Origin of the sequence: Vreelandella halophila (assembly GCF_009856365.1) — a bacterium.
Taxonomy (GTDB): domain Bacteria; phylum Pseudomonadota; class Gammaproteobacteria; order Pseudomonadales; family Oleiphilaceae; genus Halospina; species Halospina utahensis_B.
Map to the genome: position 1 here is coordinate 55,557 of NZ_WMEX01000005.1, position 55,755 is coordinate 111,311.

Here is a 55,755-nt window from a genome sequence, read left to right on the forward strand (position 1 = left end):
TGGACCCATGAATACGTGGACATGTTCCGTGACATGAGGATCCGGGGGCCGGTGGCGCAGAAACTCAAGCACCTGTGGAAGCCGCCCGAATGGCAGCGGGAAAGCGACTGAGCGGGCCGGGGGTCTGTGCCGTGACACAGTCCCCGGATCGAGGGCGTTTGTCCCGTGGCACAATGCGGCCTGGATGCAGGCCGGGATGAGGGACCTATGGACAGAGAATCAGGAGCGGATGCCATGCCCCTCCTATCGGAGTGGCGCAACTGGTCCGGCCACCAGAGCGCATTACCGTGCAGGTTGGAACAGCCGGGGGATCCGGAGAGTCTGCACGAGGCGGTGGCGGAAGCGCGTCGGCTGCGTGTGGTTGGCGCAGGCCACTCCTTTACGCCACTGGTGCCGACCGATGGGACCCTGATCAATCTGGATTGCATGGCCGGGGTTCACGAGGTGGATGTGCGGGCTCGAACGGCCTGGGTCGGTGGCGGCAGCCGTCTGCGGGATCTGTCTCCGGCCTTCCATGAGCAGGGCTTGGCCTTCAACAACCTGGGTGACATCGATGCCCAGTCCCTGGCCGGTGCCGTTGCTACCGCCACTCATGGTACGGGGCGCAACCTGCCGTGCCTTGCCGCCGACATCACCGGGGTGCGACTGCTGACCGCTGCGGGTGAGGATCTGACGATCACACAGGAGGAGGATTCCGACCGGTTGCGGGCGGCCCAGGTGTCATTGGGAGCGCTGGGCGTTATCCACGGGCTGCGCGTGGCGTTGCGACCGTCCTTCCGGTTGCATCGCCGGACCTGGGCGGAACCACTGGGGTCGATTATTGCGGATGCCGCCGCCCGCTGGGAACGTCACCGCAATTTCGAGTTCTTCTATATTCCCTTCTCCGGCTGGGGCATGTGCATTGCTCATGATGAGACCGCCGCGGCCCCCACGGAACGCGCGCCCAGCACGGATGACGAGGACCTTATGAAGGCGAAGCGCCTGCGGGATCTGACCCGCTGGTGCACGCCCCTGCGCCGGGCCATTCTCAGCCGGGTTGTGCGCGGCGTGACTCCCGAGGACGTGGTGGGCGACAGCTGGCGGCTTCTGGCCAGCGAGCGTAATGTGCGCTTCAACGAGATGGAGTACCACCTGCCGCCGGAGAATGCCCTGGATGCGCTGCGCGAGGTGATCGAGGTGGTGGAGCGTGAGCGCCGGGACGTGTTCTTTCCCATCGAGGTGCGCCAGACGGCGGGCGATGATGCCTGGCTGAGCCCGTTCAATGGCGGCCGGCGCATCTCCATTGCCATGCATACCCACGCCCCGGATGAAGACGAATGGCTGTTCCGCCGGGTCGAGCCGATCTTCCGCCGCGCCGGTGGCCGTCCGCACTGGGGCAAGCTGCACTCGCTGGGAGCCCCGGAACTGGCGGAGCTTTATCCGAACTTCGAACGCTTCCTGACACTGCGCCGGGAGCTGGACCCGAACAACAAGCTCGTGAACGCGCACACTGCCAGGCTCTGGGGGGAGCCGCACCATGACTGATCCAGGGCGCGATGCCTATTTCCAGGCCCTGCAGTCTGCGCTGATCGACGCGGGGGTAGCCGGCCCGACCCTGGTGGTGGACCGCGCTCGCCTGGACGCCAACATCGACACCCTCATGGGGGACCTGCCGGAGGGCATGGGCTACCGCATCGTGACCAAGTCACTGCCGTCGCCGAAGCTGCTGGCGCATGTGCGCGAACGCACTGGCAGCGATAAGCTGATGACCTTCAACCAGCCCATGCTCAAGGCCCTGGGTGAGCTGATGCCGGACACGGATCAGCTACTCGGGAAGCCGTTGCCGGAGGCGGCGGTGTGGGCTCACCTCTCGCAGCTTCCGGAGCCCCGCCAGCAGGCACTGGATCGGATCCAGTGGCTGGTGGATACGCCCCAGCGCCTGGCCCAGTACGAGCGGCTGGCGGAGGCGTTCGGGGTGAGGCTTCGAATCAGCCTGGAGCTGGACGTGGGGCTCCATCGCGGTGGCTTTGTGACGGGGCGGCGGTTGGGGGAGGCCCTGGAACGGTTGGGCAACAGTGACCGGCTGATGCTGTCCGGCTTTATGGGGTATGAGCCGCATCTGGCCTCCATACCGGAGCTCCTGGGGTGGCGCCGCCATCTGCTGAGGCGTGCTAAGACCGCTTACCGGGCGGTCATCGAACAGACGGAATCCGTCCTCGGTGCCGGTGTGGTGGAATTGCTGACCCGCAACGCGGGCGGCAGCCCGACCTACCGCATGCACCCGGAAACAGACGTTGCCAATGAGGTTTCGGTGGGGTCGGCGCTGGTCAAACCAACCCATTTCGATATCCCGGAACTGGCACCGCACAAGCCGGCCTGCTTCATTGCCACGCCCGTGCTCAAGGGACCGGCGCCCACCCGCATACCGGGCCTGGAGTGGGCGAGCGCCCTGGGGCGGCGGCTGCGGCCGAAGACGGCCAGTGCACTCTTCATCCACGGGGGCAACTGGCAGGCGGATCCGGTGGATCCGCCCGGCCTTCATTACAACCGGATTCTGGGTCGCTCCTCCAACCAGGAGATGCTCAACGGGGACCGCCGGCTGGCCATTCAGCCGGACGAGTTCGTGTTCTTCCGGCCCCACCAGAGTGAGGCCGTCTTCCTGCAGTTCGGCGACATCGCCGTCTACGAGGACGGCGCCATCGTGGACTGGTGGCCGGTGCTGCCGCCCTCCGCCTGAGAATGGCTCAGTGCCGGGTGGCGTGGGCCGCGATGGCCTGCTGGTAGGCCTTTTCCGCTTCCTCGGCCAGCTCATCCAGCCCCTGCAGGTGGTGGCTGTTGTTCTGGTGCCAGGGGTGGAAGCTGTACTTGAAGTACTCCAGCCATGACGGGATCTGGCGGCGCAGCAGGCCGGGGCGGCCGAGCAGGGTGTTGAGCACCGTCAGGTGACCACGCCAGCCTTCCCGTTGGCAGGCCTCGCTGGCGGCCGTCATCTGCAGGTAGAAGCGGGTGACGTTACTCCAGAAAAGCGTGGTGGCCCGCATCATCCCCACGACCCGGTGTACATAGGCGCGCGGGCCACGGCCCACGCACTTCTCCCAGACGTCGTAGCACACCGACTTGTGCTCGACTTCCTCCATGGCGTGCCACTCCCACATGCGCCGGTAGTCTTCCTGGGAGCCCTCGAAGATCTCGGGGTGGTCCAGCATGAAGCCGCCCATGAGCGCGGTGAAGTGTTCCAGTGCGATAGTCTCGCACAGCAGATCCTGGCGGCTGCCATGTTTCTTGAACCAGTCCAGCATCTGGCGTACCTGCTGGTCGAGACGCCCGGCGGGCAACCCGGCCTCTTCCATGAGCTGGTTGTATTCCGCGTGCTCGCGGCTGTGGTAGGCCTCCTGGGCGATGAAGGCGGACGCCGCCCGGCGCAGGTCCGGATCCGGGATTTCATCGCGGTAGGCGCGCACGGCATGGATGAACAGGTGCTCGCCCGCCGGAAAGAACAGCGACAGGGTGTTCATGAACAGGCTCAGGTGCGGCCCCATGGCGTGCCAGTCGTGGATGCGTTCCTTCGGCGGCAGGAAATGCAGGTCCCGGCGTTCCGGAATGACCATGTCGTCCTGGGTGGCCTCCGTTGTGTGCTGGTCGTTGGCGGCGGTGGATGTGGCCATGACGCGTCCTCCCTGTTCAATGGGTGTCTACCCAATGTAACGCCGGTCTGGATTGGGACAAGGCCGAAGCGACGCAGGTACGCGTCAGGTTGGCGAGCGTGCATAAAAAGGGCCCGGACGAACCGGGCCAAGGGGTTGGGGAGCTCTTGCAGTCCCGAAGATCAGTGATGGGTGTGGTGATGGTGGCCTTCCCCGGCCATCGCCTTCTGATAGGCTTCCTCGGCTTCTTCCGCCAGTTCGTTCAGGTGCGCAATGTGGTGGCTGTTGTTCTGCTGCCAGGGATGGAAGCTGTACTTGAAGTATTCCAGCCACTCCGGGACCTGGCGGCGCAGTACACCCGGCTTGCCGAGCAGGGTGTTGAGCACCGTGAGATGGCCGCGCCAGCCTTCCTTGCGGCAGGCCTCGCTGTTGCTCACCATCTGGAAGTAGAAGCCCACGACCAGCGGCCAGAAGATTACCGTTGCGGTCGTCATACCGAAAGCGCGCTTGAGATAGGCGGTTGGGCCGCGGCCGATGCACTTCTCCCAGACGTCGTAGCAGACGGCCTTGTGCTCAACTTCCTCCATGGCGTGCCATTGCCACATCCGCAGGTAATCATCCTGGGAGCCTTCCATCACCTCCGGATGGTCCAGCAGGAATCCGCCCATGAGCGCAGTGAAGTGCTCCAGAGCGATGGTGGCATTGAGCGGCATGCTCTTGGGGGTGCGTTCCTTGAGGAAATCCAGCAGTGACCAGACGAAGGCGTCCAGCTTATCGGCCGGAAGCCCTTCTTCCTGCATCAGCTTGTTGTATTCGATGTGTTCGCGGCTGTGCATCGCCTCCTGGCCGATGAAGGCGGTGGCTGCTTTCTTCAGGTCCGGGTCCGGAATCTGATCGCGGTAGGCGCGCAGGGCGTCGATGAACAGCCGCTCGCCGGCCGGGAAGAACAGGGAAAGGGCGTTCATGAACTGCGTCATGTGCGGCCCCTGGGCATGCCAGTCGTGGATACGCTCCTTCGGCGGCAGGAAGTGCAGATCCCGGCGCTCGGGCATCACCATGCCCTCGTCGCCCGGGCCCTGGATGCTCTCGTCGGATTCGTGTTCTTTGGCTGCGGTTGCGGCTGTCATGGCGGCCCTCCCCTTGATGATTGTCAGCCCTCATCAATCTGACATTGATGAAAGTCACAATGCTCAATGTAACAGTATTCGGGGGAGCGACAAGGCCCGCGTGACGGAGGGTGACGTCATGAGGGCCAATCGTGGCGTCACAGCGGGTGGGTCAGCCGGAGTTGTCCTGGGATTCCGGCAGGTTCAGGTGGTCCAGGATGTAGGCCAGCCGGTCGCCCAGGTGGCGATCCGCGGCCTTCTGCATGGCCCGGGCGACCTCCGGTAGCACGGCCATTTCCACCAGTGGCCGAAGGCGCCATATGAGCTGTGCGAGTTCCTCGGATTCACCGGGCGGCGGCATATGCTGGCCGTAACGGCTGAAGATGTGGCGCTCCACCAGCTTGACCATCTCTTCCGCCGCCTGCTCGACGTTGTGGCGCAGGTAGGCCACGACATCCAGCATGTCCTCCAGCGGGATACCGCTTTTTGCCAGTTCCGAGCCGGCGTGCAGGATGCGCGGGCTGGGAATACGGTAGCGCCGCCCCTCGGGGATGATCAGCTCCAGTTCCTCCGCGCGCTTGAGCGCACTCCCCATGAAGATGCTGCCGAAGCGCTGGACCAGTTCACGCTTGGTCACGAACTCGGGCAGTTCATCCGACCAGGGGCTGACCACTGCCTTCTCGAGCCCCAGGATGTGCTCGATACCGTTGCCGCTTTCCCAGCTCTCCACCAGCTCGGCAATGTTGTTGAGCGTGTAGCCGCGCTCCAGCAGCCGACCGATGATGCGCAGCCGCGACAGGTGGGTCTCGCTGTAGATGCCCTTGCGGCCGCGACGTTCGGGCGGCGGGATGAGACCGCGCTCCTGGTATACCCGGATATTGCGCACCGTCATCCCGCTGGCACGCGCCAGCTGGTCGATGGAGAACTCGCCGGATTCCTGGTTGCCGCTCTGCGCCATGGGCGGTCTCTGGCCGTTTCATGAGTGAAAACGGCATTTTAGCGTGGAACTGCGGGGATGAATAGCGCCATCTGACCATTGGGTGATGGCGCTGTGGCCAGCCTCACGCTTTTCGCCGCCGGCGCAGGTGCCGGATCGACAGCCAGGTGCCGGTGAGGCACAGGACGGTGCCGCCGCTCATCAGCGCGAGCACGAGCCCGTACCAGAACAGACTGCCCGGATTGAGGATCGGGAAGTCGAGGCTGTGCAGGCCGTTGTACAGCCAGCGATTGAGTCGGCTCAGCGGCGTTGAGTGCTGGAGCGGGCGGCCTGTGGCCGGGTCGATGTAGAGTCTGGCTCCGCCGTCGTAGTCGGCCCGATAAACCGGCAGGGGCGGGCCGTCGTCGCCGATGCGCTCGGAGCGGCCTGCGTAGTAGTGCGCGTCGTAACGCGACTGGCGGGTGATCCCCGTCAGACTGGCGTCCTCCACTGGCGCTAGGGCGGATCGGATCACGTCCGGTGGCAGCTGCCCCGCCGCAACCGGAACATCGATCCCGGGACGACTGGTATGGAGCTCTTCGTTGCCGTCTTCGTCCATCGCTTTGTAATAGACCCGGCCGTGGAAACGGTGCAGCTGCAACTCATGCGGGCGCCGGTCCGAGAGCGTGGCGATGGCCGACGGCGCGGCAACGTCATCGTGGGCGCCGGGGCTGCTGCGGCCCAGGTGCTGCGTGAGGGTGGGGTCGCGGTCGACCGACGTCCAGTGGAAGGGCGCCATCGACAGCAGTCCGCTGAACACCCAGGTGGTGGCCAGCGCGCCGAAGGTCAGCCCCAGGTAATGATGCCACCGGAGCCAGCCACGGAACGGGCTTATCCCGCCCCGACGTTTGTTGCGGCGCATCAGCATGAGCCCCAGAACCACGCCGCTGAGGCAGGCCAGAGTACCGATGCCGGAGAGCCAGAGGACCACCTGGCGCCAGAGCCCGGACAGATCCCGCAGCTGGGTGGGATAGATCCAGTGGATGACCGGCCCGGCATAGCCCCAGACCCGTTCGTGGAAGGTGGTGCTGTGGATCACCTCGCCGGTGGGCCGGGACAGATACAGGTGCGTGCCGGCTTCATCCGACAGGGCCACTCGCCACAACGGCGCCGGTGCCCGGACGTGGCTGTTGACGGTCCACTGGTCCGGGCCGTCCAGTTGCGTGATCGAGGCCACCCCGCTGCCGGAAAGGGACTCGGCCCGTTCCACCGCCTGCTCCCGGTCCAGCGGGGGCGCGGGATCACCCGTGTCGGCGAAGGCACTGTGCCACTGGCCGTCGTCGTCCATCGCGTGCAGGCGCGGGCGTTCACCCGGCCGGTTGATGCGAAGCCCTTCGGGATCGTCCAGACCCAGCCGGGCAAGCGCCTGTGATGGCGCCACAGTCAGCTCACTCATCGCCAGCGGCTGCAGCCAGGCCATGCGTTCATGGTCCGGGGTCCTCGGGTAACCTTCGAACATCATGACGATCCCCGAGGCGAACCACAGCAGCAGGATCAGGCTCATCCCGAGCCCGAGATAGCGGTGGAGCGGGATGAGCCAGCGCAGGGTGCGTTTCTTCAGCGGCCCTGTCATCAGAAGCTCCGGCTGTATTCAAGCTGGACGTTGCGGGGCGGGCCCAGGGTCTCCAGCCGGTAGGGATCGCCCTTGGAGGGCGTGGCCTGAGCGACGCCGTTGGCATATTGCCTGTCCCTCAGGTTCTCCAGACGCAGGGTGATCCGGTGGGCGCCATCGGCTCCGAATTGACGCCAGGCGCTGGCGCTCAACAGGGTGTGATCGCCGTAGGATTGCCTGCCGATGTCCGCCGTTGTGGTGGCGACTTCGCCGGTGTGGCGGGCGTTGAGCTGCCAGCCCTGGTCATTGCCCTGCCAGCTGAGTGTGGCGTTGGCATGCCATTCGGGGATGTCGGCGATCTGTTCATCGCTGCCCCCTTCGCGGGCATCAGCCCAGGTGGCGTTTAAGTCCAGCTGCCAGCCGCGGTCGCCGCCCAGATTGAGCATCGCCTCAGCGCCGTGCACCCGGACCGTCCGATTACTGTTGGCGTACTGGCCATCCTGAACCGTGATGAGGTTGTCGATTTCGCGGTAAAAGCCCCCCAGGTGCCATTCGACGGGCCTGCCGATGTGTCCGGTCAGTGACACATTGCTGTTGATGCTTTCCTCCGGCTCCAGGTTTTCATTCCCGGCCGGGAAGTCCTCGTCAATCACGAACATCTCAAAAGCCGAAGGCAACCGGAAGTTGGTGCCGACACTGGCTTTCAGGTTGAGGTCCCGGGACAGCGGTTGCTTCAGGCTGATGTTCCAGATGCTGTGATCATCGGCGAAGTTGGAGTGGTTGTAGCGGGCGCCCAGGGCCAGGTGGGTATCGGGTGAAAAACTCAGGTGTGGCCGGTACTGGACGAAGCCTGCGGTGACAGCCTCGGTCTTGCCATCAATGCGCAGCGAGTAATCCTCGCCCTGGTAGCGCTGGTAATCCACGCCGCCCAGAAGCTGCGAGCCGTCGTCCGTCGTGTGGCGGCCGGTCAGGTTGATGCCGTAGTCATCAAATCCCCACTCCGCGCGGTCACTGATGAGTGTGATGTTGCGATCCGCGTCCATGTTCAGGCGGGTGTAGTCGGTCCACCAGTCGTGCCAGTAGGCTTTGATGAAATAGCCGTTCTGTTCATTCACCTGGTGGTCCCACTTCAGGGAGACAATGTGCTCGTCGCGGTCGTTGACCGCCTTGAAGTTGTTGGAGGCCCGGGAGAAGTCAGCTTCAACATCGTTGCGAAGCACAAGCACATTCAGCGATTGGCCTGTGCCCGCATCCAGCTGGTAGCGACCACCGTAGGAGCTGCGGGTAAAGCCGCGTTTCTGGCGTCGGGCGCTGTCCTGAAGCGCGGTATCGCGGTAGGGCTGATAGCCGTCTGAATGGTCGTGCTCACCGAACACCAGCCAGCGCCCATAGTCATTGTGGTTGCTTACATGGCCGGCGAGGCGGCGGTCACCCAGTGACCCGATGGCACCGGTGAGGGTGCCCCCTGAATCCTTTTCAGGTTTACGCAGCACAATGTTCACAACACCGGCCACCGCCTGGGTGCCGTAGAACAGGCCCTGGCCGCCCTTAAGGATCTCAATGCGCTCCACCATATGAGTGCTGATGGAATCCAGCGGCGAGGTGCTGCCGAACAGCCGGTTATTGATGCGGACACCGTCCACCAGCCAAAGCACATCCTGGCTACGTGAGCCCTGGATGGCGATGTCGGCGTAGTCACCGCGGCCGGTCTTGGGGCTGAGGTAGATGCCGGGCACGTTTCCCTGGAGTGCCTGACCGACATCGCTGACGCCGGTCCGTTCGAGCTCCTGACCGTCGATGACTTCCAGTTCCGCGCCGTAATCGGACAGCTCCGAGGGAAGGGTTTCTTCAAGGGCAGAACCCTGGACTACCAGCTCGTCCAGTGCCATATGGTGATCAGCCCCGAGCGCGGACACTGGGGATACAAGGGCGAGTAGTAGACAGAGTCGTTTCATACAAGGTGCTCCAGCACTGAATCCATTAGTGATGGAGCCCTCACGCGGGCAGGCCGACAGGGGGTCAGCGGTTGTAACACCGGTCCGTTGGCGGCCCGAACACCTCAATCGCGAAGGCTCGGCTTCCGGCCCTTCAGTAATGTGGACCGGGCTTCGGCAGGTCTTCGGACTCAGGGGCGGGCGCCATTGCCTGGCGCTGGCCTTGGATCACGGCTTCCCATCCGGTCAGGACAGTGCCCGGGTTACCCCCTGTGATCCTTGTTCCCCAATACCGCTGCGCGTCAGTCCCGGACTCTCACCGGGTTCCCCAGCGCTCCTCGTGGAGCGCTGACCGAAGCGTCGGGGAGCCTAGGGAAGTCGCTGATGAAAGTCAAAGGCGGTTGGTGCCAGTTTGACCAGGCGGTGGCAATCCTCTAGGATTCGATCCTCTTTCGTCCCTGGGTGGTCAGCATTCGTTCGGATGCCTGGCTGAAACGGGAACCCGGTGAGAGTCCGGGACTGCCCCCGCAACGGTGAATGCTGGGCGCGGATCATACCCCGCCACTGTGATGGTGCCATCATGGGAAGGCGATCCGCCCGAACCGATCAGGTTCCAGCATGAGTCCGGAGACCGGCCCAGTGGGAACAGCATCGAGCGCGCGGCGGGCGCGCTGGTGACGCTGGCTGACCCGTAACCGACCCATGCGTCCTGAAACCCCGGAACACAACGGCCCACTTCGACAGGGGCTATCCACCGGTGCCTGTGCCACGGCCGCCTCGGTAGCTGCCGCGCGTGCGTTGCTGGCGGGTGTTGAGGAGCGATGCGTAAGTATCCGGTTGCCCCGAGGCCAGGAGCCGGCCATGACTATCGAGGACCTGGCGGTGACCGGCGTAGCCGCCACCGCCGGCGTCATCAAGGACGCCGGGGATGATCCCGACGCCACCCATGGGGCGCGGCTCTGGGTACGCCTGGAGCTGGGGAGTGAGCCGGGCGTACGCTTCCATGCCGGGGAAGGGGTGGGTACCGTGACCCGTTCCGGTCTGCCGATAGCCGTGGGCGAAGCCGCCATCAATCCGGTGCCCCGGCGCCTGATCGCCGAACACCTTGACTCCATCGCGGCAGATACCGCCTACGAAGGCGGCTTCGATGTCACCGTCGGCATCGACGACGGCGAAGCCATTGCCCAACGCACCATGAACCCCAAGCTGGGCATCCTGGGCGGTCTTTCCGTGCTCGGCACCACCGGCATCGTGCGGCCTTTCTCCTGCTCCGCCTTTATCGCTTCCATCCATCAGTCCGTGGACGTGGCCAATGCCAATGGACTGACCCATATCGCCGGCTGCACGGGCGGTACCAGCGAAACCTTTGCCCGGTCGTATTTCGGGCTGGAAGAGGGCGCAATCGTCGAGATGGGCGACATGTTCGGCGCCCTTCTCAAGTACCTGAAGAAATACCCGTTGCCCCGCGTGACCCTGGCCAGCGGCTTCGGCAAGCTCAGCAAGTTCGCCGCCGGCGAGCCGGACACTCACAGCCAACGCTGTGCCATCGATTTCGACTTCCTGGCCGACCAGGCCCTGGCTGCCGGTGCTGGGGCGGATCTGGCTGAATGGATCCGCAACGCCAACACCAGCATCGAGGCGCTGGAAGCCTGCCAGCAGGCCGGCGTCCCCCTGGGCGACCGCATGGCCGGCCTGGGTCTGGCGCGGATGCGCGACTACCTTCCCGGCGAGCATCACCTGACGGTATGCAGTGTCAGCCGCCAGGGCGAACTCACCGGGTTTGCCGAGGAGGTGGCATGACGGACACCGCCATCGACCTCCAGGGGCTGCACAAGACCTATAAGGGCGGCCAGCCAGCGCTGGCGGGCGTGGACCTTAGTGTGCCACGCGGCGCCTTCCACGGCCTGCTCGGCCCCAACGGCGCCGGCAAGAGCACCCTGATCGGCCTGATGACCGGGCTGGTGCGACTGGAGACCGGCAGCGTGCGCCTGTTCGGCCATGATCCGGAACGCGATCCCGTCGCCGCCCGGCGCCGCGTCGGCCTCGTCCCCCAGGAAGTGAACTTCAACAGCTTCGAGCCCATCAACGAGATCATTGAGACCCAGGCCATGTACTACGGCCTGCCGCGCCACCGTGCCCGGGAGCGGGCCCGTGTGGTGCTGGAGCGGGTAGGCCTGCAGGAACGCGCCGAACGCAAGCCCTGGGGGCTGTCGGGCGGCATGAAGCGTCGCCTGATGCTCGCCCGTGCCCTGGTCCATGAACCGGAACTGTTGATCCTCGACGAACCCACGGCCGGCCTGGACGTGGAAGCCCGGCGCGACACCTGGGCCCTGTTGCAGGAACTCAACATGGCCGGAACCACCATTCTCATGAGCAGCCACTACCTCGAGGAAATGCGCGACCTCTGCCAGAACGTCGCCGTGCTCAAGGAAGGCCGCCTGATCGCCAACGACATTCCCGAACGCCTCTTCGGCGCCGACGCCGGCAGCGGCACCGGCGACCAGGGCCTCGAAGCCCGCTTCCTGCGTCTTCTCGAAGGCGGCGAGCCCAAAGGGGAGGACCAGCCATGAACGCCACCATCCTCTGGAACGCCTACCAGGGCCTGGTGATCAAACAGGTGCGGCGCTTCCTGCGCTCCTGGATCCAGAACCTGCTGCCCTCCGTGGTCACAGCCACCCTCTTCATGGTCATCTTCGGGCAGTTCGTCGGCCGCGACCTCGGTCAAGTCGGCGGCGCCAGCTACGCCGACTACCTCATGCCCGGCCTGGTGCTCTTCGCCGTGGTCACCAACGCCTACAACAACACCACGCTGGCCTTCTTCGGCGCCCGGCTGCAGCGCCACATCGAGGAAATGCTGGTCGCTCCCATGCCCGCCTGGCTCATCGTCGCCGGCTTCGCCACCGCCGGCGTCCTGCGTGGACTCATGGCCGGGGCACTGGTGATGCTGGTGGCGCTGCCCATGACCCAGCTCGAACTCCAGCACCCGGGCATCGGCCTTCTGGTAGCGGTACTGAGCGCCCTGCTGTTCTCCTTCGCGGGCCTGCTCAACGGCATCTTCGCCCGCAGCTTCGACGACACCTCCGTCATCGCCACCTTCCTGCTGACGCCACTGATCTACCTGGGCGGCGTCTTCTACCCCATCGACCGCCTCCCGGCCCCCTGGGACACCGTCTCCCTGGCCAACCCCATGGTCTACATCGTGGACGGCTTCCGGTACAGCCTGCTTGATGAGGGAACCACCGGCGGTGGATGGACGTTGCTGGTACTGCCGGTGGTGACTGTGTCCACTGGAATACTCGCCTGGTGGCTCGTCGCACGAGGGGTAAGGATAAAGCCGTGAGGTGGGATCAATGGGCGTGGCGATAACTATGCGGTTAAACGGAAGGTATCGGGGAGTGTTCTCCGGGAAGCTCTGGAGCCAGGGATGGCGGAAGAGCAGCGTACAGGGATGTATTTACAGCGATTCCCGGAGAACACTCCCCGATGCCTGACCGGCAAATGAGTTGAAAGCTGGTGACAACGTTTTCTGTACTGAACATTGATGAAGGGAATGACCATGGACGAACTCCATGACTACGAAAAGGACGGCGCCGCCATCTACCGCGCCTCCTTCGCCACCATCCGCAACGAAGCGGACCTCGCTGCCGTGCCCGCGGACCTGGAAAAAACCGCCGTCCGCCTCATCCACGCCTGCGGCATGACCGACCTCGTTGAGGCCATGAGCTGGTCCGCCGACGTTGCCGCTTCCGCGAAAGCCGCTCTGCAGGCCGGCGCCCCCATTCTCTGCGACAGCGAAATGGTCGCCCACGGTGTCACCCGCAAGCGACTGCCCGCGGACAACGCCGTCATCTGCACCCTGCGCGACGAACGCGTGCCCGAGCACGCCGCTGCCATCGGCAACACCCGCAGCGCCGCCGCCGTGGACTTCTGGGATGAGCACCTCGAGGGCAGCGTGGTGGCCATCGGCAACGCCCCGACCGTCCTGTTCCACCTGCTCAACCGGCTGGCCAACGGCGCTCCGCGCCCGGCCGCCATACTCGGCTTTCCCGTGGGGTTCATCGGCGCCGCCGAAAGCAAGGAAGCCCTCGCGGCGACCCCGGATCTCCCCTTTATCACCGTCTACGGACGCCGCGGTGGCAGCGCCATGGCGGCGGCTGCCGTGAACGCCCTGGCCAGCGAAACGGAATGACCATCATGAATGATGCACTCACAATCCCACAGGACGCGGCCGGTTACGGCCATCTCTACGGCATCAGCACGGGCCCCGGCGATCCGGAACTGATCACCCTCAAGGCTGCACGGCTCCTGTCCGAATGCCCGGTGGTGGCCTACTTCTGCAAACGCAGCGGCCCCGGGCGGGCGCGGACCTCCTGCGAGGCCCATATCACCGATGAGCACGAGGAACTGCCCCTGGTCTACCCGGTGACCAACGAGATTCCCCATGGCAGCCCGGAATACCGCCAGCAGATCGAGGATTTCTTCGAGGAATCCGCCGAGGCTGTTGCCCAGCACCTGAAAGCCGGCCGTTCTGTTGCGGTGCTCAACGAAGGGGACGCCTTCTTCTACGGCTCCTTCATGCACATCTACCTGCGCCTCAAGGACCGGTTCGAGAGCACTGTAGTGCCGGGTGTGGGCGCCATGATGGCCGGCGGCGCGCTGCTGCCGCATCCGTTGATGATGCGCGATGACCAGCTGCGGGTGATTCCGGGCACCATGGACGAGAAAGCCCTGCGGGCCAGCATTGATCCGGAGCGGGCCACGGTGATCATGAAGGTGGGCACCAACCTGCCGCTGCTCCGCCGCATCGTGACGGACCTGGGCCTCCAGGAGCGGGCCTGGTACGTGGAGAAGGCGAGCATGCCGGAGGAGCGGGTCATGCCGCTGGTGGAGGCACCGGACGGCAAGGCGCCGTACTTCTCCATGGTGCTGATTCCCGGCCCCGGGGTGCGGGTATGAAACGGCTGGACGTGATCGGCGTGGGCCCGGCCGGCCCTGAGTGGGTGACGCCGGAGACCCGGGAGCTGATCGAGCAGGCGACGGACCTGGTGGGCTACGGGCCCTACCTGGACCGGCTGGCCTCGGAACGCCACCAGTGCCATCCCTCGGACAACCGGGTGGAACTGGAGCGGGCTGCCGGGGCGCTGGACCTGGCTGCGGAAGGGCGCAGTGTGGCGGTGGTGTCCGGGGGCGACCCGGGCATTTTTGCCATGGCGGCGGCTCTTTGCGAGGTGCTGGATCATCAGGCACGACCGGAGTGGGCGGACGTTGAGTTTGAGGTGCATCCGGGAGTGTCGGCGCTGCAGGCGGCGGCTGCCCGGGTGGGAGCGCCTCTGGGGCATGACTTCTGTGCCATCTCGCTTTCGGACAATCTCAAGCCCTGGTCGGTGATCGCGAACCGGCTGCAGCTGGCGGCTCGGGCGGATTTTGCCATGGCGTTCTACAATCCGCGCTCCTCGAGCCGGCCTTGGCAGCTGGGCGAGGCGCTGTCGCTCCTGAGGGCGGAGCAGCCGGGGGAGACGCCGGTGGTGTTCGCGGCGGCGGTCGGGCGGCCGGATGAGTGGGTTCGGATGACGACGCTGGCGGAGGCGGATCCGACCGAGGTGGATATGCGGACGGTGGTTCTGGTTGGGAATTCCCGGGGGCGGTATGTGCGTCATGGGGATCGTTGGTTTGTTTACAGTCCCCGGGATTATTTGTGACGCCTCGAATGACGGGGGTTGGGGACCCCTGAACGGGAATCGCTGTGAATACGTCTGTGTACGCTGCTCTTACGCCATCCCTGGCTCCAGAGCTTCCCGTTCAGAGCTCCCCGGACCCCGTCTGATACGCCTCGATAACCTTTAGCGCCTGTTCCAGCCATTGTGTGACTTCTTCCGGGGACTGGAAGGAGTGGGTGGCCGGAGGCAGGGAGGGGCGGTCGATGATGATGACCGGGATGCCGGCCTCGCGGGCGGCGTCGAGTTTGGGGTGGGCGGCCTGGCCGCCGGAGTTCTTGGTGATGAGGGCGGCGACGTTGTGGTCGCTGATGAGGCGGCGTTCGTCCTCGAGGTGGTAGGGGCCGCGGTCTTCAATCAGGGTCCAGTCCGGAAACGCGGGCTCGGGGTCCGGAGGATCGACGCAGCGCACGAGCAGGTGGCGGTCGGGGATGCCCTCAAAGGCCGGGAGGCTGGTGCGGCCGGTGGTGAGCCAGAGGGTGTCACCCGCCGCGGTCAGTCCGGTGGCTTTGCGGGCCGCTTCGTGGAGGTCGGGTACCGGGTACCAGTCGTCGCCGGACTGGGGCGCCCAGGGTTCGCGTTCGAGCCGGCCCAGAGGCAGGTCGAGCTCCTGGCAGGCAATGGCGGCGTTGTGGGACATCTCGGCGGCGAACGGGTGGGTGGCGTCCACCACGGCGGCAATGTCGTGCTCCATGAGCCACTGCTTCAGGCCTTCAATACCGCCGAAGCCGCCCCGGCGGGTTGGCAGTGCCGGTGGCAGGGGGCGGCGGGTACGGCCCGCGAGTGAGTAGGTGGGTTCCAGCTCGGGTTTTTCCAGGAGCTGTTCCGCCAGTGTCATGGCGTCGCGGGTGCCGCCGAGGATCAGGATGCGAAAGGCCATGGTTGGTTGCCGGAGTCGGGAAATGGATGAAAAACGGGATTATACAGTGAGCGCGGAGAACACGTCTTGTGGCGAGCCGGGAACGCAACGCTGGCTGAGCGTTGTGGGGCTGTCCGAGGCTGGCTGGGACGCGCTGGGTGAGGCGGCCCGGGCGGCGGTAACCGGGGCGGAATTCGTGATCGGGGGCCAGCGCCATCTGGATCACCTGCCGGCCATTTCAGGCCAGCAGCGGGAAGCCTGGCCGTCGCCGTTCAGTGAGGGCATTGAACGGATACGCCAGTGGCAGGGGCGGCCGGTCTGTGTGCTCGCCAGTGGTGACCCGTTCTGGTACGGAGTGGGGGCGACGCTGGCGCGCACTTTCCCGCCGGAGGTGATGGCCTGCCATCCGGGGCCGTCCGCCTTTTCGCTGGCGGCCGCGCGCCTGGGGTGGCCGCTGCAGTCGGTTCACTGTCACTCGCTGGTGGCGCGGGATCCGGACCGGTTGCGGATGGCGCTTGCGCCCGATCGGCGGCTGCTGGTGCTCAGCAGTGATGAACAGAGCCCGGCGGTGGTCTGTCGGCTGCTCACGGACAGTGGTTACGGCGTCAGCCGGGTGACAGTACTCGAGGCCTTGGGTGGGCCGGAGGAACGGATACTTGAGACCACGGCGCAGCAAGGTCTGGCGCAGGCGCCTGCCCGCCTGAATACCCTGGCTATCGAATGCCGGCTCGCCGAAGGGGCAACGCCGGTCTCCAGGGTGCCGGGGCGGGCCAATGGGGCCTTCCTGCAGGACGGCCAGATCTCGCAGCCGGAGATCCGGGCGGTGGTCATGGCGCAACTGGCGCCCCAGGGCGGGGAGCATCTCTGGGATCTGGGCGCCGGTTCCGGCGCGGTGGCCGTGGAATGGCTCCTGGCGGACCCGGCCAACAGGGCGACCGCGGTTGAACGGCGCCCGGAGCGGCTGGCAAACGTTCGGGAGAATGCGCGCCTGCATGGCGTGGGCCACCTGGAGACCCGGGAGGGAGATCTCCTTGGGGCGATGCCCGCGCTGGCGCAACCGGACGCAGTCTTCATCGGGGGCGGTGCCAGTGGGGAGGGCGTGATTGATGCCGCCTGGTCCGCTTTGGCAGCTGGGGGCCGCTGTGTGGCGACGGCGGTAACCCTTGAAGGCGAAGCCGCGCTGATGGCGGCCCGGGAGCGGTTCGGCGGGCAACTGACACGCCTCTCGGTGGACCGCACGGAGCCGCTGGGGCGGTTCAATGGCTGGCAGTCGGACCGGCCGATCACGATATGGTTCATCACCAAACCATCACAGGCAGGGGAAGGAAGAGCATGACGGTACACTTCATCGGGGCCGGCCCGGGTGCCCCGGATCTGATCACGCTGCGGGCAAGGGACCGCATCGCCGCCTGCCCGGTCTGCCTCTACGCGGGTTCGATCATCCCGGAGGAAGTGCTTGCCCATGCGCCGGAGGACGCATGGCTGATCAACACAGCCTCCATGGCGCTGGATGACATCATCGGCGAAATCCAGAAAGCCCACAACGAGGGTCTGGACGTGGCCCGCCTCCACTCCGGGGACCTGGCCATCTACTCGGCGGTGGCGGAGCAGCTGCGCCGGCTGCGGGAGCTGGCCATTCCGTACGAGCTGACCCCCGGCGTCCCCGCCTTTTCAGCGGCGGCGGCCGTACTGGGCCAGGAGCTGACCATGCCCGGTGTCGCCCAGAGCCTGGTGCTCACACGGACCCAGGGGCGCGCCTCCTCCATGCCGGAAGGCGAAACCCTGGAGGCCTATGCGGCCACCGGTACCACCCTGGCCATTCATCTGTCGCTGCACACGCTGGATTCGGTGGTGCAACGGCTGACCCCCTTTTACGGCGCCGCCTGCCCGGCGGCGGTGGTCTTCCGCGCCAGCCGGCCGGATGAGCAGGTGCTGCGGGCGCCGCTCGGGCGGCTGGCGGAGGATCTTGAGCGCATCCCGGAGAAGCGTTCAGCGATCATCCTTGTGGGTCCGGCGCTCGGGGAGACGGATTTCTGCAACAGTGCCCTCTACGACCCGGCCCATCATCGCCTGTTCCGGGATGCCTGAGCCACGCGTACCAGGGACTGGACCAGGGGTTCGTCACCGGGGCTGTTCAGTGCTGCTGTACTGACCAGGGCGCGCAGCGTATCCGGGACCTCCTCCGGCAGCAGGCCGCTTGCGATCCGGTGGCCTTCCTCCTCGGGCAGGGCCCGGTCGTCGAGCACCAGGTCGTAGCGCCCCTCCCGGGCGACCAGCACCACAGGGGCCCTGCCGGGGTGGGCGCAGCCCTTGGGGCATCCGGAAACGTGGACCAGACTACGCCCGTCGAAGAGTTCCGGCACCTGTTCAGCCCAGTCCAGGGCATCCCGGCGTGTTGCGGTGCTGCCCGAGGCACAGCCCGGCATTCCGGGGCAGGCAATGGCCGAGAGTCGGGGATCGCCCGGGGTGTGGATCAGTTCCGGCGCTTCCGCAAGCCCGGGGTTGGTGACCGGGCCATGGGGCATGATCAGGCATCGCTGGGGCGTGATCCTCAGTGTGCTGTTGTGCGCTTCCAGCTGTTCCGCGATCAGCCGGGCGCTGTTGGTGCCCAGGCACCCGAGGGCGACACCCAGAACCGTGCCGGCCCTGGTCCGGCCGGGTTCCGGAGCCGGTGGATGGTCCGCCGTAACGCCACCGGGCCGGCTGAGATCACGCAGCCCCGCGAAGGGCGAACTGCCGGAGGCATCAATGAGCTGCCGCATCCGCCTTGCCGGCGTGATCAGTCGCTGGCGCTCTTCGAGGAAGATCAGGGCCAGCTCGACCAGGACATCCACCACCTGCGATGGCTTACAGTTGCCCAGGCTTTGAGCCGTGGCGGAGGTGCCGGCCAGGCCGATGCAGTAACGGGTGCCTTCCGGCGTTGAAACCGCATCCGCTCGGATATCCCCGTCCGCATCAGCCAGATGGGTCAGCCCTCCGCCGTTGAAAACGAAGCGGAACTTGGGCGGCAACGCCCGGAAACGGTCATCGCTGATGAGCCTCTGATCGAGAGCACGGGCTTGAGGGGCAGGGTCGATCAGGGCCTGTGGATCCAGGTCCGCAGCGGCACTGCACTGGATGTTGCGGACCGCTTCGGACGCCGCTGGTTCAACCGCCAGGCCAGCATCCACCAGTGTTGCTGTCAGCTCGGCCTCGGCCTCCTCGGCGAGGCCCCGAAGCTGCAGGTTGCCCCTGCCGGTGATCTCGATCAGGCCGGATCCGTGCTCATCCGCCAGCGCCGCCACCCGCCTGAGACCTGATGGTGTCAGGCGGCCATCGATCAGCCGGATCCTCGACAGGAGCCCGTCGCCGCTGGCCATCGGGTTGCCGGCGGAAGGGCAGGCGCCACGGCGGTAGTGATCCGGAATGGGCATGATCAAGGTGTTGGGTTGTGTACGAAGGCTCAGGATAGGCCCGAAAGGCGGTGAAAAGAAAGACCGCCGCAGTTGCGGCGGTCGTCCCCCGGGTTACTGGGCGCGCTGGCGTCGGCCCAGACCCAGGCCCAGAAGCCCCAGACCCATCAGGCCAAGCGTGGCGGGTTCCGGAACCTGCGCTACCCGGCGGGCGTACAGGCTCAGGTTGGAAAGGGCGGAGCCGCCTTCCTCTGCGGCGCTGAGATCAGGGCCATTGTTGCCGCCCTCGTTCACCCAGGGGATGAAGAAGGTGCCGCTGAGTGTGCTGGCCCCTTGGGTATCATCGAAGTAGTAGGCCGCCCAGCCTGGATTGTTCGAAGCCTTGGTGACGACGAAGAAGCTGGCCCAGTTGCTGACGTCGCCGGAGTAGGACCAGTCACCCTGGTTCTGGTTGAGGTCCGCGCTCAGTAGGTCGGAGCCGGCATCATCGATCTTGGCGATGAAATCCCAGTTGTCGCCGTTCCAGGCCAGTGGTGCGCTGTTCGGCAGCAGCTGGCTGGGGTTGCCCCCGTAGGCGCCAAAACAGTTTGTGGCATCGGCGTTGTTGGCGGTTACGTTGCCTGTGCTGATGATGTAGGCACCGCCACTGCTGCAGCTGTGAGCATCATTGAGACCGGTGCCGCTGTCGAAGGTGTAGGGTGCCGCCATGGCGGCTGCAGGCAGCAGCAGAAAACCCATGACAAGGGCACGTGATGAATGGGGTATGGATGTGGGCTTTTGCATGACTCTGACTCCCTGAATCCCTGCCGGGATGGCAGATCGGACAGAGAGAGGAATGCATGAAGCGTGCACAGAGGCTCTTTCATCTGCGCAATCATACAGATGGTCATGCGCCAGCCATCTACGAGACGGCCAATGTGTAAAAAAATCTGACAGATAGGGCCAGCCGGGCTCCCGGCTAGAGCTTCTGGGCCGGCTCGGGCACTTCGCGGATCCGGCCATGCTCATCGATGGCCACGCTCACGAACTGCGCCTCGGTTACCTTGCGCGCATGCTGCTCGGTCTGGTCACGGGTCCATACCTCCACCCGTATCTTCATGGAGCTCCGGCCAATGTCCTCCAGGTGGGTGTAGAAGGCCACCTCGGCGCCAAGTCGCACGGGCGACAGGAACTCCATGCCTTCCATGGCGACGGTTGCGGTCCGGCCGCGCGCCAGTCGGCCGGCTGCGGTGGCGCTGGCCAGATCCATCTTGTTGACCAGCCAGCCGGCGTAGATATCGCCGTTATTGTTGGTGTCGGAGGCCATGGTGACCAGCTGCAGCGTCAGTTCACCACGGGGTTGGGGTTTGTCGGGTTGTGTTTTCATGGGTGTCTGTCCGATGCTTCAGTCAGGATGCGTTGCGGGCCAGTATAGCCCCATCAGCGGCATTTGCGATGTGGCTTGAGGCGTGGCCTGATGTCATGGAACTGTCACACATCTGTCTTATCCTTCCCGTGGGTGACACATTGTCAGAGGCACAATAATGGTAAGTGATCGAGAGAACTATTCCCGCCACATTTCCCAGCGGTTCAATGATGAGCTGAGTGAACTCAAGAACCAGCTGCTTGAAATGGGCGGACTGGTCGAGAAACAGATTGGCGAGGCGGTTGAGGCGCTCGTCAGCAATGATGCGGATAAAGCGCAGGCCGTGCGTGACCGTGATCGCGAGGTGGACGACATGGAGCGCCGCCTTGATGAGGAGGCCATACAGGTGATCGCGCTGCGCCAGCCGGCCGCCAGTGACCTGCGCCTGGTCATGTCCGTGGTCAAGATGGTGGCGGACCTTGAGCGCATTGGCGACGAGGCCAAGAAGATCGCACGCCTGGCGCTGGAGATGTCAGATGAGATGGATGACAGCATGAGCCAGCGCCGTTTCGTGGAGGTGCGCAATATCAGCGGCCATGTCCGGGCCATGGTGCGCAATGCCCTGGATGCCTTCGCGCGCTTTGATACCGAGAGCGCCCTGAACGTGATGCGCGAGGATGAGTCCGTGGACGAGGAATACAAGAGTTCCGCACGCGCGCTGGTCACGCACATGATGGAGGATCCGCGTGGTATCGGGCTCTGTCTCAACCAGATGTGGACGCTGCGGGCTCTGGAGCGGGTCGGTGACCACGCGGACAACCTGGCCGAGCAGGTGATCTACCTGGTCCGCGGTATGGACGTGCGCCATCGGCCGCTTTCCGAGACGGAACGGGAACTTGACGCTGACGGCAACGATTCGGGAAGCGCGGGCTGACCACCCGCGCCATGTGCCTCAGCCGTTGGGGAAGGGGGGCCAGCCCAGTGCCTTGCCACCGATCAGGTGCAGGTGGATGTGGTACACGGACTGGCCGCCGTGTTCGTTGCAGTTCATGACCGTACGGAAACCGTCCCCGTCGATGCCTTCCTCCTTGGCAATCCGGGCGGCGACGGTATAGAGGTGCCCGACCGTCTTCTCATCCTCTTCGGTGATGTCGTTGACCGTTGGGATGGCCTTTTTCGGGATGATCAGGATGTGTACCGGCGCCTGCGGGTTGATGTCCCGGAAGGCCAGGCACTGGTCGTCCTCGTGCACGATATCGGCGGGGATTTCACGGTTGATGATGCGGCTGAAGATGCTTTCGGACATGGGTTCCTCGCTTGGTTGTCAGGCCAGTCGTTTCAGCAGTGATTCAATGGGCGCGGGCAGCTGCTCGTCAATCCCCATGGCATAGCGGGTGACCCGTTCGCGCGCGAATGGCACCCGGCCCGCCAGCCCCAGGCCCAGGGTGCGCGCCAGATGCAGTGGCGGGGTGGTGTTGCTGAACAGATGGTAGAACAGGTCCATAGCGTCCATCATCAGGCGGTTGCGGGGGCGGCGCTCCGCCTCGTAGGCGGCCAGCACTCGCGCCTTCCCGGGGTCACTCTGAGCGCCCGCCGTGCCCAGGCTGCGCGCCAGCGCGGCTGCGTCCTGGAAGCCGAGATTGACGCCCTGCCCGGCCAGTGGGTTGATGGTGTGGGCGGCGTCCCCGACCAGCACAACACGCCCATGGGCGTATTGGTGGGCATGTTCGCGTGCGATGGGAAAACGGCCCCGCGCCGGAGCGGCCTCGGGGTCCGGCAGCTCCAGTGGAAAGGTTCTGCGTATGGCGGCCAGGAGTCGGTCTTCCTCCATGGCCATCAGTTCATCCAGGGTTTCCGGCTGGTCGTACCAGACCAGTGAGCCCCAGGCGCTGCCATCCGCTTCGGGCAACGGCAGGTAGGCTTTGGGTCCCTGGGGGGTGAACATCTGCCAGGTGATGGTCTGGGCCGGCGGTGCATGGCGGATGTTGATGACCATGGCCTGCTGGCGGTACTGCGTGCGGCTGGTCCCGATGCCGGCCAGGCGCCGTGTTACGGAACTGGCCCCGTCCGCACCCACGACCAGAGCCACACGCAGCGTCTCACCGCCTTCCAGTGTGAGCGTGACGCCGTCTTCTGTCTGCTCCAGCGCCTGGAGTGATGCCGGGCAGAACCGGGTAATGCCGGTCTGCTGGCCCATCCGTTCCCAAAGGGCCCAGCGGGTTACGCGGTTCTCGACGATATGGCCCAGATGGTCGCGTCCGAGCCGGGCGGCGTTGAACTCGGTGCGTGCCTGCTGGGCCAGCAGCCGGCCGCCGGGCATGCTGGCGAGCGGTCCCGAGGCGGCCTCCCAGACCGCCAGCCGCTGGAAGGGCGCCATGCGCATTTCCTCCATGGCGGGCCATACGCCCAGCCCGCGCAGCCAGGCTTCGCTGCCGGCGCTCAGGGCGGAGACGCGCAGGTCGGGGTCGCTGTCGCTGGCGGGCGCTTCCGGGGCACTGGGTTCGATGACGGCCACGCGCCAGCCGCCGGCTGCGCAGGCCAGTGCCAGGGCGGCGCCAACCATGCCGGCGCCGATCACGGCGATGTCGTGCTCGTGTTCACTCATGAGCGCAGTCTACGCCAGAGTGAACGACGGCAACAGGGGCTCAGCCGGCCTTGCGCGAGCGTCCGGGCCTGCCGGCGAGCCAGGCGGGACGACGGGCACCGGGCCGCAGGAAGCCCTGGCTGATGACCACCGGCTGGGCCAGTGCCAGGTAATCCCTTGTGGCGATCTGCATGGCCTCGGTATGGCTGCCCGCGGCGAAGGTGATTTCCGGCTGTTCCGCAAGGGTTTCGCTGCAGTAGGCCGTCATCCCGAAGAGGTTGCCGAAGGGGGGCATGGCACCGACTTCGCAGTCCGGGAAGCGGTCCGTGAAGTCCGCTTCATCCGCCAGTTCCACGAAGTCCGTATAGAGTACCTCCATCATCCGGTCCCAGCGGATCCGGAAGCTGGCTGGCATCACCAGCATGGCCATGCGTCCGTCCAGCTCGATGATGACCGTCTTGGCAACCTGGTCACCGGGCACGTTGCAGTGATGGGCAAGGGACTGGGCAGTGAAACCGGGGGGATGGCTCAGGCACTGGTACTCGGCACCGTGGGCCTTCAGGTGTTCAATCAGGGTCTGTACGGGCATGGCAACACCTCCTGGCATGGGGCTGTGACCCATGGATCCGGGGATCCTGATCTCAGGCTAGACCAACCCCGCCGGAGGTGTCCCGCAAAAAGGTTACATTTTGTACAATCAGCCCGCAGACTGGTAGTGGTGCACATCCCGCTGCGGATAGGGAATGGTGATGCCGTTCTGGTCGAAGGCCACCTTGATCTGTTCAAGCATGTGCCAGTAGCAGAACCAGAGGTCATCCCCATTGGCCCAGATGCGGACCTTGAGATCCACTGAGCTGTCACCGAGATCGCCCACCACGATCATCGGTTCCGGATCACGCAGGATGCGCTCATCCGTTGCCAGGGTCTTCTGGATAACCTCGCGGGCCTTCTGGATGTCATCGGTGTAGCTGATACCGATGGTCATATCCACACGGCGGTTCGGGTAGGCGCTGTAATTGGTCAGACTGGCGTTGGAGAGCGACGCATTGGGCATCACCACCTGGCGGTTGTCGAAAGTGTCCACCACGGTGTACAGGATCTGGATTTCCTTGACCGTGCCCAGAAAGCCCTGGGCCTCGATGACGTCGCCAACCTTGAATGGCTTGAAGATGAGGATGAGGACACCGCCGGCGAAGTTCGCGAGACTGCCCTGGAGGGCCAGACCGACGGCCAGGCCGGCGGCACCAAGGACGGCAATGAAGGAGGTCGTCGCGATACCGACCATGGATGCGACGGAGATCAACAGGATGATCTTGAACAGGATGGAAACCAGACCGGTCACAAAACGCCCGAGGGTTGGATCCTTGGCGGTCAGTTTCCTGTCGAGGGCGGTGACGAACCGGTTGATCAGCCACAGGCCGACGACCAGCGTGATGACGGCCAGCAACAGCTGCGGCAGGTAATTCATGGCCATGCCTGCGGCCATGGATGTCAGCTCCTGGAGCTGTTCCGTATCCGGGATCATGCTTTCCATTCAGGCGCTCCTTATGGATTCTTGTTCTGTCAGCGGTTGCGTGTTGGCGTCCACCGCCCACTCAACCAGTTCGTCGAATCCGCCCTGTTTCAGAACACGGCCATCGCGCTGGTTGAGCTGGTAATCGTACATTGGATCGTAATAGTCCGTCAGCAGCGTCCGGATCCAGTCACGGTGGCGGTCCAGGTCGCCGGACTGCCACTGTTGCGACAGGGCCTCCTGCATTACCGCTTCCAGCTGCTGGTGGCGCAGTCCGCCCAGGCGCTTGCGGATACGGCCGAGTGCATCCAACAGAAAACCACGGAAGGCTTCAAAGCCAGTCTCCATTCCGTCGCGTTCCATGAAGGCTCTAGTCATGTCGATGACGTAGTCCTCCAGAATGTTCTCGACACGCGTTGCCAATGGCTGTTCGAGCACCATCCGGGGGGATTCGCCCAGACGCTTCTGCAGAGGTACGGGCAGTACGCGCCGGCCGATCAGTCGCCCCTCATCCTCCACATGGATGGGGCCGCCACGGGCGTGGGCCTGGTAGAGTGCCGTGGCCAAGGCGTTCTCGAAGCTGGCCTGGGTGGGCTGGGGGGTGAGCGTGCGCCCGAAGCTGGAGCCGCGGTGTGCGGCCAGTCCTTCCAGGTCCACGGGGTTGGGAAGCTGATGGAGCAGCCGCGTCTTGCCGGTACCGGTGCGTCCAGCGACCACCATCAGGGGCAGCCCGGGGATCCGGTTTTCGATCAGCTCATCCAGCACGAAGCGCCGCAGTGACTTGTAGCCCCCTTCAACCCGGGGGATGGTGACGCCGGCCTCATGCAGCCACTGCTGCACGATACGGGAACGCAGGCCACCCCTGGAGCAGTACAGTCGAGCCTCCGGGTGACGGTTCGCGAAGTCCACCCACTTGGCAATCCTGGCCTCGCGCACCTGGCCTCCGACCAGTTCATGGCCGAGCTCGATGGCCGCATTCTGACCGGCTTCCTTGTAGCGGATGCCCACCTGCTGGCGCTCGGAGTCGGTCATGAGAGGCAGGTTGTGCGCGTTGGGCAGCGTGCTCTCGGCGAACTCTACAGGCGCGCGTACGTCCAGGAACGGGCGCCCCTCGCGCAGCAGTTCGGCATAGTCGTTGGTAAGCGGGAGTTCGGAGGCCACGGTGATGATTCCGTTGTTGCAGTGAGTGCACAGTCTAACCCAGCTCCCGGCGCTTTACGCTACCCGGCGGGCCGGCTAGTATGCGCTGCCATGGAAAAGATCCCCCTCGATGCCCTGTTGCAGCGCAGCCTGCCACGTGCCCGGACCTGCTGGAGCCGGCCCGCCGGTTGCCCGGGGATCGAACTCTGTCTGTTTGATCCCGACTGCCTGGAGGGCCCGCTCAGCCACGAGGAGGCGCAGCTGGTTGTGGCCGAACCGGCCTATTGGTCGTTCTGCTGGGCCAGTGGCCAGGTGATGGCCCAGTGGCTGCTGGACAATCCGGAGCGCGTCGCCGGGCGGCGGGTGCTTGATTTCGGGTGTGGTTGCGGGATTGTGGCCATTGCCGCTGCCATGGCGGGCGCCCGGGAGGTCATTGCGGCGGACATTGATCCGGACGCGCTCGCGGCCACTGACATCAATGCCCGCCGCAACGGCGTGACGGTGACACTGGCCGGAGACTGGCGCGATGAGGCTCGCCCCGAGGTGCTTCTGGCCGCTGACGTACTCTATGATCCGGAGAATCGCCCCATGCTGTGGGATTTCCAGGCCGGTGCGGATGCGGTTCTGATGGCGGACTCGCGGCTTCGGCATCTTGGCAATGAGGATTACCGGCTGATCACCACGGTGGAAGGGCGGACCTGGCCGGACCTCAACGAGTTTGAGGAGTTCAACCGGGTAAGGCTGTATTGGGCTCCGGGGGGCGGGCTGGACGGCGCTGCATAAAAAAGGGATGGCCGTGGCCATCCCTCAAACTGGCGAAACGCTTTCCGACGAAAGCGGTGGGCGTCCTGCCCGTTTACCACCTCCTGTGAATCCATCTACGGCCTTCCCTGGCCAGCCGGCATCCGAGCCGGCCTTCTGGTTCAGCGTCCCTCAAGCATTACATCCCTTTATTCCATGCTTCCCCTCAGCTCCTCTGAGGAAACCATCCCTGTAACGTCCTTTCCCTGTCGTCCGCTGACAGTTGAAACAATACCAACTCAGGGACGGTTGTTGAGTGGGTCAATACCGACGGGCTGTCCGCTTCCAGTCACCCGGCTCATTAAAGCCTTTCATAATCAGTATCATACGAAGTTAAATCAGGTGAAATAGGTTGTTTCCGACGTGACAGAACAACCATTTCCTACATCAGTGTAAGAAATCTCTTACACGCCTAATGGCAGAATGCTGACATCGGCAGAGCCACGGGCAGCAGCCGGCATTCAGGTCTATAGTGAGGGTATTCCCGCAAACCGATGTCGGATTACCCGCAATGAGCAAACTGAAGGCCCTGGTGGTGGACGATGCCAGCTTCGTAAGGGACCTGGTCAGGCGAACCATGCGTTCCCAGTTTCCCTCCATTGAACTCCATGAGGCGGCGGACGGACGCAAGGCCCAGACGCTGATGGGGCGTGAACGCTTTGATCTGATCCTGTGCGACTGGGAGATGCCCGAGATCTCGGGCCTGGAGCTTCTCCAGTGGGCACGGGGCCACAGTCACTATGGTGAGACGCCCTTTGTGATGGTGACCAGCCGTGGCGACAAGGAGCATGTGGTTGAGGCCATCCGCGAGGGGGTTTCCGATTATCTCGGCAAGCCCTTCAGCCCGGAATCCCTGGGGAAGAAGGTACGCAAGGTGCTGGGCAGTCAGCTCGGCGATGACGGTCAGAAGGCATCAGCCTCCAGTGATGCCTTCCGCCAGTCGGCGGATCTTCTGACCGGTGGTGGCCGGTCCCAGAAAAAGGAAACCCCGCCACCGGCCGGGGAGTCCCCGGTTGAGAGCGGTAACGCCCCACAGCCCCAGACCGGTAAGCCGGCCGGCGGGGCCCGGGGCAGGGAGGCCACCATGGTTGATCTGCGCTTCTCGCAGGCAACGCTGAGAGGGGTGCTGCGGGCGGTTACCCTGAACGACGTCCGGGTCAGCGCCAGGCGCGATGACGCCATGCCGCAGATTCTGGAGCAGGCGGTGGTGGACGTGGATCTGGGAGACAGGATGGCGCGGCTGAACGGCTACGTCTATCAGCTCCAGGCCCAGGAAAAGGACCCGGATACGAAGTTTGTCCAGGTGGTGGTGCGGTTCGTGGATGATGACCCCCAGAAGCTGGAGGATCTGAGCCATTTCATTGCCCGTTTTCAGGGATGATGCGGTTGGCGGGCAGGTGGCAGCGGAAGGTGCTGCCGCTGTTGGGGGTACTGTCGATGCTCAGGTACCCGTCGTGGTTGTAGAGAATGTGCTTGACGATGGCGAGGCCAAGCCCGGTCCCGCCTGTTTCCTTGCTGCGGCTGGGGTCGGCACGGTAGAAGCGTTCCGTGAGCCGCGGGATGTGTTCCGGGTCAATGCCCGGCCCGTCATCCGTAACGCTGACTGAAATGCCTTCGGAACCGGCGCTGTAATCAATGCGGATATGGCCGCCTCCAGGGGTGTATTTCACCGCGTTGAAAATGATGTTGGAGAAGGCACTGCGCAGCTGTTCCGCGTCCCCTCGGATGCGGCGGTTGTCACCGATGCGCAGCTCGATCTCGTGTTCCTGGTCGCCGCTCAGGGCCATGGCGTCCTGCTGGATCTGGCGCAGCAGATCCGCCGGTCTGCATTCCGCGTCGCCGGTGTTGCGGTCGCTGGTCTCCAGCCGGGAGAGCAGTAGCAGATCCGTGATCAGCGCCTCCATGCGGTTGGCCTGGTGGCGCATGGCGTCCATCGGGCGCTGCCAGCCGGAAGGCATGCGGTCGGTCTGCTCGGCGAGCGTTTCCAGGTAGCCGCTCAGCACCGTCAGGGGCGTACGCATCTCGTGGGAGACGTTGCTGACGAAGTCCCGCCGCATCTTCTCCAGCTGGTAGAGCCGCGTTACATCCTTGATGGTGATGAGCCGGTCGTCCTCGCCGAAAAGGTTGATCTCGATCTGCAGCCGTGTGCGCGGACGGGCCGGGGATTCGATCTCCAGCGGCTCCGCATACGCCTTGGCCTCGAAATAGCTGCGGAACTCCGGGGTGCGGATCAGGTTGTGGATGTATTCACCCTGGTCCTGGGTACTGTTGAACCCGCACAGGTTTTCCGCTGCCCGGTTCCACCATTCCATGGCGCCGGCGGCATCGGTCATCACAACGCCGTCACGCAGGGCGTTGGTGGATTCCCGGATCCGGTTGATCATGCTCTGGAGTCGGTCGCGGGCCCGCAGGTGGCGTTTCTGGAGGCGGTAGATGTCGTCCAGGACCTCGCCCCAGAGTCCGGGGGCTTCAGGGGGCTCCGCCTCCTGGTTGCTGCGTTCGAGCCAACGGTGAAGGCGGTTCAACTGATGCAGCATCCAGCCGGCATAGACGGCCAGTGCCAGCGCAAGCACCAGGGCGGGGTGGCCAAGCAGCCAACCCACCAGCAGGGGTGCTGTCAGCAGCAGAGTCAGCCGGCGCAGGTGCTTTTTAAGGCCTGTACTCATTGGATCCCTGGTGGCACTCACTGTTGGCGTGTGGAAAACCGGTAGCCGGCACCCCGGACCGTCTGCACGAGTTTTCCGTGGGCTTCACCCAGGACCTTGCGCAGGCGGCGTATGTGCACGTCCACCGTGCGTTCCTCCACGTAGATCCCGGCGCCCCAGACCTGGTCGAGCAGCTGTTCCCGGGTGTAGACCCGGTCCGGGTGGGTCATGAAGAACTGCAGCAGGCGGTACTCGGTGGGGCCGATATTGACAGATTCGCCGTCGATGGTCACCCAGTGGCCAATCGGGTCCAGGTGGATGCCGCCGATCTCCACAGGGGTATCCATGCCGGGCGGTGTGGAGCGCCGCAGCACCGCCTTGAGCCGGGCCACCATTTCCCTGGGCGAGAAGGGCTTGGTGATGTAGTCATCCGCGCCCACTTCCAGCCCCTGCACCCGGTTGTCCTCCTCGGTTCTGGCCGTGAGCATGATGATGGGGATCTCGGCGGTGCCTTCGTCGCGCTTCAGGCGCCGGGCCAGGTCAATACCGGAGGTGCCGGGCAGCATCCAGTCGAGGATGATCAGGTCCGGGCGCTCGTCCACGATCAGGCTGTGCGCCTGGCGGGCATCGCCGGCCTCAATATAGTGATAGCCCGCCATCTCCAGTGCCACCGCGATCATCTCGCGGATGGAGGGTTCATCATCAACAATCAGGACGGTTTTTTCGGCCATGGATGTTACATCTCTGTCGGCTCAGTTACCGCGCTATTACACAGCCTTATTATGACAGAATCATGACAGCGCCAGATCCAGTGCCAGCCCCAGGAACATTGCGAACCCGGCCCAGTTGTTGTTCAGGAAGGCGCGGAAGCAGCTGTCCCGATCCCGGCTCTGGATGAGCCACTGCTGGTAGCCGAAAAGTCCGCCCATGGTGAGTACCCCCAGCACAAAGAGCGCCCCCAGTTGGGCCTGGAAGCCGACCAGCAGCAGGGTGAGCAGGGTCGTGGCCTGGAGGACGCCCACGGCGGCGCGGTCCATGTCTCCGAAGAGCACGGCCGTGGACTTGATGCCGATCCTGAGGTCGTCATCCCGGTCCACCATGGCGTACAGGGTGTCATAGGCCACCGTCCAGACCAGGTTGGCGATGTAGAGCAGCCAGGCAATGCGGGTGACCTCGCCGGCCTCCGCCGCCCACGCCATGGGGATGGCCCAGGAGAAAGCCGCCCCGAGCACGATCTGGGGAAGGTGCGTGTAACGCTTCATGAACGGATAGATGAAGGCCAGGGCCACGCCGCCGAAGGACAGCCAGAGCGTGAGACGGTTGGTGAAGAACACCACCATCAGGAAGGACACCAGGCAGAGGCCCAGAAACAGGGCGATGGCCTCGCCAGGGCGCACACGGCCGGTGGCGAGGGGGCGTTCGCGGGTACGTTTGACGTGACCGTCGAGGTTGCGGTCGGCGAAGTCGTTGATGACGCAGCCGGCGGCGCGCATGAAGAAGACCCCGAGGGTGAAGATCACCAGGTTGGCCAGGCTCGGGAGGCCGTCGGCGGCCAGCCACAGTGCCCACCAGGTGGGCCAGAGCAGGAGCAGGCTGCCGATGGGCCGGTTGATCCGCATCAGCTGTATGAAATCCGGCAGGCGCTCACGCGCCCGGTCCAGTGCCGGCTGAAGGCGTGTCGTCGTCATGGTTCCCTGTCCGTTGCGGCCCGTGACTAGAGTGGTCGGAGGCTGTCCCCGTGGGTCGGGTGACGGCGCACGGCCTGATCCCTGATGTCGTCCCACAGAGGGGGCAGGAAGCACTCCGTGACCAGCAGGGTACCTTGGCCGCGGCGGAAACGCGAGCGTCGCGCCGGGTACTGGGTGGCATGCCCGAGCGGGTGTGCCTGGCCGCAGGTGAATGCCTCACGGGACCAGGGATGGCGGCCGAAAAGCGCGGAGCCCAATGGGCGGTTACCCAGGTGGCGAAGGCGACGGTTGGGGCCTTCCAGACAGTGGAGCGGGATGACCGTGCGCGCCTGTACCCATGGGGTGTCGTCGCCAATCAATTGCACGTCCCGAATCCACGCCTTCTGGCGGGCTGGAAGGCCAAGTTCCCTGGCTTCGTCCGCTTTCGGAAGGCGATAACCCTCGCGCAGGACGCGCACCCGGAAACGGTGGCGGGTCAAACCACGCAGCAGCCGTGTCAGGGAACCACGATGCCGGACCACCCGGCGCTGGTATCGGGGTAGCCAGTGCCAGGGGCGCGGGCGAAACCCCATGGTGGTTCCCTCCATTGGCCTACAGGCCCCGGACCGCGTAGATGCCCGGTGCGTTGCGCCAGTAGCCCTGGTAGTCCATGCCGTAGCCGAACAGGTAACGGTCTGGGGTCTGCAGGCCGATGAAGTCCGCCTCGAAGCCCGGCTGGCTCTTGCGGTCGTGATGTTTCTCCACCAGTGCCAGTGTCCAGACCCGTTCTGCGCCTTCAGTCTGGCAGGCCTCGGTCAGTGCGGCCAGGGTGTCGCCCTCGTCGAGGATGTCGTCAACGATCAGCACCGTGCGTCCGCTCAGCCGGGTCTGCGGGTGAACCTTCCACTCCAGCTCCCCGCCGGTGGTGTTGCCCCGGTAACGGGAGAGCTGGGCGTAGTCCAGCTGCAATGGAAAGGCTAGACGGGGCAGAAGCTGGCCCGCAACCACCAGACCCCCGTTCATGATGCAGAGGATGAGCGGGTCCTGATCGCCGATGGTGGCGGTTATTTCACCGGCCAGTCGATCCATGGCCTCACTGACCTGGCCTTCCGTGTAGATGCAGTCGGCCTCGTCGAAAACCTGTTGCATTTCAGCTGTGTTCCGGGACATGGCTGGACGCGCTCTCCGCGGTCAGGGGTGGATTTGAAAGGCGCGAGTATAACGCCGCGGTGCCCGATTGTCCCGATTCTGACACTGTCGGGTGTAATCCGGGGGTAGTGTTTGGTTAGAATGCGCTCCATATTTGTCATTCGTTAAGGAGTAGGCCATGAAAAAGTGGCAGTGCGTAGTCTGTGGATTCATCTACGATGAGGCGGAAGGCTGGCCCGAGGATGGCATTGAGCCGGGCACCCGTTGGGAGGACGTGCCCGAGGACTGGACCTGCCCGGACTGTGGTGTGGGCAAGGAAGACTTCGAGATGGTCGAGATCGACTGAGCCCGCCCATGAGCCATAATCAGACCCTGCCCATCGTCATCATTGGAACCGGACTGTCCGGCTACACCCTGGCCCGGGAGCTGCGCAAGCTCGATACGGAAACGCCGCTGGTGCTGATCACGGCCGACGATGGGCGCAGCTATTCCAAGCCCATGCTCTCCAACGGCTTTGCCAAGGGCAAGACCGCGGACGAACTGGCCCAGGCGGACGCGGATACCCAGGCTCAGGCGCTCAATGCACGCATCATGACCCATACCCGGGTTGAGGGCATTGATCCGGAGGCTGGCCGGATTACAACGGACGCCGGAACACTCGACTATGGCCGTCTGATCCTGGCCTGGGGCGCGAACCCCATCCGTATCCCACTTGAAGGCGATGGCATGGACGCCCTCTATCAGGTGAATGACCTTACGGACTATGGCCACTTCCGTGAGGGTGTGGCCGGGGCGCGCCGGGTTGTGATCCTGGGGGCTGGTCTGATCGGCTGTGAGTTCGCCAATGACCTGATCAACGGTGGCTTCGAGGTGGAGGTGGTCGCGCCGGATCCGCGGGTTCTTCCGGCGCTGCTTCCGGAAGCCGCATCGGAGGCGGTACGGGCCGGGCTGGAAGAGGCCGGGGTCCGGTTCCACCTGCAACACAGTGCCAGCGCGGTACATCGAACCAGTGAGGGTGTCATTGTCACCCTGGATGACGGGCGCATGATTGAGGCGGATCTGGGGGTGGCGGCCGTGGGCCTGCAACCGCGGACGGAGCTGGCGGACGCTGCTGGCATCGAGTGTGGTCGGGGCATCCGGGTGAACCAGTATCTGGAGACCAGCGCCCCGGGTGTCTATGCCCTGGGGGACTGCGCCGAGGTCTGCGGGCACGTGCTGCCCTACGTCATGCCTCTGATGGCAGCGGCGCGAGCGCTGGCAAAGAGCCTTACCGGCGAGCGCACCCCGGTGCACTACGGCAGCATGCCGGTGACGGTGAAGACGCCTGCCTGCCCCGTGGCCGTGTGCCCGCCCCCGGCGGACGCGGACGGCGAATGGCACGTCGAGGGCGAGGGCCGCAGCCTGCGTGTCCTGTTCCGGTCGGAAAACGGCGATCTGCTCGGCTTCGCGGTCACCGGTGACTGTGCGGGCGAGAAGCAGTCGCTGTCGAAGGAAGTGCCGGCCATTCTGCCGGCCTGAGAATCAGGTTGATAACGGGAACCGGTGGTATGGAAGAGGTAACGCGCAAGCTTGTTGGGCTGCTGGATGTCGCGCCGCTCGGCGACGACCATTTCAGTGGTGAAAGCGATGATCTCGGCTTTCCCAATGTGTTCGGCGGCCAGGTGCTCGGCCAGGGCCTGATGGCCACCAGCCGTACCGTGGAGGGGCGCCTGGCGCATTCCATGCACGCCTATTTCCTGCGTCCGGGCAACCCGCATCGTGGCATCGATTATGAGGTCCAGCGCGTACGTGATGGCGGAACCTTCAGTGTGCGCAGGGTGATCGCCCGCCAGGATGAGCGTGAGATCCTCACTGCCATGGTCTCCTTCCAGATCGAAGAGGAAGGTTTTGAGCATCAGTTTGATGCGCCCACTGCACCGGATCCGGAAACGCTGACTTCCGAGCAGGCGCTGCGGGAACAGGTGCGTGACCTGATCCCGGAGGAACGGCGCGAGCAGATGATGAAAGAGCGCGCCATCGACATCCGCCCGGTCGAGCCCGAGGATCCGCTCAGGCCGGAACCCGCGGATCCCGCGCGCCAGAGCTGGTTCCGGGCGCGTGGTCCGCTTCCGGACGATCCGGTCCTGCACCGGGCGATCCTCGCCTATGCCTCGGACTTCGGATTGCTCGCCACCTCCATGCGACCCCACGGGGCCGGGTTCTCAACGCCGGGCATGCAGGTGGCAAGCCTGGATCACGCGCTCTGGTTCCACCGGTCCCTGCGCCTGGATGACTGGCTGCTCTACGACATGGACAGCCCCAGTGCTTCTTCCGGGCGGGGCATGAACCGGGGCACGCTCTTCAACCGCAGGGGTGAGCTTGTGGCCTCCGTGGCACAGGAGGCGCTGATTCGACAGCGTAAGGGGTAAGGCGCCACCGTCTTCAGAGCGTGACGGAGGTTTCATTTCTGTGACAGGCTCCATTATAGTGCGCGTGCGAACAACCATTCGACGTGCCCAGTGGTGACGACTCATGACCCAGCCAGCCGTTCCTGACTCCGCTGCCGATTACCTTGCCTCCGATGCCTCCGCCGCCCGTCTTTTCCGTCTGGGCGTGGGGAGCCTGTTCCTGCTCCTGATATGGGCCTTCATGCATTTCGGCGGGCTGACCGTTCCCGGTTCCCCGCTCTTGCTGGTCGCCGCGCTTTTCGGCGGCTACATGGCCATGAACATCGGGGCCAACGACGTAGCCAACAATGTTGGGCCCTCGGTGGGCTCCGGGGCCCTGACCATGACCGGGGCCGTCATCATCGCCGCCATCTTCGAGGCTGCTGGCGCGCTGATTGCTGGTGGCGAGGTGATCAGCACCATCAAGGGCGGCATCATCAACCCGGAGATGGTGGGCGACCCCCGTAACTTCATCTGGCTGATGACCGGGGCGGTGCTGGCCGGTGCCATGTGGCTCAATCTGGCAACGATACTGGGGGCGCCGGTCTCCACCACGCACTCGATCGTGGGTGGCGTGCTCGGGGCCGGGCTGGCCGCCGGAGGGCTGGCCATTGCGAACTGGGGCGTGATGGGCAGCATCGTTGCGTCCTGGGTTATCTCGCCGATGCTGGGTGGCCTGATTTCCGCGGCTTTCCTTTATCTGATCAAGCTGACTGTGCTTTACAAACAGGATCGGGTGATGGCGGCCCGGCGGGTCGTGCCCTGGCTGATCGCGGTCATGGCCTGGGCTTTCGCCACCTATCTGGTCATCAAGGCGCTGCCTGAGATCTGGGACGCCAGCTTCCTGGAGGCCGCAGGCGTGGGCCTGGTGATCGCAGCCATTGCCTTCCAGGTGGTGCGGGCCGGCATTGTGCGCCAGGCGGCGACCATGGCCAACAGTATTGAGGGTGTGAACGGCCTGTTCACCATCCCGCTGGTCTTCGCGGCGGCGCTGCTTTCCTTTGCCCATGGCGCCAATGACGTGGCCAATGCCATCGGCCCGGTGGCGGCCATCAACGAGGCCATCACCAGCGGTGACATTGCTGGCCAGGCTCCCATCCCGCTGTGGGTTATGCTGCTGGGGGCCGTGGGGCTGGCCGTGGGGCTGGCGCTCTACGGGCCTCGTCTGATCAAAACTGTCGGCAGCGAGATCACGGAACTGGACAAGACCCGCGCCTACTGCATTGCACTGGCAGCGGCCATTACCGTGATCATCGCCTCCCAGCTGGGGCTGCCGGTGAGCTCCACCCACATTGCGCTGGGCGCCGTCTTCGGCGTCGGCTTCCTGCGCGAGTTCCTCAAGACCAACTACGCCAGCCGTCTTCATGGCATCCTGGAGCATCACCAGGGGAACGACCGGGAACAGCTTCAGGCGTTTCTGGATGATTTCCGCCGGGCGTCCGTTGAGGAGATGGAGGCCATGATCCGCCAGGCGAAGGAGAAGCAGACGGAAGTGCGCCTGAAGAAGAAAGAGCGCAAGCGCCTGAAGAAGATCTACCAGGAGGAGATGGTCAAGCGCCACCTGATGCTCAAGATCGTGGCCGCCTGGGTGATCACGGTGCCGGCCTCCGGGCTTCTGGCCGCCATGTTCTATTTCACGCTGCGCGGCATTTTCGTCTGATGCATTGCTATACTGGGGCGGATGAATCCATCCAGTAACCGCCCCAAGCCAGGAGAGATTGATGACAACGCCGACTGAAAGCCGCCAGCAGAAGGTCATTGATGAACTCAGGGGCTTCATCCGCAAGGTTCTGAGCGAACCCACAGTGGCTGCGCGCTGCATGGAGATCGCCCGTGAGCATCGCCAGGAGCGCGACGCCCGGGAACGGATCGCCAGGGAGATCAGCGCCGAGACCATTGTGCGGATTCCAGAGGCCCACAGTGAGGCGGATGAGATCTTCCTGGACGTGATCGAGGATGTACTGGAAGAGGAGCAGGCGCTCTACTGAGCCGCCTGTTCCGTGCCTTCCAGAACCGACGCCACGGCGGACTCCAGCGCCCGGCGCTCCCCGGCAATACGCTCTTCGCGCGCGATGCCCGACTGCTCCTCCAGCATGTCACTGAGGATGTCGTGTGTGGTCAGCGGATTGGCCAGAACGACCCGGAATACCACGCAGGGATAGTGGTTGTGCTGGGCCGGCTCCAGCTGGGTCCGTGAGACAAAGGACTTGCCGCGCTCCCGTTGGGTTTTCTGGATGAATCGGGTGATGCGGTTGAGGCTGGCGTTGATGCGTTCCGCCGCAGCCCCGTCTGCCCGCGCCAGTGCTTCCTGGGTGCGGGCCGGGCAGTAGCGGTAGGTGAGGATGTTGAGCTCGGGTTCGGTGATCAGCTCGAAATCATCGTGCTCGCGGATCATGGCTGCAAAGGACCGGGCCTTCTCAATGCCCTGGTCGACCAGGATCTCGTAGCCTTCCCGTCCGATGATGCGCAGCCCGGAATGGATCAGCATGGCCATGCCGGGGCGTGAGCCTTCCAGGGTGGTGCTGCCCAGGTCCTTGGATCCCTTGCGGATGATGTACTGGGCGTGATGCTCGATCACACTCACCGATGCCGGATTGCGGAACAGCACCATGCCCGCGCCCTGGGGCGTGTAAAGCTGCTTGTGGGCATCAATGGTGACGGAGTCCGCCTTCTCGATGCCCTTGAGCCGGTGCCGGTGCTGGCGGGAGAACAGCGTGGGCCCGCCCCAGGCCGCATCCACATGGAAGTGGGCCCGGAATTCCTGGGCGATATCCGCCAGGGTCTCCAGTGGGTCCACGTGCCCGGTTTCCGTGGTGCCGGCAATGCCCACAATCGACAGGACCTTGATCTTCTGGCGCTGGAGCTCCAGGCAACGGTCGCGCAGTGCGTCCGGGTCGATGCGATTGTTGGCATCGGTGGCCACGGGGATGAGATTGTCCCGGCCGATCCCGAGCACATTGGCTGCCTTGGTGAGCGAGTAGTGCCCCCTTGAGGAAACGAGCACCGCAGCCCCTTCATGGCCGTAGAAGCGCAGCGCGCGGAAAAGCCCCTCTCGATGAACGCCCCGGAACCCGCCCTCAGGCGGAAAAGCCTGGTTGCGTGCGACCCACAGCGCCGTGAGGTTGGCAATGGTGCCGCCTGAACACATGGCGCCGAGGGCGTGATGCGGGTCATGCATCCACTGCCGGTACCAGGCGTCCTCGCAGCCATAGACCAGATGATGAAGCATGCCCAGGACCTGGCGCTCCAGCGGAGTGAAGGCCTTGGAGGTCTCGGTCTTCACCAGATTCTGGTTGAGGGCGATCATGATCTTGGACAGCGGCAGCATGAAGTACGGCAGGGCTGAGGTCATATGCCCCACAAAGCTGGGTGACGCCGTGTGCACGGACTGGGAGACCAGCTTGTCCAGAAGGAACTGGGCCTGTTCGGAAACGAAGATGGGTTTCTCCGGAACGCGGGGGTCCTGGAAGTCCTTCTCCATTTCGCCCATTTCGCGCTCCAGGGCCACGATGTGGTCCTGCAGGAAGCCGGTCAGGTTCCGGGATATGTCCTGGTCCAGACGGCTGAGCGTCGAGTCCGGAGCCTCCGGAATGGTGAAGATCCGGTACATTGCCTCCAGACTGGCTTGTGCGGTTTTTCTCTGGCCGCTCATGACTGCTTGGGCTCCAGTATGGTTGCAGGGCGTTCGTCTCAGGTGCCCAAACCAGAAAGTATAAGGACTGAGCTTACGCCAGACCAGCACCCGTCGCCTCTGGCGCTGTGCTCGGGTATGTGTCGAATTGCAACCGATGGATTGCGAATCGCGCTGGACAAGCTATCTTGATGGAGGGTGAAAATCCAGTAATCTGCCCTCCATTCAGCGCGGCACAGAGACAGGTATCAGGTCATGAGCGAGTCGAACACGACGACCGGGGAAGATCATACGGAGCAGTCGGCCGGGGAGCCGACCGGCGACCAGAAGACCGGCCGTGCCAGCCAGGCCAAATCCAGCGGCAAAGGCAAGTCGGGCGGGACGCGCCGCCGTTCAGGCACTGGTGGCCAGAGCAGTACGTCACCGGAGCCCTATATGTACTTCACCGAGAAGGATCTTGACCAGATCCTGTCGAACCTGGATGAGCTCCGGGCCAATGTGTTCCCCAATACCATTACCGGTGCGGCGCCGGACAAGACCGGGCGCAATGACCAGGTTTTCCCGTCCGTATGCCTGATCGGGCTGGGCCGGTGCGGCTCCAACATCGCGCTGGACGTTGCCGCGCTGGTGCACAGTGCCCGCACCTATTACCTGCAGGAGCTGAACAGCGAGGAGCGGCGCAGCCGTGAGAAGGAAGTGGGCCCGATGCGCTGGATCCGCAACAGCCTCAACCTGCCCACGCCGAACTCGGTGAAGCCGGTATTCCTGATCGAGCCCATGGTGATGCTCGGTGATCTGGACAAGGACATTGAGGGCCGCATCCAGCTGACCCATAACAAGGAGGACGACAACTACCTCCTGGACGACTACAACAAGCTCAAGATCATGGATCTTTCCGAGGTTCACGCCGGTGGTGCGGGTAACGCGCCCATCCTCGGCCAGTACCTGGCCAAGATCATCCTCAACAAGGATACCCAGCAGTTCAGCAACGAGGACTGGAAGTTCATCCACTCCTATCTGATCGACTCCTGCGGTATCAAGGCGAACCAGTCACGCCTGTATTTCTACATCTTCTCCGCTGGTGGCGGCACCGGTTCCGGCATGGCCTCAGAGTTCGGGCTGGCGCAGCAGTACGCCTACATGCGCAAGACCTTTGATCCCAAGCTGGAGGACACTGGCATCCAGAATCAGGATCACGCCTTCATCTTCGAGCCCATCTTCACCAGTGGCATCTGCATCCTGCCGAACATCCAGGACAACCAGGTGGAGATGTCCGAGGCGCTGCACATCAACGCCGGTCGCCTGCTGTGCAAGTATCTCTCCGAGGAGTGGGACTTCTCCTACAACTTCGACACGGAGGAGACCAGCGATGAGAACATGATGAACCGCATCCGGCCCTGGAACGCCATGATGCTGATCTCCAACGACATCATGCGCTACGCGGAGCAGACGGATGACGGCAACATCCAGTACGTGGATGTGAACGCGATGGAGAAGTACGCCAACCAGTACATCTCCCAGCAGATCTTCAACATCCTCACGGCCCAGGCGGTGACTACCGACTACGACGAGGACTACTTCCGCCGTGCCGGCGTGGACATCGGCGAGACCATCCGCCTGGACGCCAACGACCTGTTCATGAGCCTGGCCGGGCCGGTGGCCGTGGCCTATGCGGAGTCCGTGGTACCGACCACGCCCCATGATGTCAGCGACCGTAAGCGCTTTGATGAGGAGTCGCGTCTGGACATCGATGACCTCTTCTACCGCTCCATCGACCTGCCGCATTTCAACAAGGTAACCCAGGCCATCGAGGGCGTGAGCCTGCTGCCGATCGAGTCGGAGCGTTACCGTGAGCGGCTCAAGCGTTTCCGGGACTCCGGCTACAACGCCGAGACCCTGAGTGACCTGCATTTCTTCCAGAACTGTTCGTCCATTGTCTCGATCGTGTCACTGCCCAAGGACTACAAGCTCTCCTATGTGGACCTGAACCGGCTCAAGACACACCTCAACGCGCTCTTCCCGAACACCACGCTCAAGCGCTACGCACTGGTGATCGGGGCTTCGGCGAACCTCTCGCTGACCACCCTGGTGGTCAAGAGCCCGTGCCTGAGCGACGACTTCCTGACCCTGATCACGGCCTACATCAAGCGCTGCTTCGCCAACGAGAGCTCGCGCTTCGATGACACCCTGGATCGCAGCATGCTCCAGTTCATCAAGAACGAGGAGTTTGATGAAGAGCTGGTGGATCAGATGCTCAACGAGTTCGAGAACCCGGCCAAGATCCTTGATACCAACTGGTACGCCATCAAGCCGATGTATGAGAAGAAGTACCGGGAGATGTGCCACGACCGGAGCAACTTCGTCTCGATCAACGACATCCGGCTGAACCGGGACAACATCAAGAAGGCGATCAAGTACCTGCGCGAAATCTACAGGCACAAGATCAGCAAGACCCAGATGATCTCACTGAACGACGATCTGTGAGGCATGGCGCCCGGCTGCAAGTCGGGTGATTCTGGGTAACGCCCTGAACAAGCTGAATTAATGGTAATAGGGCGGTTATTGCCGCCGTGCGTAAACAAATGTAAAAGTCTGCGGCACATTCCAAGTCAGAAGGAAAGTGTCGTTATGAAACGCGAATGGATTATTGGCCTAACACTCGTGGCTGCACTGGGTCTCGCCGGTTGTGGTGATGATTCCTCAATGGAGGAAGCCGGTGAAGAGATGGAAGAAATGGCGGAAGATACCGCTGACAGTGCGGAGGAAACCACCGAGGATATGACTGGCACCCAGGAAAACGCCATGGAGCAGGCTGAAGAGACTGCCGAGGAAACCGGGGAAGAAATGGGTGAGGCAGCCGAGGAAGCCGGAGACGGTATCGAGGAGAGTACCGACGAGTAACGGCGCTACCGTTCCTCGCGCAGGCGAAGCTGGTTGCCTCAGTCGATCTCGACCTGGGTGTCGAGGATGGGGGCATCAATCCGCGCAAGGATGGCTTTTTCGACTTCCTGCAGGCGATACTGGAGCAGTCGGGGATCCGGGCCGGTGGTGACCACGCTCCAGGTGGCCAGGCCGGGGTCGTCCTGGTCGGCGATCTCGGCCACGGCCAGATCCGGTTCCCTGCCCCAGATCCGGCGCATGGCCGAGAAGACGCGTTTCTTGTCCCGCACGGTTTCGCAGCCGTAGACCTGGAAATGCAGGGTCATGACGCCCAGGTGCGGGTGCTCCATCAGTCCTCCACGCTGGGCGTCGCGCGCTCGATGATGGCCGCGCAGTCGACGTCGTCCGGCAGGTTGCCGAACTGGAAGTGGTCGCGATGGCGGAGTCGGCCGGCACAGAAGCCTTCGGCGACCGTCGTGTTCTCGCCGCGCAGCAGCAGTGACGCCTGGATCGCCAGCGCCATGCGGTCCGTGAGGTTGCGGGCGCGGTATTCCAGGTTGTCGTTGTTGCGGAACTCATCCTCGAGTTCGCTGGTGAACGCGTCAAAGTCCGCGTTCATGCCCCGAGCCCGGTTCACTTCCGCGAAGAAGCTGTCGAGCACGCCGGGTTCACGGTTCATGGCCCGCAGAACATCCAGGCACTGGACGTTGCCGCTGCCTTCCCAGATGGCATTGACCGGCGATTCGCGCAGCAGGCGTGGCATGATGCAGTCCTCCATCAGGCCGCTGCCGCCGATGCACTCCATGGCCTCGTAGGCGTGCTGGGGCGTGCGCTTGCAGATCCAATACTTGCCCACCGCCGTGACCAGGCGGACCAGGTTGCGTTCCTCCGGGTCATCCTGGTTGTCCATCGCGCGAGCCATGCGCATGGTCAGTGCCACCGAGCCTTCGCTTTCCAGAGCCAGGTCTGCGAGCACATTCTGCATCAGCGGCTGCTGGTTGAGCCGGCCACCAAAGGCGTCCCGGTAGGCGCAGTGGTGCAGCGCCTGGGCCGCGGCCTGGCGCTGGCCGGCGGCGGAGCCGATCATGCAGTCGTAGCGGGTCATGGCGACCATCTCGATGATGGTGGCCACGCCCCGGCCCTCATCGCCCACCATCCAGGCGTGGGCGCCACGCAGCTCCGCCTCGCTGGAAGCGTTGGCGACGTTGCCCATCTTGTTCTTCAGGCGCTGGATCTGCATCGCGTTCTTTGTACCGTCCGGGCGCCAGCGCGGCATCAGGAAGCAGCTCAATCCGCCCGCGGCCTGGGCCAGAACCAGGAAGGCATCGCACATGGGCGCTGATACGAACCACTTGTGTCCTACCAGCTGGTACGCCTTCCCCGGGCCCTCCTCCGCCAGCGGGTAAGCCCTGGTGGTGTTGGCGCGTACGTCGGAACCACCCTGTTTCTCGGTCATGGCCATGCCGATGGTGACCGCCTGTTTTTCCGAATCCGGCACATTGCGGGGGTCGTAGTGGCGGCTGAGGATCTTGGGCAGCCAGTACTCCGCCAGCTCGGGCTGTTTCCGGAGCGCCGGTACGCAGGCAAAGGTCATGGTGATGGGGCAGCAATGGGCTGCTTCCACCTGGCTGTGCATGTAGTAGCGCGCGGCACGAACCACGTGGGCGCCCTCGCCGGGGTCGGTCCAGGGGGCGCTTTGCAGGCCGCCTTCCAGCGCCATGGTCATGAGCTCATGATAGGCGGGGTGGAAGCGCACTTCGTCGATGCGGTGGCCAAAGCGGTCGTGGGTATGGAGTTCTGGCTTGTTGGCGTTGGCGCTGTGGCCCAGATCAATGACATCCGAGCGGCCGGTGATGGCGCCGTAGACGTCCAGTTCGCTCTCTGCCCGCGCGGCGCCTTCGCGCCGGATGGCTTCCTGGAGGGCCAGGTCCTCGCGGTAGAGGTTGTAATCCTCAAGTGCGGGGGGCTGATTGAAGACTTCGTGGGTGTCCGCCAGGAAGGTGCTGTCCTGGTTGGTCTCAAGGGGGGCGTTCATTGTTGTTGTCCTCCGGGTGCTCGTACGGCCTGCAGGCAGAGCCTTACGACGTCATGGATCAGCTGGTCGGCCTTTTCCCTGTCGAGCCCGTCGGCGGCGGGTGACAGGGGACCGACCAGTGCTTCGGCAATGGCACCGACCGTGGCGGCACTGCTGAGTTTCGGGTTCTGATCCGGGCGGAAGCATCCCTCGCGTATGCCCCGGACCAGGGTCTGTTCAAAAAGTTCCGCATAGGCCTGGCGGTAACGCAGGCGTTCCTCGTCGACCAGGGGGTCAACCGGCTCGGCAATCAGTGCCCATGCCATGGTGGGCGAGCGGATGGCTCTTCTGGCAAAGACTTCCAGCGCTTTGGCCAGTGCCTCATCAGCAGGGCCTGTGGTGTTCAGCGCTTCACCGACACGCTTGACCTCCACTTCGGTTGCATGCCGGAAAACCTCCGCAAAAAGGTCACTCTTGGACTCAAAATGGCGGTAGACAGAACCAATGGCGACACCGGATTCCTCGGCAACCCGCGCTACGGAGGCGGCCCCGAAGCCACCTGAAGCGACCAGACTCTGGGTGGTATCGAGGATGCGCTGGCGTGTGGCTTCCTTGCGGGCCCGCATGCGTGGCGTTTCGCGATAGGCCATGGATGCTCCTGAATCCGGGGCAATCTACAATGATTGAATAACAATTCAGTTCTTACGTCAAGCTCTGTCGGAGATAAGAGGAATCCGTGAAAAAGCCGGGCACAGAGGCCCGGCGGAGCAGTACTTCAAGGGATAGCGGTCAGGTGCGTTCAGGCCCCTGACCTGACTTACAGTCTAGCTGCTGCAGCTGGCCCGGGCCCGCGCTGCAACAAAAAATCACATCCTCCGGCTGGCCGGAAACCTGCCCGGCTTGCAGGCGCTCTCTGGCATAATGGTGCCAGCAAGGCCATGAGTAGCAAGAGGAGACGGACAGTGACCCGCCACAGCCGAGAGTTCCCAGCAACCCGCATGCGCCGTAACCGTCGTGACGCATTTTCCCGTCGCCTGGTGCGCGAAACGCACCTGGGCGTGGATGACCTGATCTACCCGGTCTTTGTGCTGCCGGGCGAAGGGCAGACGGAGCCGGTTCCCTCCATGCCGGGGGTTGAGCGCCACAGCATTGACCGGCTCCTGGTTCATCTGGAAGAGGTGGTGGAGCTGGGAATACCGGCAGTGGCGCTGTTTCCGGTCACTCCTGCGGAGCGCAAGAGTGAGGACGCCGCCGAGGCCTGGAATCCGGACGGTCTGGCCCAGCAGGCGGTGCGGGCGATCAAGCAGCGCTTCCCGGAACTGGGGGTCATGACGGACGTGGCTCTGGATCCGTTCACCAGTCACGGCCAGGATGGGATCATCGATGACAGCGGTTATGTGCTCAACGATGAAACCCTGGTAGCACTGGTGCGCCAGGCGGTTTCCCACGCCCGGGCCGGAGCGGATGTGGTGGCGCCTTCAGATATGATGGATGGCCGCATCGGCGTTATCCGTGAGGCGCTGGAAGATGAAGGTTGTGTGAACACCCGGATCATGGCCTATTCTGCCAAGTATGCCTCCAGCTACTATGGGCCCTTCCGGGATGCGGTGGGCTCGGCGGCCAACCTGGGTGGCGGCGACAAGCGGACCTACCAGATGGATCCGGGCAATCTGGACGAGGCGCTGGAGGAGGTGGCGCTGGACCTGGGCGAGGGCGCGGATATGGTCATGGTCAAACCCGGTATGCCCTACCTGGATGTGATCAACCAGGTGCGCAATGAATTCCGGGTGCCGGTTTTCGCCTACCAGGTCAGCGGCGAGTACGCCATGCACATGGCCGCCGGCGAGAAGGGCTGGCTGGACGCCGATGCGGTGATGATGGAGAGCCTGACCGCCCTGCGCCGTGCCGGTGCCGATGCCATACTCACCTATTTCGCGGTCAGGGCTGCACGCCTGCTCAGGGGCACCAACGCATAAGGACGCATCATGAACCAGGCGGTAACCGACACCAGTAGCCTGCAGCTGCCGGACCTCAAGGCGCCGGAGAACTATTTCAATCGCGAGATCAGCCACCTGCAGTTCAACTACCGGGTGCTGCGTCAGGCCTGTGATGAAAGCCATCCGCTGCTGGAACGGCTCATGTTCTGCTGCATCTTCAGCAGCAATATGGACGAGTTCTTTGAGATCCGGGCCGCCGGTCTGCGCCAGCAGCTCAAGTACGGTCGGGAAGTGCCCGGCCCGGATGGGCGGGCGCCGCAGCAGACTTTGAGCGAGATCGCCGATGTTGCCCACCGTTATGTGGAGGAACAGTACCGGATCCTGAACGAACGGATCATTCCGGAACTTCGCGAGGAAGACATCCACTTCGTGCGTCGGCGGGACTGGACCCGGGCCCAGGCGGACTGGGTGGCACGCTATTTCCGGGATGAGATCATGCCGGTGGTTAACCCCATCGGGCTGGATCCATCCCATCCGCTGCCGCGGCTGGTGAACAAGAGCCTGAACTTCATCGTGGAACTGGACGGTAAGGACGCCTTCGGCCGGGAGACCGGCATGGCGATCGTGCCTGCGCCGCGTTCGCTGCCCAGGCTGGTGCGGCTGCCGGACGAGGTGTGCACCAGTGGCGACAATCTGGTGTTCCTGTCCTCCATGATCCACGCGCACGCCAACCTGCTGTTTCCCGGTATGCGCATCAAGGGCTGCTACCAGTTCCGCCTCACGCGCAACGCGGACCTGGAACTGGAGGATGATCTGGAGGATCTGGCCTCCGCCCTGCGGGGTGAGCTTCTGAGCCGGCGCTTTGGCGATGCGGTACGCCTGGAGGTGGCGGACAACTGCCCCCGCCACCTGGCGGATTTCCTGCTGCGCCAGTTCGGCCTGACGGAGCGCGAACTCTACTGGGCCAACGGTCCCGTGAACCTGGCGCGCCTGACCGCCGTCAGCGATCTGGTGGACCGCCCGGACCTGCAGCATCCCCCCATGACGCCGGGTCTGCCCAAAACCCTCAAGGGCCGTGAGAGTACCCTGGATGCCGTGCGTCAGCAGGACATACTGCTGCTGCATCCCTACGAAAGTTACTCGCCCGTGGTGGATTTCCTGCGCCAGGCCGCTCGGGATCCGCAGGTGCTGGCCATCCGTCAGACCCTGTATCGCACCGGCGCTGACTCCGAGATGGTGGAGGCCCTGGCCGAGGCGGCACGACGGGGTAAGGAAGTGACGGCGGTCATCGAGTTGCGGGCCCGTTTCGATGAGGCGGAAAACCTGGAGCTGGCGAGTCGGCTCCAGGAGGCCGGTGTGATCGTGGTCTACGGCGTGGTGGGCTACAAGACCCACGCCAAGATGATCCTGATCGTGCGCCGGGAGAACGGGCGCCTGAAGCGCTATGTGCATCTGGGGACCGGCAACTACCATGCCGGCAACGCGCGGCTCTATACCGACTACAGTTTCATGAGCTGCGACGACGCCCTGGGCGACGACGTCAACAAGATCTTCCAGCAGCTGACCGGCATGGGCAAGACCCTGCGCATCCAGAAGCTGCTGCACGCGCCCTTTACCCTGCACAAGCGGGTGCTGGAGATGATTGAGCGTGAGACCTCCAATGCGCTGGCCGGCAAACGCGCGCGCATCATCGTCAAGGTCAACGGCCTGACCGAGGCGGAGGTGATCCGGGCGCTCTACCGGGCCTCCTGCGCCGGGGTCCAGGTGGATCTGATCGTGCGTGGCATCTGCTGCCTGCGCCCCGGGGTCGAGGGGCTCTCCGACAACATCCGTGTGGTTTCCATCATCGGGCGCTTCCTGGAGCACAGCCGCGTCTACTGGTTCGCCAATGCCGGGGAACCGGAGGTCTACTGCTCCAGCGCCGACTGGATGGAGCGCAACCTGATCAGCCGGGTGGAAACCTGCTTCCCGATTGAGGACCGGCGGCTGGCGCGGCGGCTGCGCCGGGATCTGGAGGTGTACCTGAGGGACAACGCCCAGAGCTGGGAACTTCAGCCCGACGGCAATTACATTCAGCGCCAGCCGGCTGCCGGGGAGAAACGTGTGGCCAGTCAGCAGGCGTTGATGCAGCGGCTCACGGGGTCCAGCTGAACCATGCGCTGGCTGCCCCTGATCGCGCTTGCGTTGCTGGTCGCTATTGCCGGGGGTGCTCCCTATGGTCTGGGGGCGCTCACGGAATCCGGGTTCCGTTCGGTTGTGCGTGATTTCGACCGGGAGAGCCGTGACTGGCGGCTGACCAACCTGGATTACGAGCGCGGCTATCTCAACGCGGTTGCCCGGTATGAGCTGCGCTGGCGCTCGGGCGATGGCCGGGAGCAGGTGCTTCCGCTGGTGACGCGCTTCAACCATGGGCTGACGGATGTGCGGGCGGTAACGCGCCTGACGGACGACGCTCTTGAATCGCTTTCCCCGCTGATGCCCGAGGGGCAGGAGCCAAGGCTCCGGGTCGAGGTTGGCGTCGGTGGTGGCACTGATATCCGCATGCGTATTCCCCGGCTTGAATGGGGGCCGGACACGCCGGTCCCCGAGCTGGCAGGGTCCAGCGGCGAGGTCGCCCCGGTGGATCTGACCGGGGAATGGTCGCGGGGGAATCACCACCGGCTGAGTATGCAGTGGGCGGGGCTTTCCATGGATCTGGGCGACGCCCGCATCGAGGTGGACAGCGTTAACCTCGATCACCGGCTGGGCCCTCTGGGTGAGCGTCTCTGGCAGGGCGAAAGCCGGCTTGATGTGGCTTCGCTGACGGTGGACCCGGTTCTGGACGATCCGATCGTGGCCGAGGATGTCCGTTTCCGGCTCCGGGCCGGAGACGAGGAAGGCTATCTGGATGCCAGCCTGGAGGCTGTGATCGGGGAGCTGCGTAACGCGGGGCGTTCCTTCGGTCGTCAGGCGCTGTTGCTGAAGGCGGAGGATCTTCATACAACCAGTCTCAACAACGCTGTGGACAGTTTCATGGAACTGCGCTCGGCCGAGGCGGATGCCGGGGACGGCACTGGGCTGCAGGGCCAGGAACTCATGGACCGGTACACCCGTCTTTCCCGGAACCTGCAGACGCTGTCCGCGCGTGGTGGGCGCCTGAGCCTGGAGGAACTGCTTCTGACGCTGCCGGATGGCACTGTGGAAGGGGAGGGCTTCCTGGCTTACCCGCGCCGGCCCGAGTCGGAGTGGGAGCAGCCGGTGAGTCTGCTCCGGCATGCCAGGGCCGAGGGTGTCCTGTATGTGGACCGCGGCATGGTCTGGGCCCTGCCGCGGGTCGCGCGACGCCTACTCGGCCGGCTCGAGCGGGAGAACGTGGTCACGCCCCGGGACGGGCGCTATCACCTGGACCTGCGTCTGGAATCGATGCAGCTCCGGGTCAACGACGCCCGCTTCGAGGTGCCCCCCTTACTCTGAGTCCGCCGGCAGGTGGATGAGGCCAGCGCTGCCGATGCCGCGCGGGTCGGCGGCGCCCCGGATGAGCCCCGAGCTCCTGTCCCGCTGGATCAACTGCATGTTGCCGTAGGTGCGGTCCACGTCGTGCAGTTCATGACCCATGGCCCGCAGTGCCTGTTTCTCGGCCTGTGAGAAGGTCTGCGGCTCATGCTCGATCCGGTCCGGCTCATACTGGTGGTGGAAGCGCGTACGGCTGACCACCGTTTCAGGGGGCCTGCCATCGAGCACATCCAGTGCGGCCAGGAAGTTCATGGTGATGATCCGGCTGCCGCCCGGGGCGCCCAGCGCCGTGATCCTTTTCGGGCTGCGGATGATCAGCGGGCTCATGCTGGAAAGCGGGCGCTTGCCGGCTTCCACCTGATTCGCCTTACCGCCGACCAGCCCCCACGCATTGGCATGCCCGGGGCGGATGCTGAAGTCATCCATCTCGTTGTTCAGTACAACGCCGGTGTCCTCGGAGGTGACCCCGGAGCCGAACGGATAGTTGATGCTCAGGGTGGCGGATACGATGTTGCCCTCGGCGTCCATGACCGACAGATGGGTGGTGTGGTGGCCGTCGGTGCCGGGGCCACCCAGATCGGCGCTGGGCGTTGCGCGCTGGGGGTTGATGCTGCTCGCGAGGGTTCGCAGGTAGGCCGGATCGCGCAGCCGTTCCCGGGGGATATCGGTGTAGGCGGGGTCGCCCATGTGCACGGCGCGATCCCGGTAGGCCCGGCGCATCATTTCGGCCAGCCAGTGTACGCGGGTTACCCGGTCTGCGTCCTCGGGAACCGGCCGCTGCTCCAGCATGCCGAACAGCTGGGCCAGTGCCATGCCGCCCGAAGAGGGTGCCGGGGCGGTCAGCAGGGTGGCATTGCCGTAATCGATGCGTACAGGATCGCGCTCGATCAGTTCATAGCCGGCCAGGTCTTCCATGGTCCAGATGCCGCCGGCCTCGCGGGCATCCTCAACCAGCTGTTCCGCGACCGGTCCCTGGTAGAACCCCGCGCGTCCTTCATCGGCCAGGGTTTCCAGTGTCCGTGCCAGTGCCGGTTGACGGATTTCATGGCCTTTATCCGGGACTCTGCCGTCCTCCAGGAAAAGGTCACGGGTGCCGGGGTACTCCCGCATGACCTCCAGGCGGAAGTTGGCGAGATTGCGGTAACGCTCATCCACGGGGAAGCCTTCACGGGCAAGGCGGATGGCCGGGGCCAGGCTGCGGGTGAGCGGCAGCTGACCGTATTCCGAGGCCATGTGGTCAAAAGCCGCGGGCTGGCCGGGAATGCCTGCGGCCAGGGCGCCGTTCAGCGAGGGCTTGCCTTCCCGGACGTCGCCTTTTTCATTGAGGTAGAGTTCGGGGTGGGCGTCACCAGGCGCTTCTTCCCGGGCATCGATGACGGTAGTCTCGCCGTCGGCCTGCCGGATAACCCAGAAGCCGCCACCGCCAATGCCCGAGCTGTAGGGTTCCACTACGCCCAGGGCGGCAGCGGTGGCGACGGCCGCATCCACGGCATTGCCGCCGTTCTCAAGGACCTTGAGTCCGGCCTCGGTGGCCATGGGGTGGGCCGAGGCAACGCCGGCGTTGGGCTCGGGCTGCCCGCCGCTCAGGGCACATCCGGTCATGAGCAGCGCGGCGAGCGCTGCGGTGAACAGGCTGCCGATGCGTTTCATGGCGTGTCTCCTCAGCCGTTGCGTTGCTGGAAATGGCGGTGGAGGCTCTCCGAAACCTCGGGGTCGACAAAGCCGCTGACATCCCCGCCCAGACCGGCGATTTCCCGGATCAGGCTGGAGGAGAGAAAGGACAGGTGGTTGGCCGGTGTCAGGAAAATGCTTTCGACCCCGGGTGCCAGTTCCCGGTTCATGTCCGCGAGCTGGAACTCGTATTCGAAGTCCGAAGCTGCGCGCAGGCCCCGCAGGATGATGTTGCCGTTCTGTTCCTTAACGAAGTCCGCCAGCAGTTTGCTGAAGCCCATCACGCGGACGTTGGGCAGGTCCGAGAGGACGTGTTCGCAGAGCCGGACCCGTTCTTCCAGGGGCAGCAGGGGGCCTTTCTTGGTGCTGGAGGCAACGGCGACCACGACTTCGTCGAAAATGCGGGATGCGCGCTGGACCAGATCCGTGTGGCCGTTGGTGACCGGGTCAAAGGTGCCCGGGTAGATGGCAGTGTTCATCAGCGTTTCTCCAATGCCTTATGCGTTGCTCTGGAGTCGCCCAGCCAGCCTGTGGCTGTTGCGTGCCGCCAGAGCATACACGGTCAGCTGCGGATTCGCACCCAGACTGGTGGGGAAGATCGACGCATCGTGCACGGAGAGATTGCTCAGGTGATGGTGCTCGCCCCAGCTGTTGACCACGCTGCGGGCCGGATCATCGCCCATGGCGCAGCCACCCATCTGGTGGGCCGTGAACAGGCGGGCCCGGAGTTCCGCCAGGGGCAGCTCCCGGATGCCCTGTTCGGCTTCCTTCCAGCTGTGCCAGTAGGGCGCATCCATGTGTACCGGGCGCACCGCTTCGGCGCCGGCGGCGAACTGGATCTCGGCCATGCGCAGCCAGGCATGCCGGAAGGCGGACCACAGCGAGTCACTGATGGGATAATGCAGCTGCGGGCTGTTGTCGTCGCGCAGGGTGACGGTACCGCCCTCGCTGTCGCTGTTGAAGCCGTCACGCAGCAGCGCAATGATGGATTGGGTCTGCGGGAAGTGGCGCGCCTGTTCGACCATGGCCTCGCCGTGGTCCGGCAGCACGGCAGCCGCCATGACCGGGTGCAGCGGCGGCACCTCCAGCTTGTAGCCGGGGCTGCCGGTGACGCCGTTGCGCCAGAGGAATTCGTCCGAGTAGATGGACTGGGGCGCGCCGTAGTAGGGCTCCACGGTCTCCGGCATGCGCGCCACTGTGGCGTTGACCGGGTGCAGGAAGGTGCGGCGGCCGATGCGGTCATAGGGGTCGGGAACCTCTGAGCGCAGCAGAATACCGGGAGAGCCGATGGCACTGCCGGCGACCACGAAGTGCCGGGCCCGGATGCGCATCCGGCGGCCGGTGACGGTGACGCCGTCGCTGCCGAGGGCCGTGCCCCGGAGTTCGCGCACCCGATCCCCCTGGTGATTGAGCCGGTCCACGCGCAGCGAGTGGATCAGCGTGGCGCCATCACCCAGGGCTGAGGGCACGCTGGTCACGAGTGTGCCCTGCTTGGCGTTGGTGGGGCAGCCCATGCCGCAATAGCCCAGGTTCCAGCAGTTGCGCACATTGCGGGGAATCGTCTTCCAGTCCCAGCCCATGCGCTCACAGCCGTCGCGCAGGATGTCGTTGTTGCGGTTGGGATCCACGTTCCAGGTCTGGATGTTCAGGGCCTGTTCCCGGTTGGCGAACCAGGGGGCCAGGGTTTCCGGATCGCAGTCCTGCACGCCGTGGGTGTTCTGCCAGTGGTGGAGGGTCTGTTCCGGTGTCCGGAAGCTGGACGTCCAGTTGACGGTGGTGGACCCTCCCACGCACCGGCCCTGGAGGATGGCGATGCTGGCGTCGGCTGTGGCGCGGGTCATGCCTTCCTGATAGAGCCGGCTGTAGGCCTTGTGTTCGTCCATGGTGAAGTCCGGGTCGTGATACAGGCGGCCCTCTTCCACCATGATCACCTTCAGGCCGGCGCGCGCGAGCACTTCGGCGGTGGTGCCGCCACCTGCTCCGGTTCCGATAATGGCCACATCCGCCTCAAGTGTGCGGTCTTCTTCCAGCAGGGCCGCGTCGACCACGTCCCAGCCGTCATTTATGCCTTTGCCATACAGATTGAAATTGGCCATCGGGGCTCCGTGTCCGTCATGTCGGGGTCAGTTCAGGCGGATGCCTTCTGCATCTGGGGCAGTGCGTCATAGGTGTAGGCGGGCGGTCCGGGGTAGCCCATCTGTTCCCAGTGTGCCGGCTGACCGTACCAGGCTGCATTGCTCACCTGGATCAGCCCCAGGTAGGCCTGGTTGAAGATGTTGAACATGCTGCCGCGCCAGCGCTGGAGAAAGGCCTCGGCCTGCTCCCCGGAGACATTGGGCCAGTAGGAGGAAACGCGGGCCAGGGTCAGCCGGGTGATGGAGGATTCCAGCAGGTCGAACAGCTGGCGGAACTGGCGCTGGTTGGGCGGCCCCATGGCGTGGAAGGCTTCGTCCATGGCGACCAGGGTCTCCGACAGGGCGCTGTTCCTCGCCTCCGCCTCCCGCGGCATGCCGGGGCCCACAATGGCGGGCAGCAATGCCGCCATGACCACCCGATCCTCCTCGGTCATGAAGCGCCAATGCCGGTCTGGGTCGGCGGTGGTGGCCGGGATCATCGGGTCGTGGGTGGGTCGGGCGGAACAGCCGGAGAGTCCGGCCAGAACCAGAGCGCCGCCGGCCGCCACCCCGCCCTGAAAGCCAAGGCGGAGGAACTGGCGGCGATCCGGGTCGGGGGAAGATGAATCCATGGGCCAGGCTCCTGTCAGCGGATGAACAGTTTGTAGATCACCCTGTGCAACAGTGTGCCGTGAGGTGCGTGTATGGCCTTGCCGCTGTTGAGCCGCTGCTTGCTCATGACGCCCCGCGCATTGCTGAAGGTGACGAAGCCCTCGCGGCCGTGGTAGGCGCCCATGCCGGAATGGCCGACGCCCCCGAACGGCAGGTCATCCTGCCCCACATGAACCAGCGTGTCGTTGATGCACATGCCGCCGGAATGGGTCTGTTCCCGCACCCGGCGCTGCTCGCTGCGGTCATAGCCGAAGTAGTACAGGGCCAGCGGGTTCGGGCCGCTGTTCACGTAATCAAGCGCATCCTCGAGCTGGTCATAGGCCACGATCGGCAGCAGCGGCCCAAAGACCTCGTCCTGCAGCACCTGCATGTCCTGCGTGGCACCCAGGACCAGGTGCGGCGGCAGCTTGCGGGTGTCCTCGCCAAAGTACTCGTTCCCCGGGTTGATCTGGATGATATCGGCACCCTTCCCGCGGGCGTCATCCAGCACGCCCGTCAGGCGTTCGTGCTGGCGTTCGTTGATGATGCTGGTGTAGTCCGGGTTGTCCTTGATCGTGGGGTACATGCGGGCCACCGCACTCCGGAAGCTGTCTACGAAGCTGTTCACCCGGTCACGGGGGCACAGGATGTAGTCCGGTGCCACACAGGTCTGGCCGGCATTGATGCACTTGCCGAAGGCGATGCGTTCGGCCGCATCCTTCATGGGCACTTCCCGGGAGATAATCGCGGGCGACTTGCCGCCCAGCTCCAGGGTTACCGGCGTGAGGTTCTCGGCGGCCGCCTTCATCACCATGCGCCCGATGGGGGTGGAGCCGGTGAACAGCAGGTGGTCGAACGGCTGTGAGGAGAAGGCCTGGGCCACGTCCGCCTCACCGTTGATGACAGTGACCAGGTCGGACGGGAAGGTCTCGTGCAGCAGCCGTTCGAGCAGGGCCGAGGTGGCCGGTGTGAACTCGGAGAGCTTGAGCATCACCCGGTTGCCGGCGGCCAGCGCCGCGGTCAGGGGCCCGGCGGCCAGGAACAGCGGGTAGTTCCACGGCACCATGATGCCGACCACGCCCAGGGGTTCGTAGTGCACCTCGTTGCGGGCCGGCTGGAAGAGCACGTGCACCTTGCGCTTCTCGGGCTTCATCCAGCTGCTGAGGTGGCTCAGGCTGTAGTTGATGTTCTGGATCGAGGGCATGATCTCGGCGAGCAGGGTTTCGTCCCGGGAGCGGCCGCCGAAGTCCTCGCTGATGGCGTCGCACAGCGCATCCTGGTTGGCCAGAAGCACGCGCTTGAGACGCTTGAGATGCTCCCGGCGCTCGGTGCCGCTGGGCATGGGCTGGGCCCTGAAGGCCTCCCGCTGGGCGCTGAACGCACGGCTGATCTGTTGGATCTGCTTACGGTTATCCGTCAGCTGAACAACGTTGGCGACCATGGCTGGTTCTCCTGTATTGTCCCGGAGTTCTGCCGCTGATCCTTTAGTGGCGGATCCGTTGCTGGCAGATCTAGAGTATGTACTCTAGGATCAATATTAGAGCATGTGCTCTAGCAGTCAATACACCAGCGCCGATGGAATGCGTCTCCAGGGCCGAGGATTGCCATGAAAACCCGTGACAGGATTCTCAAAGCCAGCCTCCAGCTGTTCAACGAACAGGGTGAACGCAATGTGACCACCAACCACATCGCCGCGCACCTGGGCATTTCGCCGGGCAACCTCTATTACCACTTCCGCAACAAGGCGGACATCATCTATTCGCTGTTCCTGCAGTATCGGGGGCTGGTGGACCGGTATCTCAAGGTGCCGCGCAACCGCACGCTCACGGTGGAAGACAAGATGTTCTATCTGGAATCCGTTTTCGACGGCCTGTGGCACTACCGTTTCTTCCACCGCGATCTGGAGTACCTGCTGACCATGGATGAGCGGCTGCGCCACGACTACCGGGAGTTCACCTTCCACTGTCTGGGAGAGATCCGGGCTGTCCTGAAAGGGCTTCAGGAAGCGGGCATTCTCCGCCCCCACTCCGAGCAGGAGCATGAGGCCATGGCCCTGAATGTGTGGCTGGTGGTGACCAACTGGATGGCGTTCCTGAAGACAGCGAGTGCCGACGGCGGCAGCGACGGCAATACCCAGCGGGAGCTCAAGCAGGGCATCTACCAGGTGCTCACCCTGGAAATGCCGTATCTGACGGAGGCGTATTACGAGCGTGTGACGGCGATCCGGGAGCAGTACCGGCCGGATCTCAGTGTCATGGAGGGGGGCTCCCGGGCGGAGGAGCCCGATCTGTCAGTCTGACGCCGGTTCCACGCCGAGCAGCCAGTCGCTGAGGTGGTTGCGGGCCGGTTCCACGCCCTGCCCCTTGAGGGCTGAGAATGGCTGGATGTGGTGAATGCACTCAATGCCTTCGAGGTCCCGCCGGACGCTCTCAATCTGTCGCCGCGCCGGGTTGCTCTTGAGCTTGTCGGCCTTGGTCAGAAGCAGCATCATTGGCAGCCCGTGATGCTCGCACCACTCGATCAGCATGGCGTCGAACTCCGACAGTGGGTGGCGCAGATCCATGATCAGGGTCATGCTCACCAGCGACTGCCGGTGGGCCAGGTAGTCGCCCAGGTGTTTCTCCCACTGCTTCTGGGTATTGCGCGAGACGCGCGCGAAACCGTAGCCGGGCAGATCCACCAGCCGGGTTCCGGGCGTACTGAGTGAGAAGAAATTGATCAGCTGGGTGCGGCCCGGTGTCTTGCTGGTGCGAGCCAGGCTTCCGATCCGGGTTATGGCATTGATGGCGCTGGATTTGCCCGAATTGGAGCGCCCGGCAAAGGCCACCTCGCGCCCGGTGTCTTCGGGGCACTGGTCGAGCCGTGCGGCGCTGGTCAGAAAACGGGCACTGTTGAAAGCGATACGGGTCGTATGTCCGGTCACGGCGCGGCCTGCGTCC

Annotated in this window: 54 protein-coding genes and 2 riboswitches (1 of these 56 cut by a window edge); of the genes, 25 read left to right on the forward strand and 29 right to left on the reverse strand. The window is 64.4% G+C overall.

Going from position 1 to position 55,755, the window contains the following annotated elements:
• The 3 genes from GLW01_RS09940 to GLW01_RS09950 form a co-directional block, all read left to right on the forward strand.
• On the forward strand, positions 1-111 hold the 3' portion of the coding sequence (locus GLW01_RS09940) for a sterol desaturase family protein (protein WP_160898951.1). 813 nt of this gene lie to the left of the window's left edge; 111 of the gene's 924 nt are visible here — the last part of the coding sequence; its start codon lies off the left edge, out of view; it ends in the stop codon at positions 109-111.
• A 123-nt stretch (positions 112-234) separates the two neighbouring features.
• Complete coding sequence (locus tag GLW01_RS09945; RefSeq protein ID WP_160899087.1) at positions 235-1,524, forward strand: D-arabinono-1,4-lactone oxidase; 1,290 nt, start codon at positions 235-237, stop codon at positions 1,522-1,524.
• Complete coding sequence (locus GLW01_RS09950) at positions 1,517-2,716, forward strand: alanine racemase (protein WP_160898952.1); 1,200 nt, start codon at positions 1,517-1,519, stop codon at positions 2,714-2,716. The genes GLW01_RS09945 and GLW01_RS09950 overlap by 8 nt, the downstream gene beginning before the upstream one ends.
• A gap of 7 nt (positions 2,717-2,723) precedes the next feature.
• Here GLW01_RS09950 and GLW01_RS09955 read toward each other — a convergent pair whose 3' ends face one another.
• The 5 genes from GLW01_RS09955 to GLW01_RS09975 all read right to left on the reverse strand — a co-directional run bounded on the left by GLW01_RS09955 (position 2,724) and on the right by GLW01_RS09975 (position 9,212).
• Positions 2,724-3,644, reverse strand: a complete 921-nt coding sequence (locus tag GLW01_RS09955) for a metal-dependent hydrolase (RefSeq protein WP_160898953.1) — start codon at positions 3,642-3,644, stop codon at positions 2,724-2,726.
• Between the two features lie 161 nt (positions 3,645-3,805).
• Entirely contained in the window at positions 3,806-4,750 is a 945-nt protein-coding gene (locus GLW01_RS09960; RefSeq protein ID WP_202405665.1) for a metal-dependent hydrolase, read from the reverse strand.
• Positions 4,751-4,901: 151 nt separating this feature from the next.
• Complete coding sequence (locus tag GLW01_RS09965) at positions 4,902-5,687, reverse strand: MerR family transcriptional regulator (RefSeq protein WP_151439795.1); 786 nt, start codon at positions 5,685-5,687, stop codon at positions 4,902-4,904.
• A 103-nt stretch (positions 5,688-5,790) separates the two neighbouring features.
• Positions 5,791-7,278: a PepSY domain-containing protein gene (locus GLW01_RS09970; RefSeq protein WP_160898954.1), complete on the reverse strand. Its 1,488-nt coding sequence runs from the start codon at positions 7,276-7,278 to the stop codon at positions 5,791-5,793.
• Positions 7,278-9,212, reverse strand: a complete 1,935-nt coding sequence (locus tag GLW01_RS09975) for a TonB-dependent receptor plug domain-containing protein (RefSeq protein WP_160898955.1) — start codon at positions 9,210-9,212, stop codon at positions 7,278-7,280. The genes GLW01_RS09970 and GLW01_RS09975 overlap by 1 nt, the downstream gene beginning before the upstream one ends.
• Positions 9,213-9,350: 138 nt before the next feature.
• Positions 9,351-9,563: riboswitch (cobalamin riboswitch) on the reverse strand.
• 71 nt (positions 9,564-9,634) lie between these two features.
• Positions 9,635-9,845: riboswitch (cobalamin riboswitch) on the forward strand.
• Positions 9,846-9,893: 48 nt separating this feature from the next.
• Between GLW01_RS09975 and GLW01_RS09980 the strand changes: the two genes are divergently transcribed.
• From GLW01_RS09980 to cobJ, 6 genes are all read left to right on the forward strand, one after another.
• The gene (locus tag GLW01_RS09980; RefSeq protein ID WP_160898956.1) at positions 9,894-10,991 is read left to right on the forward strand and encodes a cobalt-precorrin-5B (C(1))-methyltransferase; all 1,098 of its coding nucleotides are present in this window, start codon (positions 9,894-9,896) and stop codon (positions 10,989-10,991) included.
• Entirely contained in the window at positions 10,988-11,761 is a 774-nt protein-coding gene (locus GLW01_RS09985) for an ABC transporter ATP-binding protein (protein WP_160898957.1), read from the forward strand. The genes GLW01_RS09980 and GLW01_RS09985 overlap by 4 nt, the downstream gene beginning before the upstream one ends.
• Positions 11,758-12,531: an ABC transporter permease gene (locus GLW01_RS09990; protein ID WP_160898958.1), complete on the forward strand. Its 774-nt coding sequence runs from the start codon at positions 11,758-11,760 to the stop codon at positions 12,529-12,531. The genes GLW01_RS09985 and GLW01_RS09990 overlap by 4 nt, the downstream gene beginning before the upstream one ends.
• A 216-nt stretch (positions 12,532-12,747) precedes the next feature.
• The gene (locus GLW01_RS09995) at positions 12,748-13,380 is read left to right on the forward strand and encodes a precorrin-8X methylmutase (RefSeq protein ID WP_202405666.1); all 633 of its coding nucleotides are present in this window, start codon (positions 12,748-12,750) and stop codon (positions 13,378-13,380) included.
• Positions 13,381-13,385: 5 nt separating this feature from the next.
• On the forward strand, positions 13,386-14,147 hold the full coding sequence (locus GLW01_RS10000; protein WP_151439801.1) for a precorrin-2 C(20)-methyltransferase: 762 nt from the start codon (positions 13,386-13,388) through the stop codon (positions 14,145-14,147).
• Positions 14,144-14,890 carry a precorrin-3B C(17)-methyltransferase gene (gene cobJ / locus GLW01_RS10005; protein WP_160898959.1) on the forward strand — a complete coding sequence of 249 codons (747 nt, stop codon included), beginning with the start codon at positions 14,144-14,146 and terminating at the stop codon, positions 14,888-14,890. Before GLW01_RS10000 ends, cobJ begins: the two co-directional genes overlap by 4 nt.
• Positions 14,891-14,990: 100 nt before the next feature.
• Here cobJ and GLW01_RS10010 read toward each other — a convergent pair whose 3' ends face one another.
• Positions 14,991-15,785: a cobalt-precorrin-6A reductase gene (locus GLW01_RS10010; RefSeq protein WP_151439803.1), complete on the reverse strand. Its 795-nt coding sequence runs from the start codon at positions 15,783-15,785 to the stop codon at positions 14,991-14,993.
• A gap of 22 nt (positions 15,786-15,807) precedes the next feature.
• Here GLW01_RS10010 and cbiE point away from each other — a divergent pair, with 22 nt between their 5' ends.
• Together cbiE and cobM are read left to right on the forward strand one after the other, a co-directional pair.
• Complete coding sequence (cbiE, locus tag GLW01_RS10015; RefSeq protein ID WP_160898960.1) at positions 15,808-17,100, forward strand: precorrin-6y C5,15-methyltransferase (decarboxylating) subunit CbiE; 1,293 nt, start codon at positions 15,808-15,810, stop codon at positions 17,098-17,100.
• The gene (gene cobM, locus GLW01_RS10020) at positions 17,097-17,852 is read left to right on the forward strand and encodes a precorrin-4 C(11)-methyltransferase (protein ID WP_160898961.1); all 756 of its coding nucleotides are present in this window, start codon (positions 17,097-17,099) and stop codon (positions 17,850-17,852) included. The genes cbiE and cobM overlap by 4 nt, the downstream gene beginning before the upstream one ends.
• Here the strand turns inward: cobM and cobG are convergent.
• The 3 genes from cobG to GLW01_RS10035 form a co-directional block, all read right to left on the reverse strand.
• Entirely contained in the window at positions 17,828-19,177 is a 1,350-nt protein-coding gene (gene cobG, locus GLW01_RS10025; protein ID WP_160898962.1) for a precorrin-3B synthase, read from the reverse strand. The genes cobM and cobG overlap by 25 nt on opposite strands.
• 93 nt (positions 19,178-19,270) lie before the next feature.
• Positions 19,271-19,939: a PEP-CTERM sorting domain-containing protein gene (locus GLW01_RS15520; RefSeq protein WP_202405667.1), complete on the reverse strand. Its 669-nt coding sequence runs from the start codon at positions 19,937-19,939 to the stop codon at positions 19,271-19,273.
• 175 nt (positions 19,940-20,114) lie between these two features.
• On the reverse strand, positions 20,115-20,522 hold the full coding sequence (locus GLW01_RS10035; protein ID WP_095615915.1) for an acyl-CoA thioesterase: 408 nt from the start codon (positions 20,520-20,522) through the stop codon (positions 20,115-20,117).
• A 157-nt stretch (positions 20,523-20,679) separates the two neighbouring features.
• On the opposite strand from GLW01_RS10035, the gene phoU reads away from it, so the two are divergent.
• Entirely contained in the window at positions 20,680-21,435 is a 756-nt protein-coding gene (gene phoU, locus GLW01_RS10040; RefSeq protein WP_160898963.1) for a phosphate signaling complex protein PhoU, read from the forward strand.
• A gap of 18 nt (positions 21,436-21,453) precedes the next feature.
• Here the strand turns inward: phoU and GLW01_RS10045 are convergent, their stop codons facing one another.
• The 5 genes from GLW01_RS10045 to mnmH all read right to left on the reverse strand — a co-directional run bounded on the left by GLW01_RS10045 (position 21,454) and on the right by mnmH (position 25,759).
• On the reverse strand, positions 21,454-21,807 hold the full coding sequence (locus tag GLW01_RS10045; RefSeq protein WP_151439808.1) for a histidine triad nucleotide-binding protein: 354 nt from the start codon (positions 21,805-21,807) through the stop codon (positions 21,454-21,456).
• Between the two features lie 18 nt (positions 21,808-21,825).
• Positions 21,826-23,106 (reverse strand): FAD-dependent monooxygenase, encoded by a 1,281-nt coding sequence (locus tag GLW01_RS10050; RefSeq protein WP_160898964.1) that lies wholly within the window; start codon positions 23,104-23,106, stop codon positions 21,826-21,828.
• Positions 23,107-23,146: 40 nt separating this feature from the next.
• On the reverse strand, positions 23,147-23,674 hold the full coding sequence (locus tag GLW01_RS10055) for an aminoacyl-tRNA deacylase (protein WP_151439810.1): 528 nt from the start codon (positions 23,672-23,674) through the stop codon (positions 23,147-23,149).
• 108 nt (positions 23,675-23,782) lie between these two features.
• Positions 23,783-24,619, reverse strand: coding sequence for a mechanosensitive ion channel family protein (locus GLW01_RS10060; protein ID WP_151439811.1), 837 nt, complete (start codon positions 24,617-24,619; stop codon positions 23,783-23,785).
• Positions 24,620-25,759, reverse strand: a complete 1,140-nt coding sequence (gene mnmH, locus GLW01_RS10065) for a tRNA 2-selenouridine(34) synthase MnmH (protein ID WP_160898965.1) — start codon at positions 25,757-25,759, stop codon at positions 24,620-24,622.
• A 90-nt stretch (positions 25,760-25,849) separates the two neighbouring features.
• Here mnmH and GLW01_RS10070 point away from each other — a divergent pair, with 90 nt between their 5' ends.
• Positions 25,850-26,521, forward strand: a complete 672-nt coding sequence (locus tag GLW01_RS10070) for a class I SAM-dependent methyltransferase (protein WP_160898966.1) — start codon at positions 25,850-25,852, stop codon at positions 26,519-26,521.
• Positions 26,522-27,050: 529 nt separating this feature from the next.
• A complete protein-coding gene (locus tag GLW01_RS10075; RefSeq protein WP_151439814.1) occupies positions 27,051-27,920 on the forward strand; it encodes a response regulator in 870 nt (289 codons plus the stop codon).
• On the opposite strand, the gene phoR is transcribed toward GLW01_RS10075, so the two are convergent.
• Genes phoR through GLW01_RS10100 form a run of 5 tightly spaced genes read right to left on the reverse strand, consistent with a single transcriptional unit; the run spans position 27,898 to position 32,000 of the window.
• Entirely contained in the window at positions 27,898-29,205 is a 1,308-nt protein-coding gene (gene phoR / locus GLW01_RS10080; RefSeq protein ID WP_160898967.1) for a phosphate regulon sensor histidine kinase PhoR, read from the reverse strand. The genes GLW01_RS10075 and phoR overlap by 23 nt on opposite strands.
• Positions 29,206-29,222: 17 nt before the next feature.
• Positions 29,223-29,915 (reverse strand): phosphate regulon transcriptional regulator PhoB, encoded by a 693-nt coding sequence (phoB, locus tag GLW01_RS10085; protein WP_160898968.1) that lies wholly within the window; start codon positions 29,913-29,915, stop codon positions 29,223-29,225.
• Positions 29,916-29,975: 60 nt separating this feature from the next.
• Positions 29,976-30,872, reverse strand: a complete 897-nt coding sequence (gene ubiA / locus GLW01_RS10090) for a 4-hydroxybenzoate octaprenyltransferase (RefSeq protein WP_160898969.1) — start codon at positions 30,870-30,872, stop codon at positions 29,976-29,978.
• Positions 30,873-30,898: 26 nt separating this feature from the next.
• Entirely contained in the window at positions 30,899-31,444 is a 546-nt protein-coding gene (locus GLW01_RS10095; protein ID WP_202405668.1) for a chorismate--pyruvate lyase family protein, read from the reverse strand.
• Between the two features lie 19 nt (positions 31,445-31,463).
• Positions 31,464-32,000, reverse strand: a complete 537-nt coding sequence (locus GLW01_RS10100) for a hypoxanthine-guanine phosphoribosyltransferase (RefSeq protein ID WP_237416562.1) — start codon at positions 31,998-32,000, stop codon at positions 31,464-31,466.
• 178 nt (positions 32,001-32,178) lie between these two features.
• Here GLW01_RS10100 and GLW01_RS10105 point away from each other — a divergent pair, with 178 nt between their 5' ends.
• The 5 genes from GLW01_RS10105 (at position 32,179) to GLW01_RS10125 (ending at position 36,414) form a co-directional block, all read left to right on the forward strand.
• Entirely contained in the window at positions 32,179-32,346 is a 168-nt protein-coding gene (locus GLW01_RS10105; RefSeq protein WP_077529675.1) for a rubredoxin, read from the forward strand.
• Between the two features lie 8 nt (positions 32,347-32,354).
• A complete protein-coding gene (locus GLW01_RS10110) occupies positions 32,355-33,518 on the forward strand; it encodes an NAD(P)/FAD-dependent oxidoreductase (RefSeq protein ID WP_160898972.1) in 1,164 nt (387 codons plus the stop codon).
• A gap of 29 nt (positions 33,519-33,547) precedes the next feature.
• Positions 33,548-34,408 (forward strand): acyl-CoA thioesterase, encoded by an 861-nt coding sequence (locus GLW01_RS10115; protein ID WP_151439821.1) that lies wholly within the window; start codon positions 33,548-33,550, stop codon positions 34,406-34,408.
• Positions 34,409-34,511: 103 nt separating this feature from the next.
• Positions 34,512-36,086, forward strand: coding sequence for an inorganic phosphate transporter (locus GLW01_RS10120; RefSeq protein WP_151439822.1), 1,575 nt, complete (start codon positions 34,512-34,514; stop codon positions 36,084-36,086).
• A 61-nt stretch (positions 36,087-36,147) separates the two neighbouring features.
• Positions 36,148-36,414: a hypothetical protein gene (locus GLW01_RS10125; protein WP_095615898.1), complete on the forward strand. Its 267-nt coding sequence runs from the start codon at positions 36,148-36,150 to the stop codon at positions 36,412-36,414.
• Here the strand turns inward: GLW01_RS10125 and panP are convergent.
• Positions 36,408-38,078: a pyridoxal-dependent aspartate 1-decarboxylase PanP gene (gene panP / locus GLW01_RS10130; protein ID WP_160898973.1), complete on the reverse strand. Its 1,671-nt coding sequence runs from the start codon at positions 38,076-38,078 to the stop codon at positions 36,408-36,410. The genes GLW01_RS10125 and panP overlap by 7 nt on opposite strands.
• Positions 38,079-38,312: 234 nt before the next feature.
• Here panP and GLW01_RS10135 point away from each other — a divergent pair, with 234 nt between their 5' ends.
• Positions 38,313-40,541 (forward strand): hypothetical protein, encoded by a 2,229-nt coding sequence (locus GLW01_RS10135; RefSeq protein WP_151439824.1) that lies wholly within the window; start codon positions 38,313-38,315, stop codon positions 40,539-40,541.
• 144 nt (positions 40,542-40,685) lie between these two features.
• Positions 40,686-40,958 (forward strand): hypothetical protein, encoded by a 273-nt coding sequence (locus tag GLW01_RS10140; protein ID WP_151439825.1) that lies wholly within the window; start codon positions 40,686-40,688, stop codon positions 40,956-40,958.
• Between the two features lie 38 nt (positions 40,959-40,996).
• Here the strand turns inward: GLW01_RS10140 and GLW01_RS10145 are convergent, their stop codons facing one another.
• Genes GLW01_RS10145 through GLW01_RS10155 form a run of 3 tightly spaced genes read right to left on the reverse strand, consistent with a single transcriptional unit; the run spans position 40,997 to position 43,601 of the window.
• Positions 40,997-41,287 carry a DUF503 family protein gene (locus tag GLW01_RS10145; RefSeq protein ID WP_160898974.1) on the reverse strand — a complete coding sequence of 97 codons (291 nt, stop codon included), beginning with the start codon at positions 41,285-41,287 and terminating at the stop codon, positions 40,997-40,999.
• On the reverse strand, positions 41,287-42,972 hold the full coding sequence (locus GLW01_RS10150; protein ID WP_160898975.1) for an isovaleryl-CoA dehydrogenase: 1,686 nt from the start codon (positions 42,970-42,972) through the stop codon (positions 41,287-41,289). The genes GLW01_RS10145 and GLW01_RS10150 overlap by 1 nt, the downstream gene beginning before the upstream one ends.
• The gene (locus GLW01_RS10155; protein WP_151439828.1) at positions 42,969-43,601 is read right to left on the reverse strand and encodes a TetR/AcrR family transcriptional regulator; all 633 of its coding nucleotides are present in this window, start codon (positions 43,599-43,601) and stop codon (positions 42,969-42,971) included. Before GLW01_RS10155 ends, GLW01_RS10150 begins: the two co-directional genes overlap by 4 nt.
• A 312-nt stretch (positions 43,602-43,913) precedes the next feature.
• Between GLW01_RS10155 and hemB the strand changes: the two genes are divergently transcribed.
• The 3 genes from hemB to GLW01_RS10170 are packed head-to-tail and all read left to right on the forward strand — an operon-like array spanning position 43,914 to position 48,341.
• Positions 43,914-44,927, forward strand: coding sequence for a porphobilinogen synthase (gene hemB / locus GLW01_RS10160; protein ID WP_425356593.1), 1,014 nt, complete (start codon positions 43,914-43,916; stop codon positions 44,925-44,927).
• A 9-nt stretch (positions 44,928-44,936) separates the two neighbouring features.
• Positions 44,937-47,039 (forward strand): polyphosphate kinase 1, encoded by a 2,103-nt coding sequence (gene ppk1 / locus GLW01_RS10165; protein ID WP_160898977.1) that lies wholly within the window; start codon positions 44,937-44,939, stop codon positions 47,037-47,039.
• A gap of 3 nt (positions 47,040-47,042) precedes the next feature.
• A complete protein-coding gene (locus tag GLW01_RS10170) occupies positions 47,043-48,341 on the forward strand; it encodes a DUF945 family protein (RefSeq protein WP_160898978.1) in 1,299 nt (432 codons plus the stop codon).
• Here GLW01_RS10170 and ggt read toward each other — a convergent pair.
• From ggt to GLW01_RS10195, 5 genes are read right to left on the reverse strand one after another with little or no spacing between them, the layout of a single operon-like run.
• A complete protein-coding gene (gene ggt / locus GLW01_RS10175; RefSeq protein ID WP_160898979.1) occupies positions 48,333-50,030 on the reverse strand; it encodes a gamma-glutamyltransferase in 1,698 nt (565 codons plus the stop codon). The two genes, GLW01_RS10170 and ggt, sit on opposite strands and share 9 nt — an antisense overlap.
• Positions 50,031-50,041: 11 nt before the next feature.
• Complete coding sequence (coaD, locus tag GLW01_RS10180; RefSeq protein ID WP_095615882.1) at positions 50,042-50,530, reverse strand: pantetheine-phosphate adenylyltransferase; 489 nt, start codon at positions 50,528-50,530, stop codon at positions 50,042-50,044.
• Between the two features lie 18 nt (positions 50,531-50,548).
• Positions 50,549-52,147 carry a GMC family oxidoreductase gene (locus GLW01_RS10185; RefSeq protein WP_160898980.1) on the reverse strand — a complete coding sequence of 533 codons (1,599 nt, stop codon included), beginning with the start codon at positions 52,145-52,147 and terminating at the stop codon, positions 50,549-50,551.
• Between the two features lie 32 nt (positions 52,148-52,179).
• On the reverse strand, positions 52,180-52,797 hold the full coding sequence (locus tag GLW01_RS10190; RefSeq protein ID WP_160898981.1) for a hypothetical protein: 618 nt from the start codon (positions 52,795-52,797) through the stop codon (positions 52,180-52,182).
• A gap of 14 nt (positions 52,798-52,811) precedes the next feature.
• Positions 52,812-54,257, reverse strand: coding sequence for a coniferyl aldehyde dehydrogenase (locus GLW01_RS10195; protein ID WP_151439835.1), 1,446 nt, complete (start codon positions 54,255-54,257; stop codon positions 52,812-52,814).
• Positions 54,258-54,422: 165 nt separating this feature from the next.
• On the opposite strand from GLW01_RS10195, the gene GLW01_RS10200 reads away from it, so the two are divergent.
• Positions 54,423-55,115, forward strand: a complete 693-nt coding sequence (locus GLW01_RS10200; protein ID WP_151439836.1) for a TetR/AcrR family transcriptional regulator — start codon at positions 54,423-54,425, stop codon at positions 55,113-55,115.
• Here the strand turns inward: GLW01_RS10200 and yihA are convergent.
• Positions 55,107-55,739 (reverse strand): ribosome biogenesis GTP-binding protein YihA/YsxC, encoded by a 633-nt coding sequence (yihA, locus tag GLW01_RS10205; RefSeq protein ID WP_225741683.1) that lies wholly within the window; start codon positions 55,737-55,739, stop codon positions 55,107-55,109. The genes GLW01_RS10200 and yihA overlap by 9 nt on opposite strands.
• Positions 55,740-55,755 lie beyond the last annotated feature (16 nt).

Bases quoted from the DNA above. Each gene is read 5' to 3' on its own strand.
- GLW01_RS10100 (WP_237416562.1), bottom strand. From the start codon at position 32,000: ATGCAACAGGTTTTCGACGAGGCCGACTGCATCTACACGGAAGGCCAG.
- GLW01_RS10135 (WP_151439824.1), top strand. From the start codon at position 38,313: ATGAGCGAGTCGAACACGACGACCGGGGAAGATCATACGGAGCAGTCG.
- GLW01_RS10150 (WP_160898975.1), bottom strand. From the start codon at position 42,972: ATGAACGCCCCCCTTGAGACCAACCAGGACAGCACCTTCCTGGCGGAC.
- GLW01_RS09975 (WP_160898955.1), bottom strand. From the start codon at position 9,212: ATGAAACGACTCTGTCTACTACTCGCCCTTGTATCCCCAGTGTCCGCG.
- GLW01_RS10060 (WP_151439811.1), bottom strand. From the start codon at position 24,619: ATGGAAAGCATGATCCCGGATACGGAACAGCTCCAGGAGCTGACATCC.
- panP (WP_160898973.1), bottom strand. From the start codon at position 38,078: ATGAGCGGCCAGAGAAAAACCGCACAAGCCAGTCTGGAGGCAATGTAC.
- GLW01_RS09990 (WP_160898958.1), top strand. From the start codon at position 11,758: ATGAACGCCACCATCCTCTGGAACGCCTACCAGGGCCTGGTGATCAAA.
- GLW01_RS10115 (WP_151439821.1), top strand. From the start codon at position 33,548: ATGGAAGAGGTAACGCGCAAGCTTGTTGGGCTGCTGGATGTCGCGCCG.
- GLW01_RS09955 (WP_160898953.1), bottom strand. From the start codon at position 3,644: ATGGCCACATCCACCGCCGCCAACGACCAGCACACAACGGAGGCCACC.
- ggt (WP_160898979.1), bottom strand. From the start codon at position 50,030: ATGAAACGCATCGGCAGCCTGTTCACCGCAGCGCTCGCCGCGCTGCTC.
- phoR (WP_160898967.1), bottom strand. From the start codon at position 29,205: ATGAGTACAGGCCTTAAAAAGCACCTGCGCCGGCTGACTCTGCTGCTG.
- GLW01_RS09995 (WP_202405666.1), top strand. From the start codon at position 12,748: ATGGACGAACTCCATGACTACGAAAAGGACGGCGCCGCCATCTACCGC.
- GLW01_RS10105 (WP_077529675.1), top strand. From the start codon at position 32,179: ATGAAAAAGTGGCAGTGCGTAGTCTGTGGATTCATCTACGATGAGGCG.
- GLW01_RS10000 (WP_151439801.1), top strand. From the start codon at position 13,386: ATGAATGATGCACTCACAATCCCACAGGACGCGGCCGGTTACGGCCAT.
- GLW01_RS09965 (WP_151439795.1), bottom strand. From the start codon at position 5,687: ATGGCGCAGAGCGGCAACCAGGAATCCGGCGAGTTCTCCATCGACCAG.
- cobJ (WP_160898959.1), top strand. From the start codon at position 14,144: ATGAAACGGCTGGACGTGATCGGCGTGGGCCCGGCCGGCCCTGAGTGG.
- GLW01_RS10050 (WP_160898964.1), bottom strand. From the start codon at position 23,106: ATGAGTGAACACGAGCACGACATCGCCGTGATCGGCGCCGGCATGGTT.
- GLW01_RS09985 (WP_160898957.1), top strand. From the start codon at position 10,988: ATGACGGACACCGCCATCGACCTCCAGGGGCTGCACAAGACCTATAAG.
- GLW01_RS10185 (WP_160898980.1), bottom strand. From the start codon at position 52,147: ATGGCCAATTTCAATCTGTATGGCAAAGGCATAAATGACGGCTGGGAC.
- GLW01_RS10075 (WP_151439814.1), top strand. From the start codon at position 27,051: ATGAGCAAACTGAAGGCCCTGGTGGTGGACGATGCCAGCTTCGTAAGG.
- cobM (WP_160898961.1), top strand. From the start codon at position 17,097: ATGACGGTACACTTCATCGGGGCCGGCCCGGGTGCCCCGGATCTGATC.
- GLW01_RS10110 (WP_160898972.1), top strand. From the start codon at position 32,355: ATGAGCCATAATCAGACCCTGCCCATCGTCATCATTGGAACCGGACTG.
- GLW01_RS10120 (WP_151439822.1), top strand. From the start codon at position 34,512: ATGACCCAGCCAGCCGTTCCTGACTCCGCTGCCGATTACCTTGCCTCC.
- GLW01_RS10045 (WP_151439808.1), bottom strand. From the start codon at position 21,807: ATGTCCGAAAGCATCTTCAGCCGCATCATCAACCGTGAAATCCCCGCC.
- cobG (WP_160898962.1), bottom strand. From the start codon at position 19,177: ATGCCCATTCCGGATCACTACCGCCGTGGCGCCTGCCCTTCCGCCGGC.
- GLW01_RS10125 (WP_095615898.1), top strand. From the start codon at position 36,148: ATGACAACGCCGACTGAAAGCCGCCAGCAGAAGGTCATTGATGAACTC.
- GLW01_RS10140 (WP_151439825.1), top strand. From the start codon at position 40,686: ATGAAACGCGAATGGATTATTGGCCTAACACTCGTGGCTGCACTGGGT.
- GLW01_RS10190 (WP_160898981.1), bottom strand. From the start codon at position 52,797: ATGGATTCATCTTCCCCCGACCCGGATCGCCGCCAGTTCCTCCGCCTT.
- GLW01_RS09970 (WP_160898954.1), bottom strand. From the start codon at position 7,278: ATGACAGGGCCGCTGAAGAAACGCACCCTGCGCTGGCTCATCCCGCTC.
- GLW01_RS09960 (WP_202405665.1), bottom strand. From the start codon at position 4,750: ATGACAGCCGCAACCGCAGCCAAAGAACACGAATCCGACGAGAGCATC.
- ubiA (WP_160898969.1), bottom strand. From the start codon at position 30,872: ATGACGACGACACGCCTTCAGCCGGCACTGGACCGGGCGCGTGAGCGC.
- GLW01_RS10195 (WP_151439835.1), bottom strand. From the start codon at position 54,257: ATGGTCGCCAACGTTGTTCAGCTGACGGATAACCGTAAGCAGATCCAA.
- GLW01_RS10170 (WP_160898978.1), top strand. From the start codon at position 47,043: ATGCGCTGGCTGCCCCTGATCGCGCTTGCGTTGCTGGTCGCTATTGCC.
- GLW01_RS09980 (WP_160898956.1), top strand. From the start codon at position 9,894: ATGCGTCCTGAAACCCCGGAACACAACGGCCCACTTCGACAGGGGCTA.
- GLW01_RS10200 (WP_151439836.1), top strand. From the start codon at position 54,423: ATGAAAACCCGTGACAGGATTCTCAAAGCCAGCCTCCAGCTGTTCAAC.
- GLW01_RS10095 (WP_202405668.1), bottom strand. From the start codon at position 31,444: ATGGGGTTTCGCCCGCGCCCCTGGCACTGGCTACCCCGATACCAGCGC.
- coaD (WP_095615882.1), bottom strand. From the start codon at position 50,530: ATGAACACTGCCATCTACCCGGGCACCTTTGACCCGGTCACCAACGGC.
- phoB (WP_160898968.1), bottom strand. From the start codon at position 29,915: ATGGCCGAAAAAACCGTCCTGATTGTTGATGATGAACCCTCCATCCGC.
- GLW01_RS15520 (WP_202405667.1), bottom strand. From the start codon at position 19,939: ATGCAAAAGCCCACATCCATACCCCATTCATCACGTGCCCTTGTCATG.
- GLW01_RS10055 (WP_151439810.1), bottom strand. From the start codon at position 23,674: ATGCCCGTACAGACCCTGATTGAACACCTGAAGGCCCACGGTGCCGAG.
- phoU (WP_160898963.1), top strand. From the start codon at position 20,680: ATGGTAAGTGATCGAGAGAACTATTCCCGCCACATTTCCCAGCGGTTC.
- cbiE (WP_160898960.1), top strand. From the start codon at position 15,808: ATGGATGAAAAACGGGATTATACAGTGAGCGCGGAGAACACGTCTTGT.
- ppk1 (WP_160898977.1), top strand. From the start codon at position 44,937: ATGAACCAGGCGGTAACCGACACCAGTAGCCTGCAGCTGCCGGACCTC.
- GLW01_RS10010 (WP_151439803.1), bottom strand. From the start codon at position 15,785: ATGGCCTTTCGCATCCTGATCCTCGGCGGCACCCGCGACGCCATGACA.
- GLW01_RS10155 (WP_151439828.1), bottom strand. From the start codon at position 43,601: ATGGCCTATCGCGAAACGCCACGCATGCGGGCCCGCAAGGAAGCCACA.
- GLW01_RS10145 (WP_160898974.1), bottom strand. From the start codon at position 41,287: ATGGAGCACCCGCACCTGGGCGTCATGACCCTGCATTTCCAGGTCTAC.
- GLW01_RS10035 (WP_095615915.1), bottom strand. From the start codon at position 20,522: ATGAAAACACAACCCGACAAACCCCAACCCCGTGGTGAACTGACGCTG.
- GLW01_RS09950 (WP_160898952.1), top strand. From the start codon at position 1,517: ATGACTGATCCAGGGCGCGATGCCTATTTCCAGGCCCTGCAGTCTGCG.
- GLW01_RS09945 (WP_160899087.1), top strand. From the start codon at position 235: ATGCCCCTCCTATCGGAGTGGCGCAACTGGTCCGGCCACCAGAGCGCA.
- GLW01_RS10070 (WP_160898966.1), top strand. From the start codon at position 25,850: ATGGAAAAGATCCCCCTCGATGCCCTGTTGCAGCGCAGCCTGCCACGT.